This is a genomic window from Exiguobacterium oxidotolerans JCM 12280 (assembly GCF_000702625.1).
In the GTDB taxonomy this organism is placed as follows: Bacteria; Bacillota; Bacilli; order Exiguobacteriales; family Exiguobacteriaceae; genus Exiguobacterium_A; species Exiguobacterium_A oxidotolerans.
On record NZ_JNIS01000001.1, the window covers coordinates 2972746 to 3026692 of the forward strand.

At 48.4% G+C, this 53947-nt stretch carries 74 protein-coding genes and 1 pseudogene (2 of these 75 running past the window's edge); 39 read left to right on the forward strand and 36 right to left on the reverse strand.

Annotated elements, in window-relative coordinates; genetic code table 11:
- From nikC to P403_RS0115240, 5 genes are all read left to right on the forward strand, one after another.
- Positions 1-62, forward strand: the 3' end of a protein-coding gene (nikC, locus tag P403_RS0115220; protein WP_029333546.1) for a nickel ABC transporter permease subunit NikC. It extends 793 nt beyond the left edge of the window; the window shows 62 of its 855 coding nt (coding positions 794-855); its start codon lies beyond the left edge, outside the window; the stop codon is at positions 60-62.
- A 14-nt stretch (positions 63-76) separates the two neighbouring features.
- Entirely contained in the window at positions 77-871 is a 795-nt protein-coding gene (nikD, locus tag P403_RS0115225; RefSeq protein WP_034801315.1) for a nickel import ATP-binding protein NikD, read from the forward strand.
- A complete protein-coding gene (locus tag P403_RS0115230; protein ID WP_029333548.1) occupies positions 868-1662 on the forward strand; it encodes an ATP-binding cassette domain-containing protein in 795 nt (264 codons plus the stop codon). Before nikD ends, P403_RS0115230 begins: the two co-directional genes overlap by 4 nt.
- A gap of 99 nt (positions 1663-1761) precedes the next feature.
- On the forward strand, positions 1762-1980 hold the full coding sequence (locus P403_RS0115235) for a helix-turn-helix transcriptional regulator (RefSeq protein ID WP_029333549.1): 219 nt from the start codon (positions 1762-1764) through the stop codon (positions 1978-1980).
- A gap of 5 nt (positions 1981-1985) precedes the next feature.
- Positions 1986-2336 carry a hypothetical protein gene (locus P403_RS0115240; protein ID WP_235195261.1) on the forward strand — a complete coding sequence of 117 codons (351 nt, stop codon included), beginning with the start codon at positions 1986-1988 and terminating at the stop codon, positions 2334-2336.
- Positions 2337-2379: 43 nt separating this feature from the next.
- Here the strand turns inward: P403_RS0115240 and P403_RS0115245 are convergent, their stop codons facing one another.
- The 5 genes from P403_RS0115245 to P403_RS0115265 form a co-directional block, all read right to left on the reverse strand.
- Complete coding sequence (locus P403_RS0115245) at positions 2380-2763, reverse strand: hypothetical protein (RefSeq protein WP_029333551.1); 384 nt, start codon at positions 2761-2763, stop codon at positions 2380-2382.
- A 22-nt stretch (positions 2764-2785) separates the two neighbouring features.
- Complete coding sequence (locus P403_RS0115250; RefSeq protein ID WP_029333552.1) at positions 2786-3211, reverse strand: MarR family winged helix-turn-helix transcriptional regulator; 426 nt, start codon at positions 3209-3211, stop codon at positions 2786-2788.
- Positions 3208-3651, reverse strand: coding sequence for a MarR family winged helix-turn-helix transcriptional regulator (locus tag P403_RS0115255; protein WP_029333553.1), 444 nt, complete (start codon positions 3649-3651; stop codon positions 3208-3210). Before P403_RS0115255 ends, P403_RS0115250 begins: the two co-directional genes overlap by 4 nt.
- Positions 3652-3805: 154 nt before the next feature.
- Positions 3806-4027 (reverse strand): PLD nuclease N-terminal domain-containing protein, encoded by a 222-nt coding sequence (locus tag P403_RS0115260; RefSeq protein ID WP_051667436.1) that lies wholly within the window; start codon positions 4025-4027, stop codon positions 3806-3808.
- Between the two features lie 45 nt (positions 4028-4072).
- Positions 4073-4615, reverse strand: a complete 543-nt coding sequence (locus tag P403_RS0115265) for a hypothetical protein (RefSeq protein ID WP_029333555.1) — start codon at positions 4613-4615, stop codon at positions 4073-4075.
- Between the two features lie 220 nt (positions 4616-4835).
- Here P403_RS0115265 and P403_RS0115270 point away from each other — a divergent pair, with 220 nt between their 5' ends.
- Positions 4836-5306 carry a DUF2243 domain-containing protein gene (locus P403_RS0115270; protein ID WP_029333556.1) on the forward strand — a complete coding sequence of 157 codons (471 nt, stop codon included), beginning with the start codon at positions 4836-4838 and terminating at the stop codon, positions 5304-5306.
- A gap of 3 nt (positions 5307-5309) precedes the next feature.
- On the forward strand, positions 5310-6104 hold the full coding sequence (locus tag P403_RS0115275; RefSeq protein WP_029333557.1) for a cytochrome c oxidase assembly protein: 795 nt from the start codon (positions 5310-5312) through the stop codon (positions 6102-6104).
- Between the two features lie 20 nt (positions 6105-6124).
- On the opposite strand, the gene P403_RS0115280 is transcribed toward P403_RS0115275, so the two are convergent.
- From P403_RS0115280 to P403_RS0115290, 3 genes are all read right to left on the reverse strand, one after another.
- On the reverse strand, positions 6125-7363 hold the full coding sequence (locus P403_RS0115280; RefSeq protein ID WP_029333558.1) for an MFS transporter: 1239 nt from the start codon (positions 7361-7363) through the stop codon (positions 6125-6127).
- Between the two features lie 461 nt (positions 7364-7824).
- Positions 7825-8277: a GNAT family N-acetyltransferase gene (locus P403_RS0115285; protein WP_029333559.1), complete on the reverse strand. Its 453-nt coding sequence runs from the start codon at positions 8275-8277 to the stop codon at positions 7825-7827.
- A 14-nt stretch (positions 8278-8291) separates the two neighbouring features.
- Positions 8292-8513 (reverse strand): DUF4177 domain-containing protein, encoded by a 222-nt coding sequence (locus tag P403_RS0115290; protein ID WP_029333560.1) that lies wholly within the window; start codon positions 8511-8513, stop codon positions 8292-8294.
- A gap of 124 nt (positions 8514-8637) precedes the next feature.
- Between P403_RS0115290 and P403_RS0115295 the strand changes: the two genes are divergently transcribed.
- Entirely contained in the window at positions 8638-8829 is a 192-nt protein-coding gene (locus tag P403_RS0115295) for a hypothetical protein (RefSeq protein ID WP_029333561.1), read from the forward strand.
- A 77-nt stretch (positions 8830-8906) separates the two neighbouring features.
- Here P403_RS0115295 and P403_RS0115300 read toward each other — a convergent pair whose 3' ends face one another.
- Together P403_RS0115300 and P403_RS0115305 are read right to left on the reverse strand one after the other, a co-directional pair.
- Complete coding sequence (locus P403_RS0115300) at positions 8907-9164, reverse strand: hypothetical protein (protein WP_029333562.1); 258 nt, start codon at positions 9162-9164, stop codon at positions 8907-8909.
- 14 nt (positions 9165-9178) lie between these two features.
- Positions 9179-10291, reverse strand: coding sequence for a GGDEF domain-containing protein (locus P403_RS0115305; protein ID WP_029333563.1), 1113 nt, complete (start codon positions 10289-10291; stop codon positions 9179-9181).
- Positions 10292-10512: 221 nt separating this feature from the next.
- Between P403_RS0115305 and arr the strand changes: the two genes are divergently transcribed.
- From arr to P403_RS0115340, 7 genes are all read left to right on the forward strand, one after another.
- Positions 10513-10920: an NAD(+)--rifampin ADP-ribosyltransferase gene (gene arr, locus P403_RS0115310; protein WP_029333564.1), complete on the forward strand. Its 408-nt coding sequence runs from the start codon at positions 10513-10515 to the stop codon at positions 10918-10920.
- A 73-nt stretch (positions 10921-10993) separates the two neighbouring features.
- Entirely contained in the window at positions 10994-11173 is a 180-nt protein-coding gene (locus P403_RS0115315; RefSeq protein ID WP_029333565.1) for a hypothetical protein, read from the forward strand.
- Between the two features lie 15 nt (positions 11174-11188).
- On the forward strand, positions 11189-11389 hold the full coding sequence (locus P403_RS0115320; RefSeq protein ID WP_029333566.1) for a hypothetical protein: 201 nt from the start codon (positions 11189-11191) through the stop codon (positions 11387-11389).
- Between the two features lie 145 nt (positions 11390-11534).
- Positions 11535-12329, forward strand: coding sequence for a helix-turn-helix domain-containing protein (locus P403_RS0115325; RefSeq protein WP_029333567.1), 795 nt, complete (start codon positions 11535-11537; stop codon positions 12327-12329).
- 21 nt (positions 12330-12350) lie between these two features.
- A complete protein-coding gene (locus tag P403_RS0115330; protein WP_029333568.1) occupies positions 12351-13013 on the forward strand; it encodes a M15 family metallopeptidase in 663 nt (220 codons plus the stop codon).
- The gene (locus P403_RS0115335) at positions 13010-13258 is read left to right on the forward strand and encodes a phage holin (RefSeq protein WP_029333569.1); all 249 of its coding nucleotides are present in this window, start codon (positions 13010-13012) and stop codon (positions 13256-13258) included. The genes P403_RS0115330 and P403_RS0115335 overlap by 4 nt, the downstream gene beginning before the upstream one ends.
- Positions 13259-13366: 108 nt before the next feature.
- Positions 13367-14509 carry a GGDEF domain-containing protein gene (locus tag P403_RS0115340; RefSeq protein WP_029333570.1) on the forward strand — a complete coding sequence of 381 codons (1143 nt, stop codon included), beginning with the start codon at positions 13367-13369 and terminating at the stop codon, positions 14507-14509.
- Positions 14510-14573: 64 nt separating this feature from the next.
- Here the strand turns inward: P403_RS0115340 and P403_RS0115345 are convergent, their stop codons facing one another.
- Both P403_RS0115345 and P403_RS0115350 read right to left on the reverse strand, forming a co-directional pair.
- The gene (locus tag P403_RS0115345) at positions 14574-14870 is read right to left on the reverse strand and encodes a hypothetical protein (RefSeq protein WP_029333571.1); all 297 of its coding nucleotides are present in this window, start codon (positions 14868-14870) and stop codon (positions 14574-14576) included.
- 201 nt (positions 14871-15071) lie between these two features.
- A complete protein-coding gene (locus P403_RS0115350; protein ID WP_029333572.1) occupies positions 15072-15743 on the reverse strand; it encodes a hypothetical protein in 672 nt (223 codons plus the stop codon).
- 125 nt (positions 15744-15868) lie between these two features.
- On the opposite strand from P403_RS0115350, the gene P403_RS0115355 reads away from it, so the two are divergent.
- Positions 15869-16945: a threonine aldolase family protein gene (locus tag P403_RS0115355; RefSeq protein WP_029333573.1), complete on the forward strand. Its 1077-nt coding sequence runs from the start codon at positions 15869-15871 to the stop codon at positions 16943-16945.
- On the opposite strand, the gene P403_RS0115360 is transcribed toward P403_RS0115355, so the two are convergent.
- On the reverse strand, positions 16942-17343 hold the full coding sequence (locus P403_RS0115360; RefSeq protein WP_235195235.1) for a MerR family transcriptional regulator: 402 nt from the start codon (positions 17341-17343) through the stop codon (positions 16942-16944). The two genes, P403_RS0115355 and P403_RS0115360, sit on opposite strands and share 4 nt — an antisense overlap.
- Positions 17344-17419: 76 nt before the next feature.
- Here P403_RS0115360 and P403_RS0115365 point away from each other — a divergent pair, with 76 nt between their 5' ends.
- On the forward strand, positions 17420-18184 hold the full coding sequence (locus P403_RS0115365; RefSeq protein ID WP_029333575.1) for an SDR family NAD(P)-dependent oxidoreductase: 765 nt from the start codon (positions 17420-17422) through the stop codon (positions 18182-18184).
- 103 nt (positions 18185-18287) lie between these two features.
- Here the strand turns inward: P403_RS0115365 and P403_RS0115370 are convergent, their stop codons facing one another.
- Positions 18288-18809, reverse strand: a complete 522-nt coding sequence (locus P403_RS0115370) for a hypothetical protein (RefSeq protein WP_051667438.1) — start codon at positions 18807-18809, stop codon at positions 18288-18290.
- Between the two features lie 316 nt (positions 18810-19125).
- Complete coding sequence (locus tag P403_RS0115375) at positions 19126-19428, reverse strand: hypothetical protein (protein ID WP_029333577.1); 303 nt, start codon at positions 19426-19428, stop codon at positions 19126-19128.
- Positions 19429-19637: 209 nt separating this feature from the next.
- Here P403_RS0115375 and P403_RS0115380 point away from each other — a divergent pair, with 209 nt between their 5' ends.
- Entirely contained in the window at positions 19638-20840 is a 1203-nt protein-coding gene (locus P403_RS0115380) for an MFS transporter (RefSeq protein ID WP_029333578.1), read from the forward strand.
- Between the two features lie 243 nt (positions 20841-21083).
- A complete protein-coding gene (locus P403_RS0115390; protein WP_029333579.1) occupies positions 21084-21587 on the forward strand; it encodes a DNA topology modulation protein in 504 nt (167 codons plus the stop codon).
- Between the two features lie 28 nt (positions 21588-21615).
- On the opposite strand, the gene P403_RS16685 is transcribed toward P403_RS0115390, so the two are convergent.
- The 3 genes from P403_RS16685 to P403_RS0115405 all read right to left on the reverse strand — a co-directional run bounded on the left by P403_RS16685 (position 21616) and on the right by P403_RS0115405 (position 24910).
- Positions 21616-21789 carry a DUF6440 family protein gene (locus P403_RS16685; RefSeq protein WP_167331097.1) on the reverse strand — a complete coding sequence of 58 codons (174 nt, stop codon included), beginning with the start codon at positions 21787-21789 and terminating at the stop codon, positions 21616-21618.
- 175 nt (positions 21790-21964) lie between these two features.
- Positions 21965-23125 (reverse strand): globin domain-containing protein, encoded by a 1161-nt coding sequence (locus P403_RS0115400; RefSeq protein ID WP_029333580.1) that lies wholly within the window; start codon positions 23123-23125, stop codon positions 21965-21967.
- A gap of 159 nt (positions 23126-23284) precedes the next feature.
- On the reverse strand, positions 23285-24910 hold the full coding sequence (locus P403_RS0115405) for an ABC transporter substrate-binding protein (RefSeq protein ID WP_029333581.1): 1626 nt from the start codon (positions 24908-24910) through the stop codon (positions 23285-23287).
- Positions 24911-25011: 101 nt separating this feature from the next.
- Between P403_RS0115405 and P403_RS0115410 the strand changes: the two genes are divergently transcribed.
- Genes P403_RS0115410 through P403_RS0115420 form a run of 3 tightly spaced genes read left to right on the forward strand, consistent with a single transcriptional unit; the run spans position 25012 to position 27474 of the window.
- Entirely contained in the window at positions 25012-26247 is a 1236-nt protein-coding gene (locus P403_RS0115410; RefSeq protein ID WP_029333582.1) for an MDR family MFS transporter, read from the forward strand.
- A gap of 19 nt (positions 26248-26266) precedes the next feature.
- Entirely contained in the window at positions 26267-26842 is a 576-nt protein-coding gene (locus P403_RS0115415) for a GNAT family N-acetyltransferase (protein WP_029333583.1), read from the forward strand.
- Positions 26836-27474: a histidine phosphatase family protein gene (locus P403_RS0115420; protein WP_029333584.1), complete on the forward strand. Its 639-nt coding sequence runs from the start codon at positions 26836-26838 to the stop codon at positions 27472-27474. Before P403_RS0115415 ends, P403_RS0115420 begins: the two co-directional genes overlap by 7 nt.
- A 118-nt stretch (positions 27475-27592) precedes the next feature.
- Here the strand turns inward: P403_RS0115420 and P403_RS0115425 are convergent, their stop codons facing one another.
- The 4 genes from P403_RS0115425 to P403_RS0115440 all read right to left on the reverse strand — a co-directional run bounded on the left by P403_RS0115425 (position 27593) and on the right by P403_RS0115440 (position 29438).
- A complete protein-coding gene (locus tag P403_RS0115425) occupies positions 27593-27958 on the reverse strand; it encodes a cupin domain-containing protein (protein WP_029333585.1) in 366 nt (121 codons plus the stop codon).
- A gap of 33 nt (positions 27959-27991) precedes the next feature.
- Positions 27992-28225: a hypothetical protein gene (locus P403_RS0115430; protein ID WP_029333586.1), complete on the reverse strand. Its 234-nt coding sequence runs from the start codon at positions 28223-28225 to the stop codon at positions 27992-27994.
- A gap of 130 nt (positions 28226-28355) precedes the next feature.
- On the reverse strand, positions 28356-29114 hold the full coding sequence (locus P403_RS0115435) for a hypothetical protein (RefSeq protein WP_029333587.1): 759 nt from the start codon (positions 29112-29114) through the stop codon (positions 28356-28358).
- A 3-nt stretch (positions 29115-29117) separates the two neighbouring features.
- The gene (locus tag P403_RS0115440; RefSeq protein ID WP_029333588.1) at positions 29118-29438 is read right to left on the reverse strand and encodes a PadR family transcriptional regulator; all 321 of its coding nucleotides are present in this window, start codon (positions 29436-29438) and stop codon (positions 29118-29120) included.
- Positions 29439-29625: 187 nt separating this feature from the next.
- Between P403_RS0115440 and P403_RS0115445 the strand changes: the two genes are divergently transcribed.
- The 3 genes from P403_RS0115445 to P403_RS0115455 are packed head-to-tail and all read left to right on the forward strand — an operon-like array spanning position 29626 to position 31932.
- Complete coding sequence (locus P403_RS0115445; protein ID WP_235195236.1) at positions 29626-30267, forward strand: GntR family transcriptional regulator; 642 nt, start codon at positions 29626-29628, stop codon at positions 30265-30267.
- A complete protein-coding gene (locus P403_RS0115450; protein WP_029333590.1) occupies positions 30252-31166 on the forward strand; it encodes a DMT family transporter in 915 nt (304 codons plus the stop codon). Before P403_RS0115445 ends, P403_RS0115450 begins: the two co-directional genes overlap by 16 nt.
- A 55-nt stretch (positions 31167-31221) precedes the next feature.
- Positions 31222-31932 carry a DUF554 domain-containing protein gene (locus tag P403_RS0115455; protein ID WP_029333591.1) on the forward strand — a complete coding sequence of 237 codons (711 nt, stop codon included), beginning with the start codon at positions 31222-31224 and terminating at the stop codon, positions 31930-31932.
- A gap of 61 nt (positions 31933-31993) precedes the next feature.
- Here P403_RS0115455 and P403_RS0115460 read toward each other — a convergent pair whose 3' ends face one another.
- Together P403_RS0115460 and P403_RS0115465 are read right to left on the reverse strand one after the other, a co-directional pair.
- Positions 31994-32494: an NUDIX hydrolase gene (locus tag P403_RS0115460; RefSeq protein WP_029333592.1), complete on the reverse strand. Its 501-nt coding sequence runs from the start codon at positions 32492-32494 to the stop codon at positions 31994-31996.
- Positions 32495-32496: 2 nt separating this feature from the next.
- Positions 32497-33258 (reverse strand): arylamine N-acetyltransferase family protein, encoded by a 762-nt coding sequence (locus P403_RS0115465; RefSeq protein ID WP_029333593.1) that lies wholly within the window; start codon positions 33256-33258, stop codon positions 32497-32499.
- A 333-nt stretch (positions 33259-33591) separates the two neighbouring features.
- Between P403_RS0115465 and P403_RS0115470 the strand changes: the two genes are divergently transcribed.
- Together P403_RS0115470 and P403_RS0115475 are read left to right on the forward strand one after the other, a co-directional pair.
- The gene (locus P403_RS0115470) at positions 33592-34662 is read left to right on the forward strand and encodes a GGDEF domain-containing protein (protein WP_051667441.1); all 1071 of its coding nucleotides are present in this window, start codon (positions 33592-33594) and stop codon (positions 34660-34662) included.
- A gap of 13 nt (positions 34663-34675) precedes the next feature.
- Positions 34676-35137 (forward strand): NUDIX domain-containing protein, encoded by a 462-nt coding sequence (locus tag P403_RS0115475; protein ID WP_029333595.1) that lies wholly within the window; start codon positions 34676-34678, stop codon positions 35135-35137.
- 102 nt (positions 35138-35239) lie between these two features.
- Here the strand turns inward: P403_RS0115475 and P403_RS0115480 are convergent, their stop codons facing one another.
- Positions 35240-35647 (reverse strand): NUDIX hydrolase, encoded by a 408-nt coding sequence (locus P403_RS0115480; protein WP_029333596.1) that lies wholly within the window; start codon positions 35645-35647, stop codon positions 35240-35242.
- A 30-nt stretch (positions 35648-35677) separates the two neighbouring features.
- A pseudogene (locus P403_RS16185) lies at positions 35678-36202 on the reverse strand (HAD-IIIA family hydrolase).
- Between the two features lie 402 nt (positions 36203-36604).
- Between P403_RS16185 and P403_RS0115490 the strand changes: the two are divergent.
- Both P403_RS0115490 and P403_RS0115495 read left to right on the forward strand, forming a co-directional pair.
- On the forward strand, positions 36605-37192 hold the full coding sequence (locus P403_RS0115490) for a GNAT family N-acetyltransferase (RefSeq protein WP_029333597.1): 588 nt from the start codon (positions 36605-36607) through the stop codon (positions 37190-37192).
- Positions 37189-37668: a GNAT family N-acetyltransferase gene (locus P403_RS0115495; protein WP_034801325.1), complete on the forward strand. Its 480-nt coding sequence runs from the start codon at positions 37189-37191 to the stop codon at positions 37666-37668. Before P403_RS0115490 ends, P403_RS0115495 begins: the two co-directional genes overlap by 4 nt.
- 91 nt (positions 37669-37759) lie before the next feature.
- Here the strand turns inward: P403_RS0115495 and P403_RS0115500 are convergent, their stop codons facing one another.
- Positions 37760-38812 (reverse strand): C45 family autoproteolytic acyltransferase/hydrolase, encoded by a 1053-nt coding sequence (locus tag P403_RS0115500; protein WP_029333599.1) that lies wholly within the window; start codon positions 38810-38812, stop codon positions 37760-37762.
- A gap of 165 nt (positions 38813-38977) precedes the next feature.
- Here P403_RS0115500 and P403_RS0115505 point away from each other — a divergent pair, with 165 nt between their 5' ends.
- Complete coding sequence (locus tag P403_RS0115505) at positions 38978-40684, forward strand: methyl-accepting chemotaxis protein (RefSeq protein ID WP_029333600.1); 1707 nt, start codon at positions 38978-38980, stop codon at positions 40682-40684.
- A gap of 88 nt (positions 40685-40772) precedes the next feature.
- On the opposite strand, the gene P403_RS16480 is transcribed toward P403_RS0115505, so the two are convergent.
- Positions 40773-41357 (reverse strand): VanZ family protein, encoded by a 585-nt coding sequence (locus P403_RS16480; RefSeq protein ID WP_084157683.1) that lies wholly within the window; start codon positions 41355-41357, stop codon positions 40773-40775.
- Positions 41358-41799: 442 nt separating this feature from the next.
- Entirely contained in the window at positions 41800-41979 is a 180-nt protein-coding gene (locus tag P403_RS0115515) for a hypothetical protein (RefSeq protein WP_029333602.1), read from the reverse strand.
- Between the two features lie 191 nt (positions 41980-42170).
- Here P403_RS0115515 and P403_RS0115520 point away from each other — a divergent pair, with 191 nt between their 5' ends.
- From P403_RS0115520 to P403_RS0115540, 5 genes are all read left to right on the forward strand, one after another.
- On the forward strand, positions 42171-42719 hold the full coding sequence (locus tag P403_RS0115520; protein WP_029333603.1) for a GNAT family N-acetyltransferase: 549 nt from the start codon (positions 42171-42173) through the stop codon (positions 42717-42719).
- Positions 42716-42958, forward strand: coding sequence for a hypothetical protein (locus tag P403_RS0115525; RefSeq protein ID WP_029333604.1), 243 nt, complete (start codon positions 42716-42718; stop codon positions 42956-42958). Before P403_RS0115520 ends, P403_RS0115525 begins: the two co-directional genes overlap by 4 nt.
- A gap of 94 nt (positions 42959-43052) precedes the next feature.
- The gene (locus P403_RS0115530) at positions 43053-43361 is read left to right on the forward strand and encodes an ArsR/SmtB family transcription factor (RefSeq protein WP_029333605.1); all 309 of its coding nucleotides are present in this window, start codon (positions 43053-43055) and stop codon (positions 43359-43361) included.
- A 94-nt stretch (positions 43362-43455) separates the two neighbouring features.
- On the forward strand, positions 43456-44760 hold the full coding sequence (locus P403_RS0115535; protein WP_152638931.1) for an arsenic transporter: 1305 nt from the start codon (positions 43456-43458) through the stop codon (positions 44758-44760).
- Positions 44761-44772: 12 nt separating this feature from the next.
- Positions 44773-46437: an FAD-dependent oxidoreductase gene (locus P403_RS0115540; RefSeq protein ID WP_029333607.1), complete on the forward strand. Its 1665-nt coding sequence runs from the start codon at positions 44773-44775 to the stop codon at positions 46435-46437.
- Positions 46438-46812: 375 nt separating this feature from the next.
- On the opposite strand, the gene P403_RS0115545 is transcribed toward P403_RS0115540, so the two are convergent.
- The 3 genes from P403_RS0115545 to P403_RS0115555 all read right to left on the reverse strand — a co-directional run bounded on the left by P403_RS0115545 (position 46813) and on the right by P403_RS0115555 (position 49575).
- Positions 46813-47460, reverse strand: coding sequence for a hypothetical protein (locus tag P403_RS0115545; protein WP_029333608.1), 648 nt, complete (start codon positions 47458-47460; stop codon positions 46813-46815).
- Between the two features lie 11 nt (positions 47461-47471).
- Positions 47472-48830, reverse strand: a complete 1359-nt coding sequence (locus P403_RS0115550; RefSeq protein WP_029333609.1) for an alkaline phosphatase — start codon at positions 48828-48830, stop codon at positions 47472-47474.
- A 208-nt stretch (positions 48831-49038) separates the two neighbouring features.
- On the reverse strand, positions 49039-49575 hold the full coding sequence (locus P403_RS0115555; RefSeq protein WP_029333610.1) for a GNAT family N-acetyltransferase: 537 nt from the start codon (positions 49573-49575) through the stop codon (positions 49039-49041).
- A gap of 152 nt (positions 49576-49727) precedes the next feature.
- Between P403_RS0115555 and P403_RS0115560 the strand changes: the two genes are divergently transcribed.
- On the forward strand, positions 49728-50144 hold the full coding sequence (locus P403_RS0115560) for a GNAT family N-acetyltransferase (RefSeq protein ID WP_029333611.1): 417 nt from the start codon (positions 49728-49730) through the stop codon (positions 50142-50144).
- Positions 50145-50156: 12 nt separating this feature from the next.
- Here the strand turns inward: P403_RS0115560 and P403_RS0115565 are convergent, their stop codons facing one another.
- Together P403_RS0115565 and P403_RS0115570 are read right to left on the reverse strand one after the other, a co-directional pair.
- The gene (locus P403_RS0115565; RefSeq protein ID WP_029333612.1) at positions 50157-50633 is read right to left on the reverse strand and encodes a hypothetical protein; all 477 of its coding nucleotides are present in this window, start codon (positions 50631-50633) and stop codon (positions 50157-50159) included.
- On the reverse strand, positions 50630-50839 hold the full coding sequence (locus P403_RS0115570) for a helix-turn-helix transcriptional regulator (protein ID WP_029333613.1): 210 nt from the start codon (positions 50837-50839) through the stop codon (positions 50630-50632). Before P403_RS0115570 ends, P403_RS0115565 begins: the two co-directional genes overlap by 4 nt.
- 197 nt (positions 50840-51036) lie before the next feature.
- Between P403_RS0115570 and P403_RS0115575 the strand changes: the two genes are divergently transcribed.
- Positions 51037-51216, forward strand: coding sequence for a hypothetical protein (locus P403_RS0115575; RefSeq protein ID WP_029333614.1), 180 nt, complete (start codon positions 51037-51039; stop codon positions 51214-51216).
- Between the two features lie 49 nt (positions 51217-51265).
- Here P403_RS0115575 and P403_RS0115580 read toward each other — a convergent pair whose 3' ends face one another.
- Entirely contained in the window at positions 51266-52453 is a 1188-nt protein-coding gene (locus P403_RS0115580) for an MFS transporter (RefSeq protein WP_029333615.1), read from the reverse strand.
- 30 nt (positions 52454-52483) lie between these two features.
- Complete coding sequence (locus P403_RS0115585; protein WP_029333616.1) at positions 52484-53062, reverse strand: TetR/AcrR family transcriptional regulator; 579 nt, start codon at positions 53060-53062, stop codon at positions 52484-52486.
- Positions 53063-53335: 273 nt separating this feature from the next.
- On the opposite strand from P403_RS0115585, the gene P403_RS0115590 reads away from it, so the two are divergent.
- Together P403_RS0115590 and P403_RS0115595 are read left to right on the forward strand one after the other, a co-directional pair.
- Entirely contained in the window at positions 53336-53623 is a 288-nt protein-coding gene (locus P403_RS0115590) for a hypothetical protein (protein WP_029333617.1), read from the forward strand.
- 75 nt (positions 53624-53698) lie between these two features.
- Positions 53699-53947, forward strand: the 5' end (the start) of a protein-coding gene (locus tag P403_RS0115595; RefSeq protein WP_029333618.1) for a flavin monoamine oxidase family protein. 840 nt of this gene lie beyond the right edge of the window; the window shows 249 of its 1089 coding nt (coding positions 1-249); the start codon lies at positions 53699-53701; the stop codon falls past the right edge of the window.

A 53947-nucleotide genomic window follows, 5' to 3' on the forward strand; every position in this document is an offset into this window, starting at 1 on the left:
GCTTTAATCTGCTCGGGGAATCATTATCGGAACGGTTCGGCGTGACGAAACAAACGAAATGAAAGGAGAGACTCGGATGAAACCTGTATTATCCGTCGAACACTTGACGGTCGAAACGACAAACGGTCAGCCGCTCGTCCGTGATATTTCTTTTTCACTGGCAGCCGGACAAATCGTCGGTCTGGTCGGGGAGAGCGGCTGTGGTAAGACAGTGACGAGTCTTGCGCTTCTGCGTCTGCTTGATGAAAAAATAATCCGTCAATCAGGAAAAATCGTGTTAGAGGAGCAAGACGTGATGACGTTGTCCGACCGTTCGCTCCGAACAATCCGAGGCGGGAAGATTGCCTTCATCATGCAAAATCCGATGAGCGCCTTCACACCGGTCTACACAATTGGTCATCAATTAATGGAAACGATCCGGACGCACGACCGGTGCAGTAAACACGAAGCAACGAATCGGGCGGTCGAAGCATTACGGGAAGTCAATCTCGATCAACCGGAACGGATTTTGAAAGCCTATCCGTTTGAACTGAGCGGCGGCATGCTGCAACGGGTCATGATTGCGCTCGCGGTCTGTCTGCGCCCGGATGTCCTGATTGCCGACGAACCGACGACGGCGCTTGACGTCTACAATCAAAAGCAGGTGTTGTATTATCTCGAGAAGGTCCGAGCCACTTATGGAACGGCGATTTTATTGATTTCGCACGACTTGAGTGTCATCGCTGAAATGGCAGATGATGTCCTTGTCATGCAGGACGGGGAAATCGTCGAACAGGCGGACGTCTTTGAGCTGTTCGACCGTCCGCAACACCCATATACGCAGCGGCTATTGATGCAACACGGTATGCAGGTGGGAGCGAGGAACGCATGAGTCTTTTACGAATAGAACAGGTATCACACCGTTACGGCAAACAACGTTTCCTGTCGCGGCAGGCGGAACGGACCGTTTTACAGGATGTCTCGTTGACGCTTGAAGCTGGGACGTGCCTGGGTTTGCTCGGGAAAAGTGGTGCCGGAAAAAGTACACTCGGACGGATCTTACTGGGGCTTGAACGACCGAAAGCGGGACGTGTCTTGTTCGAAGGGCGAGACATCTATGGGACGCATCCGAAGGACTACCGGCAAGACATTCAGGTCGTCTTTCAAGATTCCTTTGCAGCCGTCAATCCGAAGCTGACGGCGGGGCAGATCATCGCCGAACCGTTGACGAATTTTACGCGGCTCAGTCCGGAAGCGCTGGAGCGGAGACTGATCACGTTAATCGAACAGGTCGGATTGACCGGCTCCGATTTGGCGAAGTACCCGTCCGCCTTCAGCGGCGGCCAGTTACAACGGATTTGTATCGCCCGGGCGATTGCAACGCACCCGAAGCTGATTGTGCTCGACGAAGCCGTCAGCAGTCTCGATATGGTCAATAAGGCGATGATTTTGAAGCTGTTACGTGAGTTAAAAGAAACATATGACCTGGCATACCTCTTCATTACCCATGATGTCCAGGCAGCCCAAGCACTCAGTGATCAATTTATGATTTTGGAGCAGGGTCAAATTGTCGGGCATTATCCGACACCCCAAGCGTTTGACCAGGCAACGGATCCGTATGTCTCGGCAATCAAGGATGCGATGCTCGCCACGCACCCAAGAAAACGGACGATACGAAAGTAGGCACCTATTCCGGTGTCTACTTTTTTTATGCTATGTGTAAAGGAAACTTGACACGTTGGTTCGATTTTACATATTATTGGAAATGGAAGGGTGGTCGAAATGAAAAATAAGGTAAAGCTGTTGCGGGAGGAACGCCGCTGGTCGCAAGGTGAGCTCGCGAACGCATTAGGCGTGTCGAGGCAGACGGTCATCTCGATTGAAAAGGAGCGGTATAATCCGTCGCTTGCGCTCGCGTTTTCAATTGCCTCCCTGTTCGATTGTCCGATTGAAGCGATTTTTGTACCCGAACCGAAGAAAAAAGGAGATGGTCTTTTGTGAAGCACATGCCGATGATCAATCGATTACTCGCCGCTGTCATGTTATTGTATGGCGGTTATCTGATGCTGTTCGACGGACCGTATCCACTCAGTATCATCTTGACATTAGCGGGGCTTAGTCAACTCGCGACCGATGTCGTCTTCCCGGCTGCTGAACCTTATGATGAACGACAAGAAGAAATCAAGATGAAAAGTGGTCACATGTCATATGCCTTGAGTATCCTCTATGTGTTTGTCGTGCTGATGCTCGTTCAGTGGCAAGTCGTTGACGATCTCATGACAGCGTTGTTGTGTGTGCTCGTCATTCAGGTCATGACCTTCCCGGTAATGCTGTTTGTGTACAGCCGGAGGAACTGACGACAAAAAAGAACAGGCGACTCGCGCCTGTTCTTTTGTTTTATCAGTAATATTCGGATAATTGCTCTCGTGACGCTTCCGTTAAATAACCGAGCGATAAGAAGCTTTGGACGAAGCGGAAAGAATCCGTAGGTTGATTCGGTGCCAGGCCGTCAGCGAAGTGATGCAGTGTCTTGTGCACCTCGATGCCAGCTGCTTGCAGTTTGACGAAGTCAAAGTCGAGGGTGACCGTATCCGTCTCGTCCCAAGGGTGTTCTGAACCCGAATAGAACTGATGGACGGTCTGTTTGAGTTGATCTGTTGTAGGATTCAGCTCGAACAGTAAGTAGCCGCTATGCGGACTTTCCGTGTGAAGGTTTGTAGAAATGCCGCCCCGGGCAACGATTGCCGGTAAAAACTGACGATGGGTGTAGTGTCTGAGAATCACGCTGGCCGGCCTCCTTCTTCTATCAAAATTGACTGTTTTGCATTTTGTTCAACAATTGATTGAATGTTTGATGATCGTTTTTCGTAAAGGACTGGAAGTAACGCTCGTCGATGACTTCGATGATCGGCGCGGATGCCTGGACAAGTGTTTCCCCGTCCGCCGTCAGAACGATCCGTTTTTCACGGTCAATCCGTTTACGGGTTAGTAGTCGGTTTTGCATCAGTTTTTTTAGCGTTTGTGAAATCGATCCGCTCGAGAGCTCGAGTGTCGTCTCAAGCGACTTTTGTGTCGCACTCTCTAGTTGATACAACGTATAGAGCATATCGAATTGAGAACGCGAGAGTTCCCATTGTTTTAACGTATCATTGACTTCTTTGACGTAACGATTGTGGATACGTTGGATCGATTGCCAGTGTCCAATCGATGAAAAGGCAGCATGTGGATTCATCGAACTTCCCCTTCCTGTTTTTGCGTACTATGGAGCTGCGTTACAAGTTGATGCAACGCGTGTTGTTGCGATGCGGTCAAGACATGAAATTGATTCGCTTGAAAACGTTCGTATTTCGGTAAGACTTCGTTTAAAAACAGTTCTCCAGCCGGTGTCAGATGGAAATAGTTGACCTTACGGTGACGTTGCTTTTCGATCAGGCGCTTAGCGAACAGCTTTTTAATCCCTTGAGAGATCGTCCCGTCCGTGACATGAATCAGGCAAGCGATTTCTTTTTGACTGGTACACGTCGTCGACTTTAAGCAGCGCAAGACCTCGAACATCGTGTGCGAGAGGTCCCACGTCTTTAAGAAGGCATTGACTTGTTTCGTTTGATGATTGTGGTACGTCGTAATCGTATTCCAGCATGCGATTGGTAATGTCTCTGTATTTGGTTGCATATGTAACCTCTTATTTTAAAATGATTGTACGATTTAGTTAGATACAAAATAACATAAAAAAGGGGGCGGGACTAGTTCTTCTTTATGTAAAAAAACACATCATTTCGCAACGTATGTTCCTGTAACAGGACATACGTTGAAAAGCGATGTGTTTTTAATCGGCGCTTTGCTTGTTTACCTCGCCTGCCGGGTGACGGCCCCGCGCTAAATAAAGGAGGGGCCCGATGTAATTGACACTGAAAATGGTGAGACCCCAAACCCACTTCGGTCCGCGTGTCTGCTGACGCGTAAACAAATCGATACAAGCGACGATGAGTAAACAGAACCCGGTCACATGGATCGTTTTTTTTAAAAGTTGCTGAATCCGTTGCATCATCGTTCCCCGCAATCTTTTTAAATAGTTGAGGCATTGATTCTTCTGTTATGTCACTAAAAGCGGACTATCGAAATTCTGCAGGACTAAAGCATGTTGATGTAGCTTAAAACCGTACCGGGTAAAGCAGTCCTTTGATACGAGTCCGTGATGGGTGACGATTTCGAAATTGCCGCTGACTCGGTAATGCCGATGTTTGTTTTGCACATCCTGAATGAAGGCCTCCAATAAAAGGCCGCGCTCGCCAAGCCCTTCTTGACGGACGTGGACGTCGAGTAAGTTGTACTCGGCGACTTCGATCCGGTCATATAGGCGTGTGTTGACGTACTCGACGGTCATGTGTGACCGGGTTGATAAGAGTGACCGGTTCGCTTGCTGATTTTCCAGTAACGTGACGTAATAAAGGGCATGTGATTTATGACTATTCCGTGTGACTTGAACGACTTGGTTTTCATTATTATAGGCTAATCCGATGAGCGATTCCTGCGGATGGTTTCGGATAATGAGCGTGCGACGTGTACAAACGTCACGCCAGTCGATTTCTGGAATCCATTTCAATTCAAATGTCCGAGGTGTTCTGGTGAACTTCATGGTATGCATGGAACCTCCTTTTTGACTAGTGCTTTAAATATACACTTTTTGGAAAAAATATTAAACGAATAATGTTAATATTATTTACTCAAGTTCGATTTGTCGATCGGCATTTTTAATAGAATGTTCAAGACGTACATCGAATGAAGCACGTTTACTGCGACGACAACAGGGAAAAATTGTTTTGAAGCGTCTATCTTAAGAAAGGAAGTGTCCGTTCATGCAGAAAAATCAACAGCGTTATGCGTTGCGCAACCTCGCGTCCGGTTTTTTATTCGGTCTGGGTCTCGTCGCATTCTTAGACGAAGTCATTTTTCACCAATTGTTAGGCTGGCATCATTTTTATGACAAATCAACGACCGCGGTCGGACTGTTTTCCGATGGTCTGTTTCACGCATTCAGTTGGTTCGCGACAGTGGCAGCCCTGTTTCTAGTTGCAGACTTACGGAGACGATCCGCCTTTTGGATGAAGCGGTGGATCAGTGGTGTGATGATCGGCGGAGGTTTTTTTCAATTGTACGATGGTCTGATCAATCACAAAGTCTTTGCGATTCATCAAATTCGCTATGGTGTGGAACTTCTTCCCTATGACATCGCCTGGAATGCGATCGCTGCGCTTATTTTAGCGGGAGGGATTGTGTTATTCCTGCAGACCGGGAAACAACTGCGGACGACAGAGGAGGCGAAATAAGTGATGCATACGCATGAAGGCATGGGAAACGGTATTGAAACGAGTGTGACGCTCCTCGTGCTCGTCTTACTTCTCGTTTATCCGGTTGCCGCCTGGAAAACGAACAATCACTACCGGCGCTGGCCAATCCACCGGTACGTGTTTTGGGGAAGCGGGGTACTGAGTGCCGGTGCTGCGCTCGTCGGTCCGGTTGCAGGCTGGGCACACATGAACTTCACGGGACATATGACGGGGCATCTCTTACTCGGGATGCTCGCACCACTCCTGCTCGTGTTTGCGAAGCCGGTGACGTTATTGTTACGGACGCTACCCGTGCAGGCGGCAAGACGGGTGACGGGCGTCTTGAACAGTCAGCCGCTTCGTCTCTTGACGCACCCGATGACGGCAACGGTTTTAAACATCGGCGGCTTGTACCTGCTTTATACGACAGGACTCTATCCGATGATGCATCAGTCGACTGCACTCTATGCCCTGATTCATCTCCACGTCTTCCTGGCCGGTTACTTGTTTACAAGTGCCCTGATCTATATCGATTTGACGCCGCACCGCTACAGTCACGTCTACCGGGCGGGTATTTTAATACTGGCGTTGGCGGGGCATAAGATTCTTTCGAAATATCTCTACGCTCATCCACCCGGTGGAGTGGGGAAGGCGGAAGCGGAACAAGGCGCCATGCTGATGTATTACGGGGGAGATGTCGTTGATCTCGCGCTCATCATCATTCTCTGTTATCACTGGTACGAGGCGACGGCGCCGCGTTTACAAGCGTCAGAAACATTGGAAATGAGGAAGGGCTGAAGGAAACGGTTTGTTGTTTCTTACGAGACTTTTATCTTCTCTTCGATTGGCTGCTCATAAAGATTTTGCTTCGAACGGTTAAAGACGAGCGGTATCGTGAGTAAACCGATGAGTAAAAAACCAATTGAAAAGATGATGTATGTCGCGCGGATGGAAAAGGCTTCGGCGAGTAAACCGATTGTCGCCGTCAAGAGAATGATGAAGAGTGACTCGGCGACATTGATGACTCCTGAAAAGCGGCCCATGAGATTGACCGGGACATTGTTTTGGTAAAACGATAAAAAGCCCGTATTCGCAAACGATAGAGCGAATGTCAGTAGGAAAAAGCCGGCGGAAGCTACCATGAAGTTATCGGAAGTAGCGAATAGAAGGTAGCCGATGGGCGTAGTGACTGCACCGAAGCCAATCAAAAAGCGAAGACTCAGCCATTTCGTGCAGGTCGCATTAATGATGGAACCGAGGATGATCCCGATCCCGGCGATACTGACAAGAAATCCATAGGTGCTTTCCGAGAAACCGAGCACAAGTGTCGCAAACGAAGCCTCGAGTGAATCAAGACCCGACATGAAAACCATCATGACGCAAAAGAGACTGTAGACGAGCGTGATGTAACGGTGCTGGCTCGTAAAGCGCAACGTTTCTCTCCAGTCGCTGATAATCATTTGAAGACTCAATCGTTCTGCCTGCGCAAAGGTCAATTCTTTTTCTAAAGCGGGCAGGAAAAATAAGATAAGGGCAGAAATGGCGAGCGCGACAGCATTGATATGGATCGCAAGGGACGGCGAACCCATGATGAACAGGAGACCGGCAATCGTCGGACCGAGGATGAACCCACACGATTGAATGAAATTTTTCAACGCATTAAAACGTTGACGATTACCTTTTGAGACAAGCTTCGTCATATAAATCATCGATGTTGATTCAAACAAGGAGCTACCAACGTTGATCAGAAAGACGACTGTATAGATGAAGAACAACGAGTCGATGAAGGGGAGAAGGGCGATTAAGAGTGCACGTGATAAATCGAGTAGCATCATCAATTTACGTTTGTCGACCCGGTCAATCAAAGAACCTGACCATAAGCTCGTTATTAAAGAAGCGACAGGAACTAAAATGTATAAAAGTGACACCGCGAACGCAGAACTTGTTCGATCAAGAATAATCAAATTGAGGGCAATGAAGTACACCCAGGCGCCTAAGTTTGAGATTCCGACACCGATCAGGAGCAAAGCAGGGTATTTCCAAGCTGTACGATTCATAGTCAATCGCTCCCTTCTGGTTATAAATAACCAATATTAATTTTAAAATAGAAATTTATTACATTTTATGTTACTCGATTGTTTGTTTGAAAGCAATCAAATGTTTGATGCGACAGAAAAAAAGTAGCGATAATAATATCGCTACTGCAGTGCGTAGACAAAGTAGTATGAATGATAAAAGCAAGTCCCTTTTTCGTTGCTTTCCTCGGGCGAGGGACAAGCCGTTGCTCCTTGATCCTCACGGACAACGAGCAGGGTCTTGTTTCCCTCTGAAAGTGCGTTAAAAACGCACTTTTCCCGCAGGAGTCAACGAAACGTGCCGCTTTGAAGACGAGGTAAGACAAGGAAGCGCAAACTGATTGTACCCTCATTTAGAATTTTCATGATGTATAAGAGTTCGTCTACAGCCTGAATTAGCGACAATAATATCGCTACCACATGGTGTTGTAGACCTAGTTAATTTAAGTTGTTTGTATTTCCCAATAAATCATTCCATCCGTTTCTCGTACTCGTTCCATGTTGACTTTGTTTAAGACACGGATTGATCCTTGATCAGTTGCTTCCGTTTTGGCAACGACTTTCAAAACGGATGTTGTTTGTTGCGCCCATTGAATCAGTCCTGCGACAGCTTCTGTTGCGTATCCATTATGCCAGTATTGCTCGAGCAAACCATAACCGATTTCTACCGCTCCATGTGGATTCGGTTTCCCTTTAAAACCGGCATCACCAATGATGACATCATCTGCCTGGCGGATGATTAACCAACTTCCCCAGAATAATAAGGACGGATCCTGTTCCAATGCCTTTAAATGATTCGAAATTTCGGGACCGTTCCGATAGTTTTGACGGGTAATAACCGGAAGCTGTTCCTGTGTAAAAGGAACAAGTCGTAATCGAGCTGTCTCGATGTGCATGCGTTTGAGTCTCCTTAAGATGTTTTCGTGTCCGTAATTTCGAACCGTTTTGTTCGCTCAAAAATCAATTCATAGTAAGTACCGACGGCAACACCGGACGTGACGAAATCCGGGGCAAAAATTTGTACGAAACGCCAACCGTCTGCGGCATGTGTTGCGATTACTTCCCGGTAATCTTCCTGTGGATTACCGGACAATCGCTTAAAATCAATCCGCACGAACTTGTATTCGAACATGAAGCTACCTCCTTTGACAATCTTATTCGTACCTACGCTTCAAAATCGGAGAAGTTTCTTATGAATGATTCCCACGTATCATGTAAAATGAAGAAATCAGTTATTAAGGGAGTGAGGAACCGTCATGAAATACATACGTTACCTGATTTACTTCGGGTTGATGGTCACAATCAATTATTACTTGTCGATGTACGTTACTGTCGATAAAAAGCTACTCCATTCTTTACTAGCGTTCATCATTTTGATCAGTGTTGCGTTCCTCTTGATTACAATCGAATATTTCTTTAATCGAAAAGTACATAAATCCCGCGACTAGTCCGTCGGGGCATGCGAAAAGGAGCACAAGCGTCGTCCAAGGTAATCGGACATGTCTGTGCTCCTGTTCTGTCTCAATCAGACTTTTCTTTTTTCGTTCAGCTCGTTTGTTTCCGGATTACTCCAGCGCCACTCTGTCCGGCGACTGATGAACGATGTCAAAAACATCAGGAAGGTCATCAAGGGTAACAGAAGCCACCACGATTGCATGAAAAACAACGAGGCAAAGGAATCGATGAAAACAAAGGTATGGGCGACGTAAATCCACATGAACAGTGAACTGACGAATAGAATCGCTTCAGCCGTCGTAATGAAATCAAGTTTCTTCTCTTGCATACTTTTCCCTCCAATCAGGAGCGAACCGTCTCCCGGCTCGCTGTTGTTGCGACATGTTGTTCACTTTCGCTATCCAACAAAATCGTCCGGTTACGCCCTTGCTGCTTAGCGGTATACAGCGCTTCGTCGGCGATGACACTCATCCGCTGAATATGGATGTTCTTCCCGTGGGCGACACCGATCGATGTCGTCACATCGATTGCCGGGAATCCATCGATTTGAAAGCGTTGTGACGCAATCCGTTGCCGGATCCGGTTTGCGACTTTGGTCGCTTTTTGTGGGGCTAAATCATAAATCAAAATCATGAACTCTTCGCCACCGATCCGCGCCGTGATGTCATGCGGGCGCGTCTCTTCTTTTAAGATGTTCGCGAATTGTTGTAAGACGAGGTCACCATTGCCATGCCCGTATGTATCATTGACGTGCTTGAAGTGGTCGATGTCGAGTGCGAGAATATTATAGATTCGACCTTCTTGTTCAAGTCCTGCTGTCCGAGCGTCCCAAACGCGGCGATTGTAGAGACCGGTCAAATGATCAAGCTCGGCTGACTTTTTATAGATATCGACTTGCCGGTTCAACAGTTGGAAATCGAGTGTCAACAGACTGGACAGCACGCCGACCGTCAAGCCGATCGTCCAGGTCGACGCCATCAAGTTAAATGCCGTTTCGTTCCAGCCTAAGTTAATCAGGACGGCAACGGTAATCATCATCAGTGCCCAAACATTCATCGAGATATTTTGGAGAAAAGGACGATTGAGTAGCCTCCGGTGAATCGCAAGCATCCCGATGCTGATGCAAAGGACGGCGACGAAGGCGACGGCAGCTTGTTCCGTCACACCGAATAAAAAGCGGGAACAGGCGATGATCAATGTCGCGATGATGAGGGGGAAACGACTACCGTAAAAAGCGAGTAGAATGAGCGGAATATGCCGTAAATCCATGCGGAGCGAATCATTGACAGCGATCCCTTTGAACATCAATAACACGCCGAGCGCTCCTGTCAAAAGGCCGACGATGATTGACTTGACGACATAAGATTCAAAATGGGTGGAATGGATAATTTTCGAAATGATATAAAATCCTGTGAAGGCAATGCAGGCATTCACGAGCAGTTCGACGATGAACATGGTTTTCACATCCTTGCGCATGATACTTTCACATTACCACTTTGACAAAAGTTGTCAATAAAAGAGCGGTTTTGACTAAAGGTGGAGAGAAAACGTAAAAGCAAGTGATGTTACTGTCTACTTTAAGTTTACCTTGATTTGACAATGATGAATAGACTCCCAATACATGAAAGCATCACTTATAATCGAACATATCACAAAAAAGAAAGAGGGGGAACACGATGGAGAAACCACTTGATTCCGGACCGTTTTTTCATGGTACAAAAGCGAGCTTAGAGATTGGTCAAGTACTGGATGCCGGGAACCAATCAAATTATCAGGATAAGCGTTCCAATCATATTTATTTCACGGCAACTTTGGACGCTGCGAAATGGGGAGCGGAGCTCGCCCGCTCGGACGGGGACGAACATATTTATCTCGTCGAACCGACTGGACCGTATGAAGATGACCCGAACTTGACTGATAAAAAGTTTCCCGGAAATCCGACCCGGTCCTACCGTTCGAAAGCGCCGTTGAAAATCGTGGCAGAGCTTGGCAAGTGGACACGGCATTCGGAAACTGAGATCGAACAGATGCGTCAGGCTATCAATAAACTGAGCGCGGATGGACAGGCTATGATTGATGATTAAGGGATAGGAGGCGTTAAGAACTGAAACTTTTCCACTGACCGCTGCGTAGTGTCAGTAGGGAAGGGGGAGACAAATGAGTACGACAATCGGTTCATTACTCGCCATATTGATTATGCTCGTCACAATCATTTATGGCGTCGTCTACATACAAAAAAAGAAGCGGAATACGGATCGGGAAGCAACTTACAAAATCGTTTTCACGATGGCGATTCTGCTGCTTGCCTTACCGTTCATCCTAACGATATTTAAGTAACGTGGAGGTAGTGTCTTGGAACAACTTATCATTCTTATCGGTTCATTTCTAATTGCGGGTGGGATGCTCTTTACGATCATCCGGGCCGGGTCAATCGCTTACCGGCGGCAACAAATCTCAAAAGGACTGTTCGTGTTCGCGACCGTCTCGTCGTCGATCGGGGCGGTCTTGCTCGCCGGCCTGTTGCCGTTGTTATTTAGTGTCTGGTTCGAGTGAAGACTAACGAAACGTGTGTCACTGATTTTTTAATCAGCTGACGCACGTTTTTTTTATTTTTTTTCGAACAATTGTCGAAACGGTCCTGTTAATCCTTAAGAGAAAGGAGGCGAACCTCCTTTGCATATCAAAGGAGGAACGAGCGATGCACCCTTATTTACAAGTCGAGCACCGTGTCCTGCGCGACGGACAACAGTTTTCATCGGTTCATGAAAAAATGATTTATTTGATTTTGGCGAGTTATGCCGGAGCATCCGGGAGTGCCTTTCCGTCGCACCAGACGATTGCGGACGCCGTCCCGTGCGGCAAGACGACCGTCAAAGCGTGTCTTGCGTCGTTACTTGAAAAAGGGTTGATTGAAAAGGAGGAACGCTTCAATCAACACGGGGGACAAACATCAAATGAATATCACGTCCGATCAGTTCCGGACGCGGTACGACTACCGGGGGATCAGGAGCCGACTACCGGGGCGGCGCGAGGTGACGACGAAGAACCTGTCTTGAAGAAACAGTCTTTAAAAAAAGAACCATCCTCAACGGCGTCCTCCGTCTTCGCGTTGTTCGAAGCGGAAATTGGCTGCACCTCCCCTTGGATCAAACAGCAACTGGCGCAAGCCGTGACAAAGACGAGTCATGACGTCGTCGTCCATGCAATCGAACAAGCGGCAGCGGCGAATGTCCGCAAGTGGCAATATGTCAAAGCCGTCATCGATCAGTTACATGCACGTCAGATCACGTCAGGCGAACAAATTAAGCGTCATGAATCGAGACGGGCGGAACGACCGGCAAGGACGAAGCACCGTTCGTCAGCCGTATTACCGGCTTGGGTCGAAACGGAGCGGACAGAACAGCGGTTGTTCGAACAAAAGCGACGAGCGGCTTGGACGGCGTCAGTCCCGGAAGAAGCCGAACTGACAGAGTTGCTCGCCCAATTGATTTAAAAAATAAAGGAGGATACACAGATGACTATCAGCACAGCATGGTTACTCGAACGCGCCGATCGGAAATTATCCGTCAAGGGAATGGACGCGGATGTCGTCACGATCACGCGGAGCGTCATCAAAGAACTCGCACCGCAACAGATTTACGTCGGCGTCGCGCAAAGCTACCGGACGAAACAGGAACAGGATGCCTTGTATGCTGTAGGACGGACACGCCCCGGAAAAATCGTCACCTACGCGCGGGGGGGACAGTCGAATCATAACTTCGGTGTCGCCGTCGATCTCTTTTGTTATTCTTCTGACGGAACACGCGCTGAATTTTTAGCACCACCGGACAATCGGTTGTCGCGGATTGTCGCGGCGATGAAGCAACGACAGATGGAATGGGGCGGGGACTGGACACCGTTTCGGGATTATCCGCACTTTCAACTGTTCGACGCCGTCAACGGGAAGAAGAAGCCGCGCCTTGCCCCGCTTTATCTAGGACGTGCTCTAGCGAAAGGGAGTCAGGACAAGGAGACGATTCGCTTGATCCAAATGAAGTTACGTCTCCCGGCGAGCGGCCGGTTTGATGACGGTCTGACGCGTGCCGTCAAAGACTTTCAGCGACAGGTGAAAATCACAGCCGACGGAATCGTTGGCCCTGTGACATGGCGTCATTTGTTTCAGGAGGGACGCGGATGACGGAGCGATATGCAGCAGCCCTGCGGCTGATCGTCCCCCTCTATTCGATTGTCAATTTGACGCTTCTTGCGAGCGGGTATGATCCGTTACCATTTGCAGAGACAGCCGTCGATCTCGGAGTGACGACGCTCGTCGGCATTTTGGGCACACTCGTCGCCTGGTGGAAAAACAATAACGTCACCCGGGCCGCAAAAGAGACGCAAGCGTTGCTTGACGAACTCAAGCGAAGTGTTCCGACGGACTGAATGTGCGATGAAGTCTAATACTTTGAAGTCGAGATGCCGATAAAGAGGTGATGAATTGAATCGTTCTCGTTCTTGCGAGAGCGTATAAAGAGAGAGGTCTGACTGGACGTGAAATTTTCCGCATTGCAATGGTTCTTAATGACGGCTTTGTTTTCATTGATGTTTACAAGTATTTGGAGTTACACTGCGTTTTCTAATATCGAGCGGGAGAACGACCGGATTCTTGCAGAAGCGATTCCGATTTCGAATACAGCATCCCAATTGTTTCCTTTACTGCTCGATCAAGAATTAACGGTGCGGAGCTATTACCTGGAACGACGTCAGCAAGACTTCGAACAATTCCAAACGACGCGTGTGAACCTGCAGGCATCGCTTGAAGCGTTAGAGCAGCTCGACGATCGTGATCCGACGATGCGCCGGATTTTACAGAAAGAGGCGGTGCCGCTCCTGCAACAGACCGATGCCTTTTATCAACGGCAACTTATGTATATTCAACAAGACAATCTAATCGAAGCCGAGCGGAATCGTTACGACGGCATGGCGTACATCAATCAATTTCGCCCGATCGACATTAAAATCCGGGCTGAAATCGAACAGATTGTCATGTCGGCGACAAACCGGTCAAAAGCGGCCTCCTCCTCTGCGAAATGGGTCATCGTCATCGTGTTAAGTGTCGCCGTCTTGATTTTGTTTGCCTTTTTGCAGACGTTTCGGCTCGAACGCAGTAAACGTGCCTTGATTCGCCGGTCGCTGCACGATAGTTTGACGGGGATCCCGAACCGGCGGGCGTTCGACGAACACCTCGAGCGTGTCTTTGAAGAGGCGCGGCTTTCCGCTTCAGAAGTGACGCTCATCCTGCTCGACGTCGATGCCTTTAAACTGTATAACGATACGTATGGGCACTTACAAGGGGATGCCTGTCTGAAACAGGTCGCGAGTGTCCTGAAGAAACAAGCTGGACCGTTCGGACACGTCGCCCGGTACGGCGGTGAGGAGTTTGCAGTCGTTCTCTCGGGCCAGTCGGCACAAGGTGAGCTTGTCGCCGAGCGGATCCGGACAGGGATTCTCGACTTGAAGTTACCTCATGAACGGTATACGCCCCTGTGCCAAGTCAGTGTCAGTTTAGGGATGGCGACCGTTCAGCCGGATGATACGTTAACAGAGATTCATTTAATTGATCGCGCCGACATGGCACTGTATGCGGCAAAAGCAGCGGGGAAAAATCAGCTCGTCCGTCACGATGCGAGTTGAATATGGAGCGTAATCGTAAAAGGCAACAGCTTCCGCGGAAGCTGTTGCCTTTTTTTGAATGAATTCAATGTAAAATCACACAGTACGAATTGTCGGAAATTAACGGTGCAGAAACCACAAACACGACGTTGATCGGTGTTCCACCCAGTTTAGCATCGAGTTGATGGAGTTGTGAACGGATTTTACGACTTAGCCCGTAACGAATCTCGGTACTCAGTTCATCCATGTCTGCATCATGTACGTGTAATAGGAGTTGGAATGGTTCGAGCGAGAAAATAGAAAAGTCGCAGTCGATTCGGGGATCCTCAAATTGCTCATTCAATCCATTTTTTATAAAGTATGCTTCCTTTGCTGAAATCATCCCGTTTCACCTCGCTCTCTTGCGAAAAACCTGTCCAAACCTGAATAAAAATATCGGCTTGCCTTATATAGTAGTTATTACCCAATTTTATCGGAAAATATCAGAAAAGCGACAGAAAATGAAATTTGATGAGGATTGGGAAAATCAAAAAACGAAGCGGCAGGAGTCGTGCTCATGCATCACTTCGTCATGTCGGTTTGCTTACATGTGGTGCTTTCGTAAAAAATCATCGGTCGCTTGTTTGAAAAACGTAAATTGATGGATTTTCAGTTGATGCGTGTTGCCGTAACGAACCTCGAAATAACCCGGATCAACGGGTGAAGGGAAACCAATCCGCTCGAACCACTCCGTGATTGTTTCATGACCATAACGCTGCAGATGTTTCGGTAGCCGAAAATTAAAAAATTGAATATGTTCGCGAATTAGCTCGGAAGATACATCATGATCCGGCTGGATGATGACAGTGACGTGATGCTCATAATCGAACCCCGCGAGTTGGAACCGGCTCGGTCGGTAAATCTTGATGTAATAATAAAAAAAGGCGAGCGTCGCGAAGCTTAAAACGATTAAGATGAGAATATAAGGTGGAGCCGAGATGGAAGAGTCGAAACTCGTCCGAAAGAGCGGTTTTTTCGGCGTGATTGATTCGACGTTGGCGACAGCACCACTGTCCACGTTGAACGAGTCGCCACTGGAGACGATGGACGAGTCGCCTTGCGCACCACAACGCGCCAGGCACGAGGAATCAGTTTTTTTATGTAAGAGTGATAAAGTCGAAGAATATACGGACGGGAGGACGGATTGGGCGAGTAAAACAAGGAAACACGTCAAACAAACGTACAAACAGACTTTTAAACGAAATGACTGGGGCATCGACCTACTCCTCTCTCGAGCTGAACGGGATGAATCGTTAGGAAGAGTATAGCAAAAGAAGTACAGTCTGTTATTTGTTTTTTCAAAATATAGTCATTATTTACAAAAATAATAGGGGGCTTTTTGTGATGGAAGAATTACGAAGAAGTTTTCAAGCAGCGCGGCATCAGGTCAGTGGACACGGCAAGCGGAACGTCGGTGTCTTAAAAGACGCCTTGCTGAATGTCGCTGACGAGACGAGAAGTGACATCTACGGCAACGGGGCGGTCATCAACGATTTCGAACAAAAAATCGCGGCATTGCTCGGGCATGAATCGGCCGTCTTTTTCCCGAGCGGGACGATGGCCCAGCAAATCGCGTTACGGATCTGGTCCGATGACCGGGATAATCGGCACGTCGCCTACCATCCGCTTTGTCACTTAGAGCTACATGAACAGGATGGCTTACGGCAGCTTCATCCGATTGAACCGGTCCTCGTCGGGCGACCGGACGAGATGATGACGCTTGAAGAGATTAAAGCCTTGCCGGAAATCGCCTGTCTTTTACTTGAACTGCCGAACCGGGAACTCGGCGGGGTCGCACCAACATTCAGCGAGCTAGAAGCGATTGTCGCCTACTGCCGGGAACGGGGAATCCGCCTTCATCTCGACGGTGCCCGCCTACTGGAACTGTTGCCGTATTATGACAAACCGGCAAGCGACGTCGCAAGTTTGTTCGACAGCGTCTATCTCTCGTTTTATAAAGGAATCGGCGGGATTGCCGGTGCAATTCTTGCCGGTCCAAAATCGTTTACGACAGAAGCACGGGTTTGGAAACGACGTTATGGGGGTGACTTGATCAGCCTTTATCCCTATGTCATTTCGTCCGACTATTATTATGAGCAACGCAAGGACCGGATGGGGCACTATTATGAGCAGGCAAAACACGTCGCCGAGCGGTTGAACGCAATCGATAACATTTTCACGACACCACGCGTTCCGGTCTCGAACATGTTCCACCTCCACTTTAATGGTGAAGTGGCAGACGTCGCCGCACGATTGACGCGCATCCAAGATGAAGTCGGACTTGGACTCGTCGGATACCTCGTCGAACACGACGGATACTTTTCGACGGAAATCAGTTTCGGTGACGCGTTTGATGCGGTTTCAAACGATGCGTTTGACGAATTGATTGCCCGCTTGTCGACAGACTTTTCTGCTTAACGGGATTGAGAAGGCTGTTTCCCGGGAATGGACGGATGTAGGCGATGGTAGCTGCTGATTTTTTCGGTGATCATTTGTTCCGTCAGTTGTAATTCGGCGAGCTGCGCCCGGACAAGGGTTTGGTGCTGTTCAAGCAAAGCGAGCCGGTCCGGAGCTGTATCATGATCGTCTGAAGAAGCACGGAACAATGCGACGTACTGCCGGATTTGGTCAATCGGCATGTGTGTCGCCCGCAGGCGGAGAACGAACCGGAGCCAGTCGATGTGCTTGTCATCGTACTGGCGGACGCCGTTTGCCGTCCGGTCCGGAAACAGCAGTCCTTCCTTTTCGTAATAACGAATCGTGTGGGCACTCGTATCAGTCAATCGACTGACTTCTGAGATGGAATACATCAACATCACCTTTTCTGCTTGACTTAGAGTTCACTCGAAGGAGTAGACTCTCACTATACCAAAACGAAATGGGGAAAAACAGATGAAGTATACAGTCATTACAGGAGCAAGTTCAGGGATTGGGTTTGAGACAGCGAAAGTTCTCGCCGCAAAAGGAAAATCGCTTGTCCTCGTCGCCCGGCGGAACGATCAACTCGAAGCACTACGGGATGATTTACTGAAGACCTATCCGGAACTTGACATCATCCTCCATTCAGTCGACTTGACGGAGATGAAAAACGTGCATCAGTTGTATGACGACGTCAAGCACCTTGAGATTGAGACGTGGATCAACAACGCCGGATTCGGTGATTTCGATAACGTCAAAGACGTCGAAATCGGAAAAATCGAGAAGATGCTTCGGTTGAACATCGAAGCATTGACGGTCCTGACGAGTCTCTACGTCCGCGACCATCATGACGTCGAAGGGACAACCGTCCTCAACGTCTCGTCAGGCGGCGGTTACCGGATCGTGCCGAATGCGGTCACGTATTGTGCGACGAAGTTCTATGTCAGTGCCTACACAGAAGGCCTTGCGCAAGAATTGCAACAATCCGGTGCGAAGTTGCGGGCAAAAGTCCTTGCACCGGCAGCGACGGAAACCGAATTCGCCGATCGTTCACGCGGGGAGGCAGGATTCGATTACAGTAAAAATGTCCCGCAGTATCATACTGCGGCAGAGATGGCGACGTTCCTCGATCAATTACTCGAAAGTGACGCAATCGTCGGGATCGTCAATGCGGAAGATTATTCCTTCCAGCTACGGGGACCACTCTTTACGTACGTCGGTGGCGCGAACTCGAACTAATTGTAAAAAAACAAGCCTTCGCTTTTTGAGCGAAGGCTTGTTTTTGCGTTTGGTTGTTGAAGCGTGTGTGATTTACACTCGCTTTTGACAGTCAGTCGAATACCTATGCCTTTTCAAACACTATATTTTCCAAGTAACCCATGTTTTTGACTGTCGTAATATCCTTCTTAAAGCGTTGAATCGTATGAGAAAAGGTTTTTTCATTCGTCCCTTCAGGATAACCGGAGCAAACGTTTAAGATGCTGTTGAGTTTTTCGCAGTCGCCGCCGATAAAGTAATGCGAAATTGCTTCCTTATCCGCGGAAGCGATCACGACAAATGTTGCAAAATCGAGAACATCTTCCACATGCTGTTCTTCAATTAATTTATCGGCAGTAAATGCGGTTTTAAATTCGTAGCTTTCGAACGACATAATACGACCACGCAATACATCCAGGATGGATCGCCGATAGATGCAGTAAACACCACAAATCGTCTCATAAGGCGGTATGAAAGGGTCGTCCATTACATTGACAATTTTTTCGTCGTCTTTATCGATGGGAATGGCCTGAAAGCGGTTGACCATCATCTTGTCGATATAATCGATTCCTTTCGGTCTAAATTCTTTTAGAGTATCTTCATGCAACGGGATGCGCATCCTTTCTTATGAATGTATCAGTATCCCATTAATTGTAATCGCTTAATCTAAAAAATATCAAAGTGTATTTTCGTCACTGTAGCGAATTTAATTTTTTAGATAGAGCTACGCTGCTTTCAAAGCGATGAACGGCTTAAGCGCCATCCCTAAAACGAGGAGCAGTGTTTGACTATGAAGACAAAATGATATTAGACAATACCTCCTAAAAAGCGTCTTTTTTTCGTTGCTTTCCTCGTTTTCCACAGAGTTTGTCTACAATCTGAAAACGCCATCCCCCAAAGCGAGGAATGGCGTTTTTTTTAAGTTAAATGATTGGAATCGCAAGCGTCGAAAGTAAGCTGACACCTAAGAATAAGGCATAGCTGAAAAACGTCGCTTTTGCGTTTCGATCATGTTTATGTCCGAGAATCGCAAATAACAAAATCGCCAAAAACGTAAGTAGTGATAACGACAACAAGTGGTGTTGATCCGTTGAAGGAACGAGCGATTGAGCCAAGTGGGCTAAACCAAGCGGTAAAACAATCAGTAAAAAATAGAAACCAAGCCGCGTTTCTGATGGAACTTCAGTTGCTTCATCGTTCGGATCGATACGTGTGTACATTTTCATGGATCGTCACCTCCTTCTATTTCAGTATAAAGGAAGGGACGGTGAAACCTCGTTACAGTCCCGTAAGAACTACATAACAATTTGACTTCTAGATGACATCCAGATGTCGCGCCGTCTTGAATTTGTAAAAGTCAAAAAACATTTCGACAGGATATGTAAATAAGTGTAAAATGAAGAAACATGTGACATAAAATCAAGGAGGAAACGACGTGCCTAAAGTGTTCCGCTATTTTTATCTATCTGATTTATTTGCCGTCGTCGGTGCGAGTATCTCCTATATCGCCATCTACTGGACGAGTGCAGAACGGTTGACGGCATTTCAGCTTGCCCTGTTGATTGGCGCCGTCTTTTTGACGCGGTTCGTCGTCGCGACCTTTAGTGGTCCGTGGATTGATCGTGTCGACCCGGTCCGCTTACTCAAGGGGACGGTTGCCGTCCGGACGGGACTATTAGTTCTGACGGCAATCGGCTTGCAACTTTTTTCCGGCTCGATCGGACTGCTGGTTGCATTATTGATTGCTCAGACGGTTTTGCAGACGATTGGCGGCAATACGGCATTCAAAGTCGTGACCCGCCTCGTCGAAGCAGACCGGTTACCGGTCGCAAATGCCTATTTAAGTACACTCGACCGGATCGGCACGTTAAGCGGTCTTTTGATTGGCGGTGTGTTGATTGCGAGCTTTTCCATCGAGACGATTTTACTGATGGAAGCCGTCCTGCATGGCGCAGCCTGGCTGTTGCTCCTGTCGATCAAGTCTGCTGCACCTGAAGGAGAAGGGCAACAGAACCGGTACATCGACGCCTTGACGGAAGGGCTGACGTATTTAAAACGCGACCGGCAACTGATGCAAATCTTAGGATTCGCCGTCATTGCCAACTGGATGATTACACCCGCGAATACGTTACTCGCGCCGTTCGCGAAAGACGTCGTCGCTGGGGGGGCAAAAACCTTTTCGGTACTGGAGCTCGCGCTCGTCATCGGTGGGATTCTCATGTCGCTGCTTTATGCCCGGTTCGCGAAACAAGTCGCCCTCGGTCGACTGTTCCGGCTGTCCGTGTTGTTACAGGGTTTCTTTATCATCGTTCTCAGTTTGACGGACACCGTGCCGCTCGCTTTCATCAGTCTTTTTTTACTTGGCGCTGCCCTTAGTCTATTCGGGATTCCGTTTTCGACGCTGCTCCAGCAGACGACGCCGGATTTACTGCTCGGACGGGTCCGTTCGGCGATGGTTGCCGTCTCGACGCTCTGTTCTGCCGTCTGTTATGTCTTATCCGGTTATTTGACGACCTTCCTGTCAATCGAACACGTTTTTCTGTTCTTTGGTGGTTCGGGACTGATCGGGGCCGTATGCTTGATGCTGCTTACGTCACGTCACGCAGCTAGTAATATCAGTCAGGACAAGGCAGGATAAGGAAATCGGTCTTAAGGTGGAGGGCAAGCGTTTTCTTTCGCAGTACACTTGATTAAAGAAGAACAAAAGGGGATAGCGACGATGGATGGTCTGATGATGATAGCATTGTTATTTTTAATTCCGATTAGTGGGATGACGGTGTTGTTGAATCTGTTATGGCGACGAATTGAAGTCGACTAAAAACAAACGGACTGCCGTAAACCGGCAGTCTGTTTTTATGCGGAGTTTTAGGAGGGGAATGAAATGAAGAAAATCATCATCATCGGTTCCGGCGGTTCAGGCAAATCGACGTTCGGACGTCAATTGCACGAACGAACCGGCATCAAGGTGTCACATCTCGATGCCTTGTTTTGGAAACCGAATTGGGTTGCCGTCCCACGAGACGAGCAAATAGAGGTGCAACGGCAGTTGATGGAACAACCGGAATGGGTTCTTGACGGAAACTACGGGGGAACGCTCGGGATGCGGCTTGACGCCGCCGATACGGTCATCTTTCTCGACATGCCGCGGACCGTTTGTGCGTACCGGGTCATCAAACGTAATCTGAAGTACCGCAACCGGACACGGCCGGACATGGGGGAAGGCTGCATCGAACAATTCAGCTGGCAGTTCCTGAAGTGGGTCTGGCAGTACCCGAAAGCGCGGCGACCGGGTGTCTTACGCCAGCTCGATGAAGTGCGACATGAGAAAAACGTCGTCATTTTGTCGTCGAAGCATGACGTACAGAAGTTTTTAGATCAGCTTTGATGCAATTTGGTTTGAAGTACGAATCGATTTAACTTTTATCAATCACTACCTTGCCATCCTGATCTAGCAAGGGTGTCATTCCGCTCATGCCGAGACCGCTCGTCATTACATAATTTACGCCTGTCTGCGTATCGACGACGATTTTGATGATGCCTCCACTGAGGTGTTGTTTTGATTTCAACACGAACCGTTTATCACGCATTCTGTACTCGTCTACTTCTTATTTTAGCTGTGTAGCCAGGAACAAACAGCTAGAATTAATTTCTTCAGCGGACATAGCTCTCTCTTACTATTAAGATAACTGAATTTGAAAGGAAAAAGACCGTTTTGACTGCAAAAATCACAGTCGGAACGGTCTTTTTTAGTCGGGTACTCGATTAGTTTACTCCGACCGTCTCCGCCTCAAACGCAAGCACCGGCCCGAATACTTCGTAATGCAGTTGCTCCGTCGCCCCTTGCCAGTTCGACGCGACGAACCGAATCATCGCTTCCGGTCCGCAGACGAAGGCGATTGCAGATTTGTCGACGTTTTGAATGACTTCTTCCGTCAAACGACCGGAAATCGTTCCTGTTTGTGCCTGCCGTTCCGCATAACGGATGACGATTGCACCGGCAGTTTCCAGGCTTGCAAGGTGCGTCGAAAAGGCACGGTCGCGGTCATCTTGAATCGCGACGTGAAGCGTGACGGAACGACTTGCCGCAAGCGCTGCGTCGGCAATCGCAAGCAACGGTGTCAGACCGATTCCGCCAGCGAACAGGACGACGGGTGCTTGACCAGCCGGTAACGCAAAATTACCAGCCGGTGCACTAAGCAGGACCGTATCGCCAACGTTCGTCTCGTCATGCAATTGTTTTGAGACGCTTCCGTCACGCTTGACGGCAATCGTGTAAAACGCATCACCAGGACGGTTGATTAAGCTGTACTGCCGGTTTTGCCACAGTCCTGCCGGTGTTTTGATCCGGAGCGTCACGTATTGTCCCGGCGTAAAGGTCGATAACGTCAACGCATGTGCCGGCTGCAAGGTAAACGACTTGATGTCCGACGCTTCCTGCATGATCGCCGTCACCGTGAAGGTCTGATATCCTGTGAAGCCTTTTGCCTGTTCGTCTTGCGCATAAAGTTCAGCTTCAAGCGTTATGAACAAATCAGCGATTTCCTGATAGGCGAGACCCCAGGCGTCGATGATTGCCGGGGTCGCTGCGTCGCCTAGGACTTCTTCAATCGCGCGCAACAGTTCTGTCCCGACGATCGGGTACATCTCGGGTTTGATTTGCAGGCTCCGGTGTTTATGTAGGATGGGCAGGAGCGTTGGTTTTAAGACGTCGAGTTGATCGATGTTCTCTGCTGCCGCATAGACCGCGTGAGCGAGGGCTTGCGATTGACGGTTTGTTTTTTGGTTTGTCTGGTTAAAGATGTGCGTCATCTCCGGATGCCGTTCAAATAAACGTTGATAAAAGACACGGGTGATTGCTGGCCCGTGTTCCGCGAGAACGGGGACGGTCGACTTGATGAGTTGGATCGTTGCTACGTTTAACATAAGACCACTTCCTTTTCAGTTCGTTCTCCCACAGTATTGGAGCTTTCGTCCGTAAATACAACATATAAAATACTAGATTAAAAAAGAAAGTGAACTTTGTCACAAACGTGCCATCGATTCGTCAAGAAACGGACAAAAACCGTTGACTAGTGTCAGCGGTCAAGTCGGAATCCATAGTTTTGAGAAGTCGAGGTAACCGAACGAATCGATGACGAGGTTTTGCAATTCGATCGGATAAGGAATGAGTCGCGTGTCATCAAACAGCGGGATGAAATAGGAGGCGTCGATGACGTAGCGCTCGAACGACTGGTGGAGCGGCATCCAGTCTTCAAACGGCGTGTCATCGTACTGCTGAATACGTCGCTCCATCTCCGGCATCTGACGGTACAGCTTGGCCGGCGGAGAATATTCATTCGTTAAGAACTGATGGAATGCGACCGTCAAGTTGCGTTCGAACACTTCCGCGTGGATCGCGAGATCGATGTCAGCGAAGGCATGCAGATTGGTAATACTTTCTTTGAACCCGACCGGAACGAATTCATAAGGGATGTGCTGGCGGTCGAACATCTCACATAACCAGTAGGTGACGTTTTCCGTGAAGTCCGTCAGTTTAATCCGGATTGGCCGGTCGAACGTGACGGGTGGTCCATCGGGAACGATATATTCTTGACTAAACTCACCGAGAAACCCGCGGACGTTCGGTGTACCGCGCTCGTTGAACTCGGTGATGAAAGGGCGGACGGAAGCAATCAAGCGGTGGATGTAGTGCCGCGCCTCCTCACTTTCGAAGACACCGCCCGGACGAGGATTCAAGAAAATCAGTCCGAATCCCGACTGGGTGGCAATCGTATCGGTTGCACCCGTTTCCGATAATGACGTCCGGTAGACCGGGTCATAAGCGTCCGGCATCTGGATGAACTCGATTCGGTCGAGCAACGCCCGGACGCCGTAAAAATTCGCGAACGCCTGTAAAACGGTTTTTTTATCATCTTGTTGCGTCAGCTGAAACGGACCGGTCCCGATTCCTTCTTTATGAATGCTCGTGTGAAGTGTCGCAAGCTTCGGTAAAATCGAGTTCCGTTGCTGATCAAGGATCAGGTCGACTCGGTACGGTCCGTTCGATTTAATCTGTTCGACGTGGCGATACGACCAGGCGTAAGCAGGAAAGGCGATCAGTTCCCGTAAACTTTTTGTGACATCTTTACTCGTCATCAGTGAACCGTCGTGGAAGCGGACGTCTTTTCGTAAATAAAGCGACAAGGTGTTGCCTTGCCAGGCATAGTGATGGGCAAGTTCCCCTTTAAGCAGACCGTCTTCATCAATCCAAAACAAGCGGTTAAAGACATTTTGGACGAGGTGGGCACTATGGATATCGGCTGCTTCGAGCGGATGTGCCGTCAAGAAGGGGCGTTTCCGCGGAATGAGTAAAGCGTCGGATGCCGTTTGGACATAACCGAATTTTTGTTCGAGCCGCCGCATGAACCGCCCTGTCTGAGCAGGGGACCAGTCCCAACTGAGCTGCTCCGTCACGGCGTCAATCGATTCGCGGTCGATCCGTTCGAGCAGTTGCCGGGCCAGTTCGCGCTCGACGTGGCGCAACCAGACGAGCTCCGATAAATGTCCCCGCCCTTGACCACTCGTGTAGTTCAGCCAACCGTCGTCTTGCCAGCGTGTCAAATGCCGTTTCGTCTGCTTCGGACTCAAATGGATCGTATCGGCCAGTTGCTGAATCGTGTAATGCCCGTCGCGGCACTTTTTCCATAACGTAAAGAGATAACCTTCCATCAGCTGCTCCTTCCTAAAAGGGGACATCGATTCGCGACGATGTCCGTTTTTAAATTAATCTGTCTTGTTTATCATACAGGTAGAGAATGGAAGGTGACAATATGAAATGGAAAGAAATACCTAAACCAATTAAAGTCAGACTCGTAACATCCTTTTTTAACCGGACGGTGTCGTTCGCCATCATGCCGTTCATGGCTTTATTGTTCGTCGATGCCTTTAACAAAGTCATTGCCGGATTGTTTTTAATCAGTACCGTCTTTTTAAGTTTCTTCATCGGTTTGATTGGCGGATATCTCGCTGACCGTTTCCCGAGAAAACGGCTGCTTGTCCTCTCGACGACGGCAACCGGATTGATGTTCTTGACGATGACGATCAGTCTTGCCGTCAATCAGATGGTTGCCTTCACGATTGCCTATGCGATCTTTACCGTCACGAGTAACATCGGCCGACCGGCGATGGGGGCGATCATCATCGACGCGACGACACCCGACAACCGGCGGGCGGTCTACGCAATCGATTACTGGTTAATCAATCTCTCGATTGCACTCGGGACAGCACTCGGAGGCTGGCTCTACGTCAGCAACAGACTGTTCCTGTTCAGCTTATTGACGTGTACGTCGCTCCTCTTACCGGTCGCGTACCATTTCCTGCTCGACGAATCGAAACACGTCTGGCGGAAACAGCCGTTCCGGTCCGTCCTGACCGACATCACGAACAGTTACCGGATCGCCTGGCGCGACCGTCCGTTCGTCAAGGTCGTCCTCGGTTCGATGTGTATCCTTGCCGCTGAATTTTCGATGGGCAGTTACGTCGCCGTCCGGCTTGCGGACGAGTTCAAGACGGTCGAAGTTGGTAGTCTCCTCGTCAACGGTGTCCGGATGGTCAGTTTAATCAATATCGAAAATACGATTCTCGTCGTCTGTCTGACGTTTTTCATCCAACGGCTCGCGAACCGATTTTCTAGCCGGAAGACGCTAATCGCCGGACTGGCGTTATACCTGATCGGTTACATGACCGTCACGAGTGCGAATTCGATGACCGTCCTGTTGACGTTCATCTTCATCGCGACGATCGGGGAATTGTTGTACTCCCCGACGTTAAACGCTGAAAAAGCGAACATGATGCCGGAAGATAAGCGCGGCGCCTACTCGGCCTTTGCCGGGACGTCCCACGCCGGGGCCGACTTGATTTCACGCTCGACGATCATCCTCGGAGCGGTTTTAGCCCCGTTCATGATGAGTGTCTATATCGGATTGATTGTCTTCCTCGGATTAGTCTTAGCGTACTCGGGACTTTATATGAAAGAAGTCGTCGAGACGAAACGAAACGTCTCGTAATCAAAAAGGAGTGGATAAAATGGAGGAATTGACAACGAAGCGGCACCGGTTACGACGCTGGCGCACGGGTGACGCCGAAGATTTATATGCCTATGCAAAAGATCCGCGTGTCGGACCGAACGCAGGCTGGGCACCGCATGCGTCCATCGACGAAAGCCGCACCGTCATCACGATGTTTCAGGAAGCGAATGATGGTTATGCGATCGTCGACCGGACGACGGACCACGTCATCGGCAGCTTCGGGATGCATGCGCGCCGGCCGGTCGAGGCGCTGGCTGACAAAAAACAAGTCGAGTTCGGATTCGTCCTGCACCCTGATTACTGGGGGCAGGGTCGGATGCCGGAGATTGTCGACGCGGCACTTGCTGTCGCTTTTGTGGAGCTTGAGATGGAGATCGTCTGGTCTGCCCATTTTGATTTTAACGGACAATCGCAACGCGTCATCGAAAAGATGGGCTTCCGCCACGTGCTCGACCGACCGTTCGTCATGGAGCGGATTGATGGGCGCGCGGTGACGAGCCGGTTGTACCAGTGGACGCGGGAGCGGTATGAAGCAAAACGCAAGCAAAGCGTATTGGAGGACTTAACATGCTGACGATTTATCTGACGCGGCACGGCGAAACAGAATGGAATATAGCACAGAAGCTACAAGGCTGGTTGGATTCACCGTTAACTGAAAAAGGAAAAAGAAATGCACGTCAATTAGGTGCTAGATTAAAGGATATCGAATTTCAAACGGTTTATTCCAGTCCGAGTGAAAGAAGTTTATGTACGGCTCGATTGATGATGCAGGGACGGACGTGTCCGCTTGTGATTGAGGAGGATTTAAGAGAGATTCATTTTGGGGACTGGGAAGGGCAAGACAGACAGGTGGTAAGTGAGAACTATCCGCAAGCCTATTTCAACTTTTGGAATGCGCCACATCTGTATACATCAGAAACGGGTGAAAATTTCTTTGAGTTGAAACGGCGTGTTCTTGCGTTGCTTGAGGAACTCAAGAGTCGGCATGAGACCGGAAATGTTCTGATTGTCACACATACGGTCGTCATTAAACTGTTGCTCGCGAGTGTGAAGGAACTACCGCTTGAAAAATTATGGTCAACACCCCCATTCATCCAGGACACATCCTTGTCGGTTATTGAATGTGTGGAGAATCAGCTTAAAATTGTGTTAGAAGCAGACATAAGCCATATCTCACAAGAGCAGGAACAGGTTACGGAACGTTGATCCAACAAGATAAGCATTGGAAAAATTGATTATATTTAAATAGGGCTGTCTGACGGAGGGGAAGTGGAACTTTTTTCTCCCTGTCAGACAGCCTTCTTTTCATTAAGGACCACATTCTTCATACCTGTAATCGCGCTAACGGGGTCAAGGAAGACGTGCTTAACTCTTCGCTTTCGATAACGATTGCAGTCAAACCGGTATCTGTTCTGGTTTCGTGCCATTCATCTTGATCCCAAAACACGGCATCACCGCTCTGGACTTTAATGGCTGTATCGGCTTCACCTCTAACAAAACCTTCCCCGTTCACAATGACAAGCAGTTGGGGAACAACCGCTTGATGATAACCGATCACCCCGTCGACATCTAAATGGACACACCCTATATGGACGGCCTTCTCTGTCTGCGTGATCCGTGACATTACAAAACCAGAGTCGAATTTTGTGATTTTTTTCCCGGTCTCTTTTGTGAATTGATACAGTTTCATATAATCCCCCCGATGCATTGTTTGCTACCTGATTTAATTTCGCTGTCGTTTAGACATAACCAGTTGCAGGACGATGCTAATCAATCCTGCCATGACGCATTTGAATAAGTAGTTATCCGTTAGTCCCACGAGTACATATCCGTTAAACTTTTGAATGACGGTGGCTTCAGGGACCCAGTCGATGACAAGTCCAATCCCGAACAGTGCCGGTAGGCTAAGTGCTAGATAGACAATGAGGAAGACGAGAATCAGCATCTTGATTTTCATGAAAGGTAGCCCCAATCCGATTGGTTTTAATTCATTCTACTTGAAAATGTAATTAAATACCAAATGAAAATCATTTAACGTATAACAACACTACCTTATGGAAGACTCGATGTGTGCTTTTTGAACTAAATCACTTCTGGATCTGTCGTTTCGCTAGCAGCATCGGTAAGAAAAAGTACAGATTCATACTGATCATCGAAATGAGATAACTGCTCAAAATGGCGATGATTCCATTGACTCCAGTCTGATGTAAGATAAATTCTGGTAAAAAATAGGCAGCGAGTCCAATGGCGATGACCCATGTCCCTGACGAGACGGATAACCAGACGATGACGACGAGATAAAGTAACCCGATCGCATAACTGACAGGGAGCGAAAACGTCACGGTCGGCGAATCGATGAAGCGGTCGGCAAGAACGGTCACCAAGATACTGACTGAAAATAAGCCGCCGAACAGTCCGAACAGTAGCTTTTGACGGACAGGACTGACCGGATGCGTCGACAGGTACCGCAGAATCAGCGCGAGGCAGACGATGAGTAACACGACTGTGCTCGCAAAACTCGTAAGCAGCATCGCGCTGTAGGAGACGGCACCCGTAAAGAGCTGTTGAAAAAACGAAAAACTGGATCCGCCTACTAACACAAGTCCGAAGACTTGCAGCAATCCTTTCCAGTCAAAGGGAAGTTCGTTCGAAATCGACTGGATGTAAGCAGCCGGACTACCGCCGGTAATGGATTTGACCGATTTGCCGTCCGTCTCAGCGTCGCGCAAGTGATCCTCGAGTTCGCTGACGATGTCTTGCGTCGCCTGTTCATTTTTTCCGGAAGCTAACAAATAGATCTTTAAGTCGTCTAAAAAACGAGTTGATTCGGTGGATAAGGGATGCATGGTTCATTCCTCCTTTAAAATCTGATTGACGCTTGCTGAAAGGCTGTACCAGCGAGCTGAAAAAGCAGTCAGTTCGTCGCGTCCTGCCGAAGTGATGGCATAATACTTTCGTTTCGGTCCGCTCGGGGACTGGCGTTGCGTTGCTTCGATCCAACCGAGCTTTTGCATCCGCATCAATAACGGATAAATCGTTCCTTCGCTGACGTCAGCAAAGCCGTAGGTCGCAAGCTTCGTTGCCAGTTCATAACCGTAGACTTCTTCTTCTGCGATCAACGCAAGTAAACAACCGTCAAGAATACCCTTTAACATTTGAGTAGATGACATATGAATTCCTCATTTCACTATCTTGTATTGCAAGGTAAATACAGTTTATCACTCAATAACTTGTAATACAAGGTAGTGAGTGGAATTTTCCTAATAATTGAAAAAAACAAGTGCAATCGACATTGATATGCAATATATTAGTTTTATGGATAACTCAAAAAAGGCTCTTAAAATCAAGCGGACTTCCTTGAGTCAGGAAGTATATCAGCACTTGCAGCAACAAATCATCACCTTGGAACTGGCGCCGGGTGAAAAATTAAACGATTTGGAACTGGCGGAACAATTCGGTGTCAGCCGGACGCCGGTCCGGGAAGCACTGAAAAAACTGGAAGAGGAGGGACTTGTCGTCTTTAAACCAGGTGCACGGACGAACGTGACGGCACTTGATGTCGTGCAAGCACGCGAGACATTCCCGATCGTCGCGACGCTCCACGGACTCGCGAGCAGACTGGCAGTGGCACACATCACACAAGCGATGGTAGTGAAGTTACGGGCAGTGAATGCGGAGTTTCGGACGGCGGTCGAACGTGGTGATGCCCTCGAGGTGATGCGGTGTGATGATGCATTTCATCATGTCTTTTTAGAGGCAAGTCAAAACCAGCAACTGATTGACACGTTGAACCGGCTGACGCCGCTCATCCGCCGTTTGGAGTATGCCCAGTTTCGTCAGCACGGGCACGATTCGCTCGCTGATCACGAGGCGATTCTTGCGGCTTGTGATCAGCGGGACCCGGAAGCACTCGTCCGGACGACGGAACAAAATTGGAATGGTCTCGGACGACACCTGATTGCGGCTTTAGAGGAGGAAACGACATGCGACCCATCCTGATCGGCATCCTGTCGGCGATGTTTTTTGCCGTCACGTTCATCTTGAATCAATCGATGCAAGGAAGTGGGGGACACTGGATTTACAGTGCGGCCCTGCGGTTTTATTTGATGTTACCGTTTTTGATTTTGATCGTCGGCTATCGTCGTCGCCTTGCACGTGTGTGGTCTGCGTTGCGGACAGCACCGCGCTTTTGGCTGACCTACGGGACGATCGGCTTCGGTATTTTTTACAGCGGGATTTGTTTTGCGGCCGATTACGCACCGGGCTGGCTGATTGCCGGAACCTGGCAAGTGACGATTCTTGCGGGACCGTTGCTTGCACCACTGTTCAAACAAACGATTCCTTGGGCATCGCTCCGCTATTCGCTGTTGATTGTCATGGGTGTCCTGCTGATGCAACTGTCGGTCGCGGGTAGCGTGTCGGTGACGACGCTGCTACTTGGGGTCGTTCCGGTCATCCTGGCAGCAATCGCTTATCCGCTCGGGAACCGGAAGATGATGGAACGATACGGGGATGACCTGGGGGTATTTGACCGGATTCTCGGGATGACACTTGCGAGCCTGCCGTTCTGGTTGATTTTGTCAGGTTTTGCGTACGTGCAGGTCGGTCTGCCGTCAGCGACACAAGTCGGTCAGTCGGGACTGGTTGCCTTGTTCTCCGGCGTCATTGCGACATCACTATTTTTTTATGCGACGACGCTCGTCCGGACCGAACCGATCCGCTTGGCGGCTGTCGAAGCGACTCAATCGTTTGAAATCGTGTTCACCGTCCTTGGTGAGCTCGTCTTTTTACACGCGGTCTTTCCGAGCGGACTGGCACTGTTCGGGATGGTCACCGTCATGCTCGGGATGACGCTGCATAGTTTTCGGCAAACCAGCCCGAAGGTCATGCCGGACTAATATTTATTTCAACTACCTTAATATAAAAATAACTTAGCAAACGAGGGAATCAAGGATGGTACTTACAGGAACACTTGTCAACACAGGGCTGATCATCATCGGGACGTTACTCGGCCTACTGTTTCACAAAATCCCGGAACGGACGAAAGAGACGGTCGTCCAAGCAATCGGTCTTGCCGTCGTCGTACTTGGTGTCCAAATGGGGTTGAAGAGTGAAAACTTTTTAATCGTCATCGGCAGTCTCGTCGTCGGTGGGGCGCTTGGCGAATGGTTACGGATTGATGAAAAACTGAACCGGCTCGGCGAATGGCTTGAACTGAAAATCGGCCGGGGGCGCCCGTCGAACATCGCCGAAGGTTTCGTCACGGCGACGCTGATCTTCGTCATCGGTGCGATGGGCGTACTCGGAGCGCTCGACGGTGGCTTACGTCAAGACCACGACGTATTGTATACGAAAGGACTGATTGATGGGTTCACTTCGCTCGTCCTCAGTTCGACGCTCGGCATCGGCGTCATCTTCTCTGCCATTCCCGTGTTTCTCTATCAAGGGGCGATTGCTCTCGGTGCCGTCGCAATCACCCAATATGTTCCGGATGCCATCTTGCAACAGTTCATCGTCGAGATGACGGCGACCGGTGGGGTGATGATTTTAGCGATCGGCTTAAATCTCGCCGGTATCACAAAAATCCGGGTCGCAAATCTCCTGCCGGGTATCGTGATGGTAGCCTTGATTGTGACAGGTCTTCAACTATCCGGATTTAATTAAAAAAACTGCGCCTTTCATCTCGGAGACATCTGTTGTCCACGAAATGAGGGGCGCAGTTTTTTTAGTGAATAGATTGAAGCGCGTCTTCAGGCAAAACATCGGTCGTGTAATCGGTCAGCTGGTGTTGATTGTAGTCGAACGTGTGTCGGCAAAGAGGACCGTTCAAGATGTTCGGTAAATAATGTTTTAAGTTACTGATGATCCCGATATTGTCCGGATCAAGAATCCAGTTTAGCGATTTCCAGTCGAGAATCCCTTCGCGTGTCGCGCGTGGTGTCGCAAGCGTTTGGTCTATCGGTAAATCGGCCAGGTAGAGATAGATGCCGACTGCCTGTTCAGCACGTAAGACGACGGTACCGGCGAAGCGGACTTCTGCTAACGCAATTCCCGTCTCTTCAAACGTTTCCCGGATGACGGCGGCAGTCGGTGTTTCATTCGGTTCGATTTTGCCGCCGACCCCGTTCCACATCCCCATCGCCGGTTGCTTTTGCCGGTTAAGCAGCAGAAACTGGTCATCCTGACGAATCAGGCAAAGCGTATACGGATAATGTACGTCCGCCACGATTAAAACAGCTCCTTTTTCCAAGTTGCATACTGTTCGTCTGACGGGATAGGTAGGATGGTTTTCTTTCCATCCGTCCAAGTCGTCAAAGCTTGTTCCGTCAAAATACGGTGACCGGTTTCCGTCCGGATTGCGAGTAAGCTCCGTTTATTGAACGGGGAGGCTGCGTGTTGCTGGATGATTTGTTCGATCGCTGCGAGCTGCTCCGGCAAAAGCGTCTGTTGGGTATAAAAATGGTAGCCGATGATGAACGTGTCGTCAAGTCCTATCCGTTGCATTTCAAGCTGGTACCCGGCACCGTTCGGGGCAATCCGGAAGCTGCCGCTTGGTGAATGGACGGTCTCGCCTGTCAATGGAATAGGGCGTAAGGCGAGATTGATTCCGAACCCACTGTCGACGAGGTACGTCGCGCCCTCATGCTGGAGTAGAATCGCGACATGGGTCGGACCGGTCGCCGACCAGACTTCATGTTCATTGTCATAGACGGTCGCTTTGACGAGCGCGACATCAAATCCTTTAATCCGCAAGATTTCATAGAGCAGATGATTTAAATCGTAACAGACGCCGCCGGCTTGATTCGTCACGAACGTCTCCTCGAGCCGTACTTCGTTAAAAGGCATCATCCGTTTCGATAAAACAGCTTGATTATCAAACGGCAAATGGTAGGCGAACGCTTCTAATAGAGATGGTAAATCGTCGAACGTAATCGATTGGTCCAGTGGGAACTGAATCCGCGAGGCGACTTTATTTATGAGTGATGACAACGGAAATTCCTCCTTTGGTTCATGTTTTCATTATCGCACAATCCGTCCAAAAAATGACATATGTTATCTGGAGATACTGATTGCCGCGGATATTGTTCGCCGTCTTGTCGATTACATGGATCCTACAGGAAGCTGCAAAGAAGAATGTTTCGGATGAAGGGAGTTAAAGACGAATTCTACATTAACAATATAATTTGTAAAAAGAAGGAATAATTAAAAGATAACCCGAATACTGTACAAAAGTTTACAAAAATTCGATGATACCTGTTTAAAGATACCGTAACTTTATTTTTCGTTGGGATACATGAAATGAGATGAAGGGCTGGAGATGTTATGTTTATTAATTTGTTGACCAATGCATGCATTGCTTTTACAGGTTTGTATTTAATTTCAAAAATTATAAACTACTCCACGCAGAAAATTGTTCTGAAACAGTTTGTGATTGGTGGTTTATCCGGCTTGCTCGGAATTTTTCTCATCCATAAGGGTTTCACGTATGCCGAGACTGTGCGGATTGATTTTCGATATCTATCACTCATCCTCTTAGGGTTTTATCAATTAAAGTCGCCTTTAATTATTTCTGCGATAATCATATCACTCTATCGATTTACGTATGGCTTCAACTTTCAATCCGTTATCGCGTGTTGCGCGATTTTCTTAATTGTCTTCGGCTTTTTGTTGCTCTATAAAATTGAAAAGATAAATGGAAAATCTTTTCTACAAGAAGTAGCACTGAATACGTGGGCCGTAGTGATTGCCATCCTTGCGATTTTTATTAACAGTGAATTCAGCGTAGACGCTTTAAGCGTCATGGGAATGGTTTTCATCATAAGCTTATTTATTGGTATTTTGATAACTTTACTCAATCTGGATATCCATATCATGAACAGTCGTATTAACGAATATAAAACATCTTCCGAAACGGATCATTTGACAGGGTTAGCTAACAAAAGATCCTGGGAGATTGAAATCCACAAAATTGCCTTGATTGATAAACCTTGTAATGTATTGTTACTTGATATTGATCACTTCAAAAAAATAAATGATACGTATGGCCATGTCAAAGGAGACGAGATTTTACGACAATTTTCGGTTTTACTCCTTAATGAAACGCGAGAACTCGATGTAAAGGCTAGAATCGGAGGAGAAGAGTTTGGAATTTTAATAGCTGATTTAAGTAGTAGTGAAGCATATGGAGTTGCCGAGAGAATTCGGGAAATCATTTCAAAGAACTCATTCAAACTGACTGATGGGACTAAAATCCAAATTTCGACATCAATCGGAATTGCTAACGGTCGTTCAAAAGATATTCTTCAGTTGATAGATCAAGCCGACCAATGTTTGTATACTGCGAAAAGTAGAGGGAGAAATGTATCCTGCATGTACGAATTGATTTCAATGTAAAAGGAGATATTCAATGAGACAGTCTAAAATGAATACAAAAAAAGAAATCCCGACTTTCGGACTGAAGCAGGAAGGGATGCATTATCAAAACAAGCCGAGCGTCTATGCCGTTGTGTTCGATAAGAGACAACAAAAGTACCTAACCGTTCGGACTAATTCACAACATTTTTTCCTTCCCGGGGGTGGGATGGAGGTCGGTGAATCACCGGAGCAAGCACTTCACAGAGAACTGTTAGAAGAGACGGGTTACACGATTCGTATCGAAGCACCGCTTGGACGGTCCAAACAGCATTTGATAGCACCAAACGGGGAAGCGCTCCTCAACGATGCGTTCTTTTACGAAGTAACGTTACTCGAGTTGACACAAGCGGCAGTCGAAGTGGATCATCATATGACGTGGCTTAGTATTCAAGATACGGATAAGTTATTTCATGCGCATCAGGCATGGGCGGTCAGGAAAGTCGTCAAACGTTAACTAACGCTATCAAAAGAATTATTCCGTAAACAAAGGCATCCATCGCTCGGAATCATCCGGCGCGGTGAATGCCTTACTTAATTGTGGAGATGCTGCTACGGTTTAAAAAGGGACAAAAAAGGGTTGTTCCGCTTCGTTTAATACTTTGAGGATTCGTTCCCGAAAGTTTGACCAGGTCACCATGTCTAGAACTTCTTCTAAACTGAAAAAGCCAACTGCTAAACTTTCGCTGCTCGTTTGCGGTGTACCACCAATTGCTTTTGCCAGCCAACAGGTCGCACACACCTGCTCGCTGACGTTTTGATAGATGCCACAAAATCGAATCACTTCAATGTCAATACCGGACTCTTCTTTCACTTCCCGGATGATTCCGTCTTCGATGGTTTCACCGAGTTCAATAATGCCACCCGGAAATTCCCATCCGCGTCGTGGTCCTTTGATGAGCAGGATTTTTCCTTGTGCATCAAGAACGACGGCACCTGCCAAAAGTGAATGTCTCGGATATGTCATGGTACACCTCCTTTAAAAAATCGTCCTGTTTTAATTTTGCATTAACCAGTGGACGGCATCCGGTAAATCTTCAGCAATGTAATCGATGGAAAGCTTCTCCATTTCATGATGATGGTCGCGTAACGAGACTTCGCCAGCCCCTGTCCGGACTAAAATTTTAAGGCAACCTGCTTTTGTTGCCGCGAGCATATCCGTCCAACGATCGCCGATGACGACACAGTTTTCCAAAGTCAAATTATGATCTTTTTGTGCTTCCGATAACATACCGATATCTGGCTTCCGACACGGACATCCTTCATGTGGATGGTGGGGACATATGTACACATCATCAAAACCAAACCCGGTCAGTTCCCGTTGAAAGTCGTCGATCGTTGCTACCCCTTTCGAGATGCCGGGCTGATTGGTGAATGAGAACAATTGGATTCGAGATTTTTTCAAGCGGTTGATTTCTGAAGCGGTATACGGAAACAGTTTAAATTCTCACGGGTAGTGAATGGTAGAGTCGCCTCCGATGGTACCGTCCCGATCTAAAAATACGGCTTCTATGTTTTTCATCGTGTATATCTCCCGTCATGAATGTAGTCAGTACGTCACTCCATGCCATTAAACATGCTCATTTTATAACAAATGAATCAGTTTAGAAGAAAAATGAACGCATTAAACATAGTCAAATACGCTAAACATACTCAAAATCATTCAAAATGAGTATGTTTAGGCAGAAATGAGTTAGTTTATGAATTGTCGTCTACCTGTTTAGTTATTCCATTAAAAGCTGCCTGTTCCTTTTTTTTACATTATAAGATTGGTGACAACTAACTTGAAATATTTTTACTGTAGCCCGGCTAGAAAAGTCGAAATGATAAATCCTTTGTTTGATTGAAAACAAAGGATCAAGCAGGTATTTTAACGCTTAACGTCTAAAGTATAACTTTAGACGTACATAAGGAGTGAAAGATCATGTTTACCCATCAGATCACAGAACGACTCGGATTAAAACTGATTGAACGGCAAGATGCCGACGCGTTATATACGTTAGTCGACGCCAACCGGGACCACTTACGGGAGTGGCTCGGCTGGGTCGACGGGGCGACGGGAGCTGAAGTCTACCGTGAGGAAGTGATTCCGATCTGGCTGAAGCAATATGCGGACGGGGACGGTTTCGCTTGCGGGATTTATTATGACGGAGCACTGGTCGGAACGGTCGCCCTGCACGAAATCAATCAAACGTTATGCCAGACATCGATCGGTTATTATGTGACGGGAGACGGGCGTGGAAAAGACTTGATGATTGAAGTCGTTCGCTTCATTACGGCATACTGCTTCACTACACTCGGCTTGAACCGAGTCGTCATTGAATGTGCGGCCGGCAATACACGGAGTCAACGGATTCCCGAGCGGCTCGGATTCGTCAAAGAAGGAACGTTACGGTCGGCAGAACGGCTTTACGGAGAATTCCATGATGTCATCGTCTACGCGATGCTTGCACAGGACTGGCAATCGAAAACGACACAGGTCGAACAAACGGAAGTAGGGCACAACCGATGACAAATATCCGCTTTGAACCGATGACGGAAACGATGTATCAGACGTATTTACCGACGGCAATTGAAGAGTACGCCGCGGAAAAGGTGAAAGCCGGCACATGGGTGGAAGCGGAAGCGATCGACCGGTCGACGACTGAGTTTCGTCAACTCTTGCCGGATGGACCCGCGTCAAAAGACAATTATCTTTTTTCGCTCATTGATGAGGTGACGGCTGAACCGGTCGGGATGATGTGGTTTCATGTCGTCGAAAAGAAACAGGGACGGACGGCATTCATCTATGATTTTTCGGTTGATGCACATCACCAAGGAAAAGGCTACGGGCGACAGGCGATGGTCGCACTTGAACAGGTCGCACGGCGGATGAACATCAAAATCATCGGGCTACACGTCTTTGCCCACAATACGCGGGCGATCAAACTGTATGAATCGTCAGGATACGCGACGACGGATCTCCATATGGAAAAACGATTGGATTAATTGAAAGACATCTACTCAATAATGCATTCTAAATAAAAGCACGAAAGCAACTGTACCAGCTGCTTTCGTGCTTTTTGTTAGTTAAATGCGTTCAGCGCCACGTCTGTAACGTGTTCGCAAACTGGATGTCGGTCTCAAGTTCTCCTTCGATGCGTTTCAGAGCAAAGTCGTTCCCGGCCAACCAGTCGCGGAAATCGAACTCAACCGGCTCTTGGTCACCACCGAGTGCGAACCAGACCTTCAAGTCCTCCGGAAAGTACGCCGACGTATGAATCGTTCCGGCCCAGTGGGAGTAGAGCTCGGAAAAGACCCCTTTATCGGTATCGTTGAGCAGACGGAAGGCAGACTCCGCATCCTGAATCAAGTGCTGGTGCGACTTCATTTCCATCATCCGTCGTTTCGAGTCATCGAGATGGAACCGGTTTTCGTGTTGCAGTAAATCAAAGTGGTTCGTACAGAGATTCGTCTCCCGGACCTCGATATCGCGTGCCGTCGCTTCGATGACGAACGAGCGCGCCGACTTGTCGTGAACGACGTAGGTGAAAGAACCGCGGTGCGGCAATTCCTTGACGAGCGAAATCGCGTCTTCGACCGATGTACATGTCTCAAGGATGATCCGACCAATCATGAAACTGACGAACCCGTCTCCGGGACGTCGCCGATTGATGAAGTTGTAGCCCATCGCAAGACCGTGTTCATTCATCCCGTCCATCCGACCGGTCACGCGTGACGCGGGACCGATAATGGCAGACCCGCCGTCGGTCGGTTGAAAAACGGAAAACCGTCCGTCATACGTCATCGGATGATAATCATAATTGCGGACTAAAAAATTATCGCCCGTCATGATGGAACAGCCACTTTTCGGTCCTTCGACACGGTAATGACCGAAGTGAAGCAATGTGTCTTCAAGCGATAGTTCGAGTTCATCCTGAAGTCCGAGGATTTCATCCCACATATGGGGGACGTACCGTAAGAACATTTCTTTTGTTTCGGTCGGGTCGACCTGAAAGCGCGGAACGCGGATCTTCCAATTGTCTTCCCGGTTATGGAGCAATTCATTTTGTTTGACGTACCGTCCTTGTTCGCGACCGAACTCGTAATGGGTGCCGCGAAACTGAGTGATTTCATTAGCAACCTGTTGCATGACGACTCATCCTTTCTGCTTCTCGTACTGCCGATTATACCGAACGCACAGGCAAAAGTCGTAATCGGCGCATCCATGAGAACACATTACGCGCAAAATCATTTCGACAAAAGGAGTCAAACATTTCCTCATTTTACCGATATAGAAAGGTGAGGGGGAAGAAGAATGAAAAATTTAACAGTACGACAAAAGATTCAAGTATTGATTGCGACAGCGATCGTTGCGATGGTCTTGATTGCAGGTGCGAGCATCTACTTCTTGAATCATTTAGCGAATGCATCGGAAGCGATGTATGAAGAGAACCTGATCCCGGTCCAGGAGGTCGGACAAATCCGGATTGATACCCGGGCACTTGATTCATTTCTTGCCGAGATGATGTTGACGAAAGACCCGGCACGGCTCGAGGAGTTAGAAAACCAAATCGACCAACGGCAAGCGCAAATCCGGACATCGGTCGATAAATTCGAACGGACGGCAAACATCGGTCCGCGTGAAGCAAAACAGCTGGAAGAATTAAATGATTACGTCATCGCCTACGATAACGGACTCAGTACGATTCAGAGTCTGGCGGTTGAAGGTAATAAAGAAGAAGCCTATCAAACATACTCTACTGGCCTCGAACAAGTTCGTGATCAAGTTGCCGATACGGCAGCCAGTTTGATGAAATCGATGACGAATCAAGCGAAGTCGATCAACGAACAAAATCAGGCAGAGAAACAGACAGCCTTTTACTTAATGGCGGCAATTTTCATCGGATCGTTGCTTTTGTTTGCGATTTTAGCGATCTACATCATTCGTTTAATCACGCGACCGATTCGTTCTCTCCAAGACTGGATGGAACAGTCGGGTGATGGTGATTTGACGGTACGTGGTGATTACAATTCAAAAGATGAACTTGGTCAATTGACAGCATCGTTCAATACGATGACGGAACAGTTGCATCATGTCATCGTCGAGATGACGGGCACGTCGAATCACGTCGCGAAAGCATCGGACGAACTGAGTGCGAATGCGGAAGCGACGACGAAAGCGACGGAACTTGTCGCCGTGACGATGGAAGAGATCGCGAGCGGATCGACGCAACAACTAGGTCAAGTCTCGGGCGCGTCACGAACGGTCGAAGAATTGACGTCCGGCATTCGCCAAGTTGCCAGTAACGCACAACAGATGTCTGACGTGACCGGCGACGCGATGGGGAAAGTCGAGCAAGGCAGTCAAGTCGTCGACAAGCTCGGTCGACAAATGGAACAAATCAATACGGATGTCACGGAACTTGGACAGGTCATCGTCGGACTCGGTGGTCGCTCAAAAGAAATCGGGCAGATTACGGCATCGATCACGGGCATCGCCGCGCAGACGAATTTACTTGCCTTAAATGCAGCAATCGAAGCGGCACGTGCCGGTGAGCAAGGACGTGGATTCGCCGTCGTCGCAGCAGAAGTCAAGACGCTCGCAGAGCAGTCGGCGATTGCGGCAAAACAGATCGAAGGATTGATTCAAGTCATTCAGCGGGAGACGGAACATTCCGTCGTCTCGATGGAGAAAGTATCAGGCGAGATGACGAGCGGGATTCACGTCGTCAGAGCAGCGAGTGATTCCTTCAAGGAAATCGAGCGTTCGATCGTTGACGTGACCGATCAAGTCGAAGAAGTGTCCGGTGCCGTACAAGAAATGGCAGCGGGCAGCGAACAAATCGCGGCCGTCATGCGTGAAATCCAGGGCGTCACGGAAAGTGCTGCTGCCGGAACGGAGAATATTTCAGCGTCGACGGAAGAACAGATGGCATCGATGCAGGAAATTTCATCGGCCTCGCAGTCGCTTGCGACGATGGCAGAGGACTTGAAAGGGCTAGCGGATCGGTTTCAAGTTTGAATCGATGTCGGATCGTGAACGATAGGATAATACAAAAACGACGGATGCGACGCTGTTACAGCGAAAGCAGTCCGTCGTTTTATATTAGTTACGAAATTTTAGTTTTATCCGTTTGCTTCAGGAACGGGTTGGGCTTCGTCAGAATGAATCGGACAACCATGTAAGCGACGAACATACCAAGCAGTCCACCTAGCGTATTCAGCAATAAATCATCGATGTTGAAGGTACGGCGGAACAGCAGACCGGCATAACTGAAGACAAATTGCAGCGTCTCAATCACAAAGCTCGTCAGAAAAAGGAGCAGCAACCCATTTGTGAACCGTATTTTGAAAAGGACTACAAGATAGACGCCGAGCGGCAGGAACAAAAGGAAGTTATAAGCAGTCAACTTTACTGAATTCCAAAAGAACCAATGGCCTTGCTGTCCTGCAATCATCCAATCGTTGATAAAGTGGAAAGGGTGCAACTGAATTTCGATTGATCCCGCTTGCGGAGGTAAAGAAACGAAACCGATCGTCAAGTGGGCGACGACAATCGCGTACACAAGAAAGCTGTACATGATACTTCTTTTACCTAATTCATTAAATGCATGTCTTCTGAAATCAAATCCAGCATACATCAATAATCCGAGTAGTCCGAGCAGGGTGAAAACGGGGAATGAGATGGATGGCATATGATGCTCCTTTACATAGTTGAACTACCTCCACCTACGCTACGCTAAGAGGTGGAGGATTCCTGAGTTATCCGACCTATCGGTCGAAACTTTATCAGGCTACCCCCGTCGTCCCGACGGTTGAGAGTTAATCTTGTCAGTTTTTTTACGCGGATGCCTACTTTGCTTGGTTTTCGCTACTTCGGTCATCCGCAAGGTGAACGTTGAAGATTTTACGTGACAGACGAACTCCCTGTCACAACCCTATATCTTCAGTTTTCAAAGAACATGACATTGATTTTATTCCTGATTTTGAGTGTTTTTAAACCAAGAATGTCGTGCAATTGACGTGTCTCAAGACACGTCTTGTCCGAAGGCGATTCATCTCCCACCTGCGCTGGGCTTCGCCCTGAGACGCTTAGAGGTGGGAGTATTCTCGCCTGATTTTGATAAATCGTCGCCCTTAAGATTGAACGCGTTTCGTCTTTTTTTGTTTCCATAACATCAATGCGATGATTCCTGTCGCGATAAGATAAAACACACCATAGAATTGCTGCATCAAATAAGGCAGATCAAACAGATGGATGATGCGAAATCCAGCTACAAGCATGAGGCATAAGATGAATGCTAGTTTTGTATTCAAACACATCTACCTCCTAGACTATTGAATCTGTGAAATGGGAATAAAAGACCAAAAATAGGATAACGCAACAAAAACCCATTCGTCTTTCATTATTAGGAATTAACATTGTTTTTGTGGAAAAAGCAGGGATTTTGAGTGAGAGTGCCGTAATATGCGTTTAAGGACAGTAAATAAAAATCGGAGGAATGAATATGACTTTTCCTGTTTTACAGACGGAACGATTACAGCTCGTCGAGGTAACGGACGACCATGCGGAAGCATTATTTGAAATCTTATCGGACGAGGCGGTGACTAGGTTTTACGGCATGGACCCGTTGACATCTGCCGAACAAGGAACCATGATCGTCAAGTCGTTTGATGACACCTATAAAACAAGACGCGGCATCCGCTGGGGGATGGTCGACAAGGAAACCGGAGCGTTCATCGGGACGATCGGCTTTAATCACTTGAGTGAATACAGCAAGAAAACAGAAATCGGTTTCGAATTAAGTCCCGCTTATTGGGGGAAAGGCTATACATCGGAAGCGGTCCGGGTAATTTTGCGGTATGCGTTTGAAGAACTTGATTTATTCCGTGTCGGAGCCGTCACCTTCCCGGATAATGTCGCGTCAATCCGTCTCCTCGAAAAACAAGGGTTCGTTCAAGAAGGCAAACTGCGGGGTTATCTCTATCAAGGTGGACGTTCGCATGATGGGTGTTTGTTTTCGATAATTCAACCGGACTGGGTGGTGCAATCATGAAAACACCGCAACGGTATTTCAACATACTTGGACTTTTCCTGATGGGCGGTATTTTTTTAACACTGGTGACGATGCCGGTCGCGATTGATAAAACCGGGCACCTGCACATCGACCGGACATTGTTTTTACATGATGAAAAATTGTTGTCCTTCACCGTCTTCTTTTTGATTGCATTCGCGCTTTATTTTTTGGTCGTCAATCTACCGGCGTTCACATCCTTTACACAGAACAAAAAATAATCTTTTAAAAATCATTGAATAACGAGCTAGTTATATAATAGACTGGTTATGTTAGAACACGTGGCATAGGAAAAGAGGAGGAGGCGAGGGGCCATTGAACACAGACGTCGAAACAGTCAGTGCCTATTTGAAATTGCTGAGTGACGGAATCCGGCTTGATATGTTGAATCGCCTGCAAGAGCGTGAACACTGTGTCTGTGATTTCGTCAATGTGTATGGCATATCCCAGCCGGCAATCAGCCGGCATTTGAAATTATTACGGCAAGCGCACATCATCTTGGAACGACGCGATCGTCAGTGGATTCATTTTCGGCTTAATCCGGACCATTCACACTATGCACTGCTCGTGACGATTTTAGAAACACTCGAACGACCGTCCTTGACGGAAGGAAATATGTGCTGACCGGAAAGGTCACTTTTCGGTTGGTCGACAGCGTCCTTATATAACAAGATTGTTATGTGAAGTTGCTGAAATTAAAATTTTTTATAGAAATGAAGTGACGATTTTGACTGGAACACACGTACTTGCGATTGGAATCTTTTTAATCACGTTATTTTTAATCATCAAACAACCAAAAGGTCTCGGGATCGGTTATTCGGCGATCGGGATGGCCATTATCGCCTTGCTGACCGGCGTCGTCAATCTGGACGATGTCGCGACCGTTTGGGGCATCATCTGGAACGCGACGTTTACCTTTATCGCCCTGATCATCATCTCGCTGATTTTAGACGAGATCGGCTTCTTTGAATGGGCCGCCTTACATATGGCACGAATCGCCAAAGGCGGCGGGTTGAAATTGTTCATCTACATGACGCTGCTTGGGGCAGGGGTCGCTGCCTTGTTCGCAAATGACGGCGCCGCGTTGATTTTGACACCGATCGTCCTCGCGATGGTCCGGCACTTAAAGTTACCGGATTATGTCGTCCTCGCGTATGTCTTCGCGTCCGGATTCATCGCCGATACGGCAAGTCTGCCGTTCGTCGTTTCGAACCTCGTCAACATCGTCTCGGCCGACTTCTTTGACATCGGCTTCACAGACTATGCGGCGCGTATGGTGTTCGTCAACGTCTTTGCGGTTTCCGGGAGCTTACTCGTACTTTATCTTTATTTCCGTAAGAGTATTCCGAAGACTTATGACGTGACACAACTCGTCGCACCACGCGCGGCGATCAAAGATCAGCGAATGTTCAAATTATCATGGGTGGTCCTCGTGCTGCTTGTCGTCGGTTACTTCACGAGTGATTTCATCGGGATTCCCGTCAGTCTCGTTGCCGGCGTCATCGCCTTATTCTTCTTACTGATGGCCCGCCGTTCACCAAGTGTCCCGACGAAACAAGTCATCGCCGGTGCACCATGGGCAATCGTCTTCTTCTCACTCGGGATGTACATCGTCGTTTACGGGCTTCAAAATGCCGGTCTGACGCAACTTTTAGCGGACATCATCGATGGGTTTGCGACAAATCTCGCCGCTACGACGTTCGGGATGGGCTTCCTCGCTGCCATTTTATCATCGATCATGAACAACATGCCGACCGTGATGATTGATGCACTCGCGATCGATCTCAGTCAGGCAACAGGATCGATCCGGGAGGCCTTGATTTATGCCAACGTCATCGGCTCCGACTTAGGTCCGAAAATCACGCCGATCGGGAGTCTTGCGACGTTACTTTGGTTACACGTCTTACGGACGAAAGGTGTTAAAATCGGGTGGGGACAATACGTTAAGATTGGAACGATTTTAACGGTTCCGACGCTTGCAATCACCTTACTCGGTCTTTACATCAGCTTGTTACTTTACTAAGGGGGATTATTCATGAAACTACTCATCATCGGTTCAGTTGCTGCCGGAACATCGGTCGGCGCGAAAGCCCGTCGGAACGACGAATCATTACAAATTACGATTTATGACCGCGATCAAGACATTTCATACTCGGGATGTGGGATTCCGTATTTCGTCGGCGGTGAGATTGAAGACATCGATACCTTGACACCGCGTGACGCGGCGTTCTTTAAAAAACGTTACAATATCGACGTTAAGACCCAACATAAAGTCGAATCAATCAATCATCAGACGAAGACGGCGACCATCTTAAATGGCGTAACGGGTGAACGCTTCGAGGATACGTACGATACGCTGGTCCTTGCGACAGGAGCGTCAAGCATCATCCCGCCATTCCCCGGTGTTGACAAACGAAACGTCTTTTCCGTCCGGAACGTCCAGAACGCCGGAGCGATCCGGTCGTACATCGAGCAACACGATCCGAAGACGGTCACGATTGTCGGTGGCGGATTCATCGGACTTGAGATGGCGGAACAGTTGACGTACCGCGGCATTACCGTCACGCTCGTCGAACGGTTACCGCAAGTCATGCCGCCGCTTGATTTTGATATGGCATCACGTGTCGGCGATCATCTTGAAAGTAAAGGCGTCCGGTTGTTGTTAAATGAATCCGTCACGGCATTGACGGGCGAAGGCGACGTTGAGCAAGTCGAACTCGCGAGCGGAAAATCGATTGCGGCGGATTTCGTCATCCTCTCGGTCGGCGTCAAACCGAACACGGAACTGGCGACGCAAATCGGCGTCACACTCGGTCAGACGGGGGCGATTGCCGTCAATCCGCAAATGCAGACGAACGTGAAAGATGTCTACGCCGTCGGAGACGTCGCAGAGAGCTTTTCCGTCATTACGGGCGAAGCAATCTATCGGCCGCTTGGCTCGACAGCAAACAAGATGGGCCGGATTGCCGGGATGGTCATCACCGGGGAAGAGGCAGCACACCGCGGTATTCTCGGGACGGGCATCTTCAAGGCCTTCGATTTGACCGTCGCCCAGACCGGCTTGACGGAAAAAGAAGCCCTGGCAGCCGGATACGATATTGAGATTTTACACAACATTAAACCGGACCGCCCTGAGTACATGGGCGGAAAGGACATGGTCATCAAGGCGGTTGCTGACCGTGAAACGGGACGGGTCCTCGGAGCACAAATCGTTGGACCGCAAGGCGTCGACAAACGGATTGATGTCCTCGCGACGGCAATCACCTTCAAGGCGAAGGCGGAAGACTTATTCCATCTTGATCTTGCTTATGCCCCACCGTTTTCGACAACAAAAGATCCCGTCCTCTACACGGGGATGGCACTCGATAACGCGATTAAAAAGACGGCCCGTTTAGTGACGCCGGAAACATTGGTCGAGCAAACAGCGACGGAGGAATCGATTCAAATCATCGATACGCGGTCGAAAAAACAATTCGAAAAAAATCATGTCGACGGCGCGGTTCATATCCCACTCGGCGAACTGCGGGCGCGGGCTGCGGAACTCGATCCGTCCATCCCAACGGTCGTCTATTGTAATAAAGGCGTCACCGGCAATGCAGCGCAAAACGTGCTCAAGAATCTCGGGTTTACAGATGTCTGTAACTTGTCCGGTGGAAATACGAACTATCAGCACCTGAAGCATTGTTTTCCTAAGAAATAAGCGCAAAAATCGCATAAACAGGAACCACGCTCCGTCTGACGGAATGTGGTTCTTTCAGCGTGCAGACAAACTATTATGAAGCGTGAATATGCTATACCGAGAGGCAATTCGTTCGCGCTTTCCTGTCTCGCCTCGTCTTCAAAGCGGCAATCTTCCGCGCCGCTACAGCAAAGCTGCAGGGTCGCGACCGATTGCTTTTCGCTTTAAAAGCGATTCGAGACGGATTGCGCTCTAAACGGTCTTCATGCCCGGCTTGCGCCTCGCCCGAGGAAAGCAACGAAAACAGACGCGCGATCTCCCGATAGCACTTTGTCTACAGTCTGCAAGAACCACGCTCCGCTAGTCGGAACGTGGTTCTTTGTCTTGTCTGTTGATTTAATCGTGTAGCGTCACTGTGAAAGGTTGACCTTTTTTAATGACCTGCTGCTTCGCATCAAGGACGTCACTCGTCAAAAACTCCAGTGTTTCAACGGGACGTTCCGTGATGAAACCGAGGTTGCCGCTGCGCTGTTCCGATGGTTCGTATGTTCCGGCCAATGCTTCGAGGTACAGGTCATCATCAATTGTTTTTTCTGTCGATTGATTGATTTTTACATGCGCAACCGGATTGAACGTGACCGGTTGCTTACTCGTATTCGTAATCGTGACGCGCGTCTTCACCATATCGAACGCTTCTTCATGAGTGAAGCCGTGAAAGAAATCAATCATCGCGTAACTCGGACGGGTCTGAATGACTTTTACTTCCTCGATCGTCATATCAATCGGTCCAATCGAGTGAGTTTGTTTGACGGACTGGATCTGTTGTAACGTCAATTCACCTTTGTCGTCACGAACCGTCTGATTCCGTTTCGTCAACATCCGGTCGTCCGGCAATTGCGGGTTCGGCACATAGACGTCCGTCTTTTCAAGTGCGACGGAGGTGTGCGTGACGGGTGGTGCCGGCACGGCTTGTTGGTCTACTGAAGAATCGCTACATCCGGCGAGGATAGTTCCAAACGTGATTGAGAGCAGGAGTCGCTTCATGATGGACCTCCTTATTTATTCTTTTTCAAGAGATCAAAAATGATTTTGGCGTGATCCGTATTGTCGACTTGTCCGGCAAACCGGTCTTTAGCCGGTCCATAGGCATAGACAGGAACATCTTCTCCCGTATGTCCGCCGGTCGTCCAGCCCGTGTGCGACCGTTGATTGAAGATTTCTTCAATCGCGTTATCGACGTCTGTCATTTTCTTAGAGGCAGCAGCTCGTTCGACCGAAGTGAATTCCTCTTCCGTCAAAGCCAATTTTTGTTGATCGATGTACGTCATCAAGGTCTTGCGGACATCGGCGCCGGAAACGATTTTTTCAGCCATGAAGTCGGGTGTTTTCTTTGCTGCTTTAATCGGCTCGGCGAACCAGTTATAAATCCCGTCTGCCCCGATTGAATAGCCACCCGTCGAATGATCGGCCGTCGCGACGACGAGCGTATGCTTGTCCTTTTTCGCAAAGGCGATTGCCGCTTTAAACGCCCGTTCGAAATCTTCCATTTCACTCATCGCGCCGACGATGTCATTATCATGTCCGGCCCAGTCGATTTGACTCCCTTCGACCATCAGGAAGAAGCCTTTTTTGTTCGTATCGAGTCGTTTAATCGCCGCATTCGTCATTTGCTCCAATGAGGGAACGGTATTTTCGCGGTCGATTCGTTTCGGTAAACCGCCATCGGCAAACAGACCGAGGACTTGCTTGTTGCGGTCGGCATTCAATTCGTCAAGATCCGTCACATAACCGTAGCCGTCTTTTTTAAAGGCTTTCGTCAAATCGACATCCGGACGGACGAAGTTGGATTTACCGCCGCCGAGTAAAACGTCAATCTTATGTTTCCCGTTAATCCGTTCCTTAAAATAATCATCTGCGATCGCATTCATGTTTTTCCGATTTTCGTCATGGGCACCAAATGAGGCGGGTGTCGCATGGGTAATTTCTGACGTCGCGACGAGTCCCGTTGATTTACCGCGTTCTTTCGCCGCTTCAAGGACGGTCTTGACTTCAGACTTATCGTTGCCGACGGCAATCGCTGCGTTATAGGTCTTGACGCCGGAAGACATCGCGGTTGCAGCCGAGGCAGAGTCAGTAATGTTTTGTGCCGGATCTTCCGGATAGGTCATTTGCTGACCGACGAGGTACTGGTCGAAGGCTGTTTTTTCGGCAACGGTCGTCGTCGGATCATTTTTTAAGTAGCGGTGTGCCGACGTATAGGAAACACCCATCCCGTCACCGATTAAAAAGATGACGTTGCGGATTTCCGACGTCTTCTTGTATTTGCTTTTGGCATCGGCATCCGGTGTCGATACCATCGTGCTGAGCGATAAGGTCGATAGGGCGAGAATCGGGATCAGTCGTTTCAGTTTCATGATAATTCCTCCTTGGTCATTTAAAGTAAAGTATGTATTGCCTACATTCATCATCCTACTGAAAGAATATGAACGGAATATGAGAAAATTGTAAACAATTATGAAGAGGTAATGACAAGGAGCTAAGAAAAAGAAGTTAGTATGTCTTACGAAACAAATTACGAAAAAACTAGTCAGCGAGGTCGCTGACTAGTTAGTGTGAAGCATATTAATCGAGGAGTAACCCCATCAGAATCGTATCATAATACAAACCGTCCGCAAGCAGTCGGTCATGCTTGAGCCGTCCTACGACTTGAAACCCGGTTGTCTGATACAAACGAACGGCCCCTTGATTCGTCTCGACGACGGTCAATTGAATCTTTTGCAGTTCGACCGACCGTGCCCAGTCAAGTGTCGTCTGTAAGAGAGCCCGCCCGATGCCTTGCCCCCAAAAGTCACGGACGACCCCGACGCCGAAGTCGGCTTTATGTGCGAACCGACGCAAGGGGAAACCGACACAGCGGGCATAACCGACGAGTTGTCGATCCACTTCAGCGACGAGCAGGGAGTGGGGAATACCGGTCTCATGCTGAATCAATTGCAGAAATCCCTTTTCATCAAGTACGTCTTCGCCCGGGAATCGGTCAAAGTGGTCCGTTTCTGCATCGAGTCTCGCGCGCAGTAAAGCAAGCTGTCGTGCATCCGTAGGGTCTGCCGGACGAATCGTGTACGTTACAGATTGAATGTTCGCGTCAATTGGATCCATCATCTTCGCCTCCAAACTAGTAGAATCAAAATCGCTCCCCTTAAGGATGCCATAAATAATTTAAAAATGTAAAGTATTTCCATTAAGAGAAACAAAGATTGTCTAGATTGACACATGATAGACTAGAAATAGATTGGAAAGGATGGATGGAGATGGAGATAATTCAAAACGGTTCGACGGAGGACCGCGAATACATTCGCCAACAATTGATTGGCTTCAACAAAACAAAAGTTCCACTGTCGGTTCAACACGAGACGGAACAAATCTGTTTTCTTTTAAAGGAAGATGGCGAAATTAAAGGCGGGTTGACGGGTGAATACGGCTGGAACCATGTCCACGTCTCTTTTTTGTGGCTCGACGAGTCCGTCAAAGGCGGCGGATACGGCAGCAAATTATTGAGTATGGTCGAAGCCTATGCCAAAGAACGTGCCTGCAGTAAAGTCATCCTCGACACGTTCAGTTTTCAGGCACCCGGCTTCTATGAAAAAAACGGGTACGTCGAATACGGTCGCTTGGACGATCATCCGGTCGAAGGGATGACGCAATACTTCTACAAAAAATTAATGTGAATGAATTGTCCCTTATTTCTTATAGTAGTAGATCCAGGCTGACATATAGGATAGTGTACCGATTGATAAAACAGCAGCCAGTGCATAAAACGGGAAGGTGGGGAAACGAGCGCTGAAATAAGGATAGGCTATGAAGGACACCATGACGACGGGAATCGAGACTAAAAATGAGACGTAAGCAATTCGGGTCGCCTGACCTGTAATGAAGCGCTCGCGTTCATCGTTATCGGAAAACTCTGGTGTTGTTGTCGACCAGCGTGAAAAACCAAGTGTTTTATTCGTCCGTGAAAAATAACCGAGACTGGTCAATAAAACCAGCAACAAAACAATCGGTAAGATGATCGACAGGTCGAGACTCAAGTTGAAGCCTGTTCCTTTAAGCGGATCGTCCTGAAAAACAACAATCTGACGGGCGATGGAGCTGAGTAAGACAGCAGCTAAGACATACAACAGGACATTAGCGATTGATTGAATGATGACACGTTTCAAGGTGATTCCTCCTCCAGATAAAAGATGTCTTCGATTGGTCGGTCGAAGACCCGGGCGATTTGCATCGCCAGTAACAAGGACGGGGTGTAGCTTCCTTTTTCGAGTGAGATGACGGTCTGGCGCGTGACACCGATCAAATCAGCGAATTGTTCTTGCGTCCAGTCCGTTTGGCGGCGTAATGCTTTGACACGATTCGAGAGTTTCATCGGAACGCTCCTTTCCTTCATGAGTTCATTGTATAGTTTGTTTTACATTTTGTAAATCTGACTATACTTTTTATTTTTTTCGTCTCATTTATCGAAAATTCGTGGAGTCTGACTAAAACAGAATAGTCTGACAACTTTCGGGTAATATGTACTTTATCACTTCGACGGCATCGGGACAGAAAAAGGGGGGAAATTAAATGTTGCCTGAATGTATTCCGGATCAAAGGGAGCTCTCACGCCGCATGCGCATCGTCAAAACGTTACGGAAGCTTGGAAAAACCGATGAAGCCATCGCAAAATCATTATATGTCCCGGTCGAGTGGGTCAGGTCAGTCGATGATGATTATGTCAGTCCAGCGTTTCAGCAATCATCTTAATGCATGAAAAAGAAGCGTCTCCTTCAGTCTAGGAGACGCTTCTTGATGTTCACGATGACAGTTTCGTTGCGCCCGAGTCGACCGACAGTTTCGGTTGACGCCAAAAGAACGTCAAGATGATGCCGACCGTCAGGACGATCGTCGCGAAATAAAACGGGTAGTTGAGGTTGATATCAAACAGGAGTCCACCCGCAATCGGTCCGAGGATGTTCCCGACACTCGTAAACATCGAGTTCATCCCGCCGACGAAACCTTGTTCATCACCGGCAATCTTCGACAGATACGTCGTGACGGCAGGACGCATCAAATCGAAGCCGACGAAGACGACCATCGTCACGAGGATGATTGCGAAGTAACTCGTCACATACGTCATGACGAGGACGAGGGCGGTCGATAAGATTAAGCTGTAACGGATCAGGCGGATCTCACCGAACCAGCGCGTCAAGCGGTCGAACAGACCGACCTGGACGATGACACCGACGATCGCACCGAGAGAAATCGCGAGGGCGATGTCCTTTGCCGTAAAACCGAACTTCCGGTCGACGAACAGGGCGAACAGCGATTCGAACGAGGCGAGGCCGAATGACGAAATCAACAGGACCAAAAAAGCGACGAAATAGAGGGGTGAAAAGATTTTTGAGAAGCCGTTCGCTTGTTTGACAGTTGGCGCATCGGCATAATGACGTTCCGGTTCACGTAACGTGAAGACGGACAAAATCATCGCAATCATCCCGAACGTCGCCGCAAAGAAAAATGGAACCCGCGTCCCGATGTCAGCGAGAAATCCGCCGATTCCCGGTCCGATGATGAAACCGGTCGAGATGGCGGCTGACATATAACCGAGCGCCTTCGGACGCGTCTCGTTCGTCGTGATGTCGGCGATGAACGCCGTGACGGCGGGCATGATGAAGGCGGCGCTGACACCACCTAAGATACGCGAAGCAAACAACACTTCGACCGTCTGTCCAAGCCCGAATAGCAGTTCCGACATGCTGAAGATGAACAGGCCGATGATGATCATCGGCTTGCGTCCATACTTGTCGACGGCACGGCCGGCAAGCGGCGAGAGAATCAGTTGGGCAAAGGCGAACGCCGACACCATATAGCCGACCGTCGAGCCGGAGATGTTCAATTCATTCATGATTGTCGGGGTGACGGGAATGACGAGTCCGATCCCTAAGAAGGCGATAAACAGGTTGAGTAAAAGTGTACCTAAAATGAGTTTGTTGTTTTGCATGATTTGAACCTCAGTTTCTGATTTGATTTCTTAACGGACGAGTCCGCGCCAAAAAATCGGCCAGACGGCAGTGAGTCGTTGTTGATAGGCATCAATCCCGTTATAGACGAGTTCCGTCATCGTCCCTTCCGCAACCGTCAAGTAGGCGAGTGCGCCGCTCGTATAATCATCGGAGTAAAGAATCTGTTCCGTCCGGTCGCGTTCGCGGAACAAGCGTGCTAGATGACGATGGATCGAATCGAAAAACGGATTGATCAACGCCGTCACTTCATGCTCCAGTTTGACAGGTGGGAAATACGCGATGCGAAGAATAAACTTCATTTGGTCGTTTTGAGTGCTTTCCTCGATGAACCAGTCGAAGAATCCTTTTAGAGATGTTTCAAGCGGCAACTGCCATGTCTCGACGAAGTAGGACGCAAGATGTTTTTTTTGTTCACCGAGCGCGTACGCCATCGTCTTTAAAAAGAGGTCGTCCTTCCCGGAATAGTGGGCGTAAATGGATGGTTTCTTGATACCGACTTCCTGGGCGATGTCGTTTAAGGAGGCCCCTTCGTAGCCATGACTCGCGAAGTGACGTAAGGCGGTCGGGATTAATTGTGCAGCTTTCAATTCATTCACCTTCCTAACGGTCGTTAGTTTATAAGGACACTGTAGCATCTGGATTGATGCTTGAACAGGAAAATGCTTTAAAGAATGACTTGAGTAAAATTAAGGGAGTTGCAATAATGGATATTATTGGAGATTGATTTTGAAGAGACATCTGAAATGATGGATGTCATGTTAACCGAGTGAGTAGGAGGCTAATCGTATGAAAAAAGATTACTATCTACCATCTTCACCGTTCTTTTTTTAGCTGGAACGTATTACGGGGTGATATCTCTCTTGTTTAAAGAAGATACATCTGTCAGTTCGTTCCCGATTCCGCGTTTTGCGACGGAGCGAACCGCTACGGACGGTCAACACTACGCGACGCAACTTGCTTCAGAAACAGACGGACCGGGACTCCTGTATGCAGCACGCTTGAAGCATGACGGCTGGAAGAAAGTGAATCAAGAAGGAGCTAAAATTCTCTATCGCAAAGGCGAGACATTCGTTTCGCTGACGACGTTCGACGAGGAGGTATATGTTAAGCCTGTCCGTTTAGTCGAGTTCGAGCGTTTGGAGAATTGAGTCGGAACAAGGTACACTTGCTACAGCACATGAGGACAAGAGCAATTGATCTGTCCGTAGCAAAGGAGAATCAAGATGACACAATCCATCGCAATCATCGGAGCAGGCGTCAGCGGGCTCTATACAGCATCACTTTTACAACAGAAGGGACAAGCGGTCACCGTCTATGAAGCACGGGACCGGATTGGCGGGCGTATTGTAAGCATGGCGGCTACGCACGGAGACGAGACAGACCGCTTTGACCTCGGACCGACATGGTACTGGCCGGATACGGAAACGGTCATCACGGATCTTGTCGCCGAACTCGGTCTGACGGCATTTGAA

What these genes read in the sequence shown, in the direction of transcription:
- nikD (WP_034801315.1), top strand. Translation starts at nt 77, where the DNA reads ATGAAACCTGTATTATCCGTCGAACACTTGACGGTCGAAACGACAAAC.
- P403_RS0115230 (WP_029333548.1), top strand. Translation starts at nt 868, where the DNA reads ATGAGTCTTTTACGAATAGAACAGGTATCACACCGTTACGGCAAACAA.
- P403_RS0115235 (WP_029333549.1), top strand. Translation starts at nt 1,762, where the DNA reads ATGAAAAATAAGGTAAAGCTGTTGCGGGAGGAACGCCGCTGGTCGCAA.
- P403_RS0115240 (WP_235195261.1), top strand. Translation starts at nt 1,986, where the DNA reads ATGCCGATGATCAATCGATTACTCGCCGCTGTCATGTTATTGTATGGC.
- P403_RS0115250 (WP_029333552.1), bottom strand. Translation starts at nt 3,211, where the DNA reads ATGAATCCACATGCTGCCTTTTCATCGATTGGACACTGGCAATCGATC.
- P403_RS0115255 (WP_029333553.1), bottom strand. Translation starts at nt 3,651, where the DNA reads ATGCAACCAAATACAGAGACATTACCAATCGCATGCTGGAATACGATT.
- P403_RS0115260 (WP_051667436.1), bottom strand. Translation starts at nt 4,027, where the DNA reads ATGATGCAACGGATTCAGCAACTTTTAAAAAAAACGATCCATGTGACC.
- P403_RS0115265 (WP_029333555.1), bottom strand. Translation starts at nt 4,615, where the DNA reads ATGAAGTTCACCAGAACACCTCGGACATTTGAATTGAAATGGATTCCA.
- P403_RS0115270 (WP_029333556.1), top strand. Translation starts at nt 4,836, where the DNA reads ATGCAGAAAAATCAACAGCGTTATGCGTTGCGCAACCTCGCGTCCGGT.
- P403_RS0115275 (WP_029333557.1), top strand. Translation starts at nt 5,310, where the DNA reads ATGCATACGCATGAAGGCATGGGAAACGGTATTGAAACGAGTGTGACG.
- P403_RS0115280 (WP_029333558.1), bottom strand. Translation starts at nt 7,363, where the DNA reads ATGAATCGTACAGCTTGGAAATACCCTGCTTTGCTCCTGATCGGTGTC.
- P403_RS0115285 (WP_029333559.1), bottom strand. Translation starts at nt 8,277, where the DNA reads ATGCACATCGAGACAGCTCGATTACGACTTGTTCCTTTTACACAGGAA.
- P403_RS0115290 (WP_029333560.1), bottom strand. Translation starts at nt 8,513, where the DNA reads ATGTTCGAATACAAGTTCGTGCGGATTGATTTTAAGCGATTGTCCGGT.
- P403_RS0115295 (WP_029333561.1), top strand. Translation starts at nt 8,638, where the DNA reads ATGAAATACATACGTTACCTGATTTACTTCGGGTTGATGGTCACAATC.
- P403_RS0115300 (WP_029333562.1), bottom strand. Translation starts at nt 9,164, where the DNA reads ATGCAAGAGAAGAAACTTGATTTCATTACGACGGCTGAAGCGATTCTA.
- P403_RS0115305 (WP_029333563.1), bottom strand. Translation starts at nt 10,291, where the DNA reads ATGTTCATCGTCGAACTGCTCGTGAATGCCTGCATTGCCTTCACAGGA.
- arr (WP_029333564.1), top strand. Translation starts at nt 10,513, where the DNA reads ATGGAGAAACCACTTGATTCCGGACCGTTTTTTCATGGTACAAAAGCG.
- P403_RS0115315 (WP_029333565.1), top strand. Translation starts at nt 10,994, where the DNA reads ATGAGTACGACAATCGGTTCATTACTCGCCATATTGATTATGCTCGTC.
- P403_RS0115325 (WP_029333567.1), top strand. Translation starts at nt 11,535, where the DNA reads ATGCACCCTTATTTACAAGTCGAGCACCGTGTCCTGCGCGACGGACAA.
- P403_RS0115330 (WP_029333568.1), top strand. Translation starts at nt 12,351, where the DNA reads ATGACTATCAGCACAGCATGGTTACTCGAACGCGCCGATCGGAAATTA.
- P403_RS0115335 (WP_029333569.1), top strand. Translation starts at nt 13,010, where the DNA reads ATGACGGAGCGATATGCAGCAGCCCTGCGGCTGATCGTCCCCCTCTAT.
- P403_RS0115345 (WP_029333571.1), bottom strand. Translation starts at nt 14,870, where the DNA reads ATGATTTCAGCAAAGGAAGCATACTTTATAAAAAATGGATTGAATGAG.
- P403_RS0115350 (WP_029333572.1), bottom strand. Translation starts at nt 15,743, where the DNA reads ATGCCCCAGTCATTTCGTTTAAAAGTCTGTTTGTACGTTTGTTTGACG.
- P403_RS0115360 (WP_235195235.1), bottom strand. Translation starts at nt 17,343, where the DNA reads ATGTTGATGTATTCCATCTCAGAAGTCAGTCGATTGACTGATACGAGT.
- P403_RS0115365 (WP_029333575.1), top strand. Translation starts at nt 17,420, where the DNA reads ATGAAGTATACAGTCATTACAGGAGCAAGTTCAGGGATTGGGTTTGAG.
- P403_RS0115375 (WP_029333577.1), bottom strand. Translation starts at nt 19,428, where the DNA reads ATGAAAATGTACACACGTATCGATCCGAACGATGAAGCAACTGAAGTT.
- P403_RS0115390 (WP_029333579.1), top strand. Translation starts at nt 21,084, where the DNA reads ATGAAGAAAATCATCATCATCGGTTCCGGCGGTTCAGGCAAATCGACG.
- P403_RS16685 (WP_167331097.1), bottom strand. Translation starts at nt 21,789, where the DNA reads ATGCGTGATAAACGGTTCGTGTTGAAATCAAAACAACACCTCAGTGGA.
- P403_RS0115400 (WP_029333580.1), bottom strand. Translation starts at nt 23,125, where the DNA reads ATGTTAAACGTAGCAACGATCCAACTCATCAAGTCGACCGTCCCCGTT.
- P403_RS0115405 (WP_029333581.1), bottom strand. Translation starts at nt 24,910, where the DNA reads ATGGAAGGTTATCTCTTTACGTTATGGAAAAAGTGCCGCGACGGGCAT.
- P403_RS0115410 (WP_029333582.1), top strand. Translation starts at nt 25,012, where the DNA reads ATGAAATGGAAAGAAATACCTAAACCAATTAAAGTCAGACTCGTAACA.
- P403_RS0115415 (WP_029333583.1), top strand. Translation starts at nt 26,267, where the DNA reads ATGGAGGAATTGACAACGAAGCGGCACCGGTTACGACGCTGGCGCACG.
- P403_RS0115420 (WP_029333584.1), top strand. Translation starts at nt 26,836, where the DNA reads ATGCTGACGATTTATCTGACGCGGCACGGCGAAACAGAATGGAATATA.
- P403_RS0115425 (WP_029333585.1), bottom strand. Translation starts at nt 27,958, where the DNA reads ATGAAACTGTATCAATTCACAAAAGAGACCGGGAAAAAAATCACAAAA.
- P403_RS0115430 (WP_029333586.1), bottom strand. Translation starts at nt 28,225, where the DNA reads ATGAAAATCAAGATGCTGATTCTCGTCTTCCTCATTGTCTATCTAGCA.
- P403_RS0115435 (WP_029333587.1), bottom strand. Translation starts at nt 29,114, where the DNA reads ATGCATCCCTTATCCACCGAATCAACTCGTTTTTTAGACGACTTAAAG.
- P403_RS0115440 (WP_029333588.1), bottom strand. Translation starts at nt 29,438, where the DNA reads ATGTCATCTACTCAAATGTTAAAGGGTATTCTTGACGGTTGTTTACTT.
- P403_RS0115450 (WP_029333590.1), top strand. Translation starts at nt 30,252, where the DNA reads ATGCGACCCATCCTGATCGGCATCCTGTCGGCGATGTTTTTTGCCGTC.
- P403_RS0115455 (WP_029333591.1), top strand. Translation starts at nt 31,222, where the DNA reads ATGGTACTTACAGGAACACTTGTCAACACAGGGCTGATCATCATCGGG.
- P403_RS0115470 (WP_051667441.1), top strand. Translation starts at nt 33,592, where the DNA reads ATGTTTATTAATTTGTTGACCAATGCATGCATTGCTTTTACAGGTTTG.
- P403_RS0115475 (WP_029333595.1), top strand. Translation starts at nt 34,676, where the DNA reads ATGAGACAGTCTAAAATGAATACAAAAAAAGAAATCCCGACTTTCGGA.
- P403_RS0115480 (WP_029333596.1), bottom strand. Translation starts at nt 35,647, where the DNA reads ATGACATATCCGAGACATTCACTTTTGGCAGGTGCCGTCGTTCTTGAT.
- P403_RS0115490 (WP_029333597.1), top strand. Translation starts at nt 36,605, where the DNA reads ATGTTTACCCATCAGATCACAGAACGACTCGGATTAAAACTGATTGAA.
- P403_RS0115495 (WP_034801325.1), top strand. Translation starts at nt 37,189, where the DNA reads ATGACAAATATCCGCTTTGAACCGATGACGGAAACGATGTATCAGACG.
- P403_RS0115500 (WP_029333599.1), bottom strand. Translation starts at nt 38,812, where the DNA reads ATGCAACAGGTTGCTAATGAAATCACTCAGTTTCGCGGCACCCATTAC.
- P403_RS0115505 (WP_029333600.1), top strand. Translation starts at nt 38,978, where the DNA reads ATGAAAAATTTAACAGTACGACAAAAGATTCAAGTATTGATTGCGACA.
- P403_RS16480 (WP_084157683.1), bottom strand. Translation starts at nt 41,357, where the DNA reads ATGCCATCCATCTCATTCCCCGTTTTCACCCTGCTCGGACTACTCGGA.
- P403_RS0115520 (WP_029333603.1), top strand. Translation starts at nt 42,171, where the DNA reads ATGACTTTTCCTGTTTTACAGACGGAACGATTACAGCTCGTCGAGGTA.
- P403_RS0115525 (WP_029333604.1), top strand. Translation starts at nt 42,716, where the DNA reads ATGAAAACACCGCAACGGTATTTCAACATACTTGGACTTTTCCTGATG.
- P403_RS0115540 (WP_029333607.1), top strand. Translation starts at nt 44,773, where the DNA reads ATGAAACTACTCATCATCGGTTCAGTTGCTGCCGGAACATCGGTCGGC.
- P403_RS0115545 (WP_029333608.1), bottom strand. Translation starts at nt 47,460, where the DNA reads ATGAAGCGACTCCTGCTCTCAATCACGTTTGGAACTATCCTCGCCGGA.
- P403_RS0115550 (WP_029333609.1), bottom strand. Translation starts at nt 48,830, where the DNA reads ATGAAACTGAAACGACTGATCCCGATTCTCGCCCTATCGACCTTATCG.
- P403_RS0115555 (WP_029333610.1), bottom strand. Translation starts at nt 49,575, where the DNA reads ATGGATCCAATTGACGCGAACATTCAATCTGTAACGTACACGATTCGT.
- P403_RS0115560 (WP_029333611.1), top strand. Translation starts at nt 49,728, where the DNA reads ATGGAGATAATTCAAAACGGTTCGACGGAGGACCGCGAATACATTCGC.
- P403_RS0115570 (WP_029333613.1), bottom strand. Translation starts at nt 50,839, where the DNA reads ATGAAACTCTCGAATCGTGTCAAAGCATTACGCCGCCAAACGGACTGG.
- P403_RS0115575 (WP_029333614.1), top strand. Translation starts at nt 51,037, where the DNA reads ATGTTGCCTGAATGTATTCCGGATCAAAGGGAGCTCTCACGCCGCATG.
- P403_RS0115580 (WP_029333615.1), bottom strand. Translation starts at nt 52,453, where the DNA reads ATGCAAAACAACAAACTCATTTTAGGTACACTTTTACTCAACCTGTTT.